At 63.0% G+C, this 43,791-nt stretch carries 33 protein-coding genes (1 of these 33 only partly in view); 16 read left to right on the top strand and 17 right to left on the bottom strand.

Annotated features, from left to right (window positions below; translation table 11 throughout):
- Positions 1 to 846: 846 nt before the first annotated feature.
- The 3 genes from P5205_05085 to P5205_05075 all read right to left on the bottom strand — a co-directional run bounded on the left by P5205_05085 (position 847) and on the right by P5205_05075 (position 5,737).
- Complete coding sequence (locus tag P5205_05085) at positions 847 to 3,207, bottom strand: VCBS repeat-containing protein (protein HSA09728.1); 2,361 nt, start codon at positions 3,205 to 3,207, stop codon at positions 847 to 849.
- Positions 3,208 to 3,276: 69 nt separating this feature from the next.
- Positions 3,277 to 3,699: a secondary thiamine-phosphate synthase enzyme YjbQ gene (locus tag P5205_05080; protein ID HSA09727.1), complete on the bottom strand. Its 423-nt coding sequence runs from the start codon at positions 3,697 to 3,699 to the stop codon at positions 3,277 to 3,279.
- Between the two features lie 52 nt (positions 3,700 to 3,751).
- Positions 3,752 to 5,737, bottom strand: coding sequence for a tetratricopeptide repeat protein (locus tag P5205_05075; GenBank protein ID HSA09726.1), 1,986 nt, complete (start codon positions 5,735 to 5,737; stop codon positions 3,752 to 3,754).
- Positions 5,738 to 5,957: 220 nt separating this feature from the next.
- Between P5205_05075 and P5205_05070 the strand changes: the two genes are divergently transcribed.
- The 3 genes from P5205_05070 to P5205_05060 all read left to right on the top strand — a co-directional run bounded on the left by P5205_05070 (position 5,958) and on the right by P5205_05060 (position 9,681).
- A complete protein-coding gene (locus P5205_05070; GenBank protein HSA09725.1) occupies positions 5,958 to 6,308 on the top strand; it encodes a hypothetical protein in 351 nt (116 codons plus the stop codon).
- A 345-nt stretch (positions 6,309 to 6,653) separates the two neighbouring features.
- Positions 6,654 to 8,309, top strand: coding sequence for a 2-isopropylmalate synthase (gene leuA / locus P5205_05065; GenBank protein HSA09724.1), 1,656 nt, complete (start codon positions 6,654 to 6,656; stop codon positions 8,307 to 8,309).
- Between the two features lie 181 nt (positions 8,310 to 8,490).
- On the top strand, positions 8,491 to 9,681 hold the full coding sequence (locus tag P5205_05060; GenBank protein ID HSA09723.1) for a sialidase family protein: 1,191 nt from the start codon (positions 8,491 to 8,493) through the stop codon (positions 9,679 to 9,681).
- A gap of 67 nt (positions 9,682 to 9,748) precedes the next feature.
- On the opposite strand, the gene P5205_05055 is transcribed toward P5205_05060, so the two are convergent.
- Positions 9,749 to 10,084 (bottom strand): hypothetical protein, encoded by a 336-nt coding sequence (locus tag P5205_05055; GenBank protein ID HSA09722.1) that lies wholly within the window; start codon positions 10,082 to 10,084, stop codon positions 9,749 to 9,751.
- Positions 10,085 to 10,185: 101 nt separating this feature from the next.
- Between P5205_05055 and asnS the strand changes: the two genes are divergently transcribed.
- Positions 10,186 to 11,547, top strand: coding sequence for an asparagine--tRNA ligase (gene asnS / locus P5205_05050; protein ID HSA09721.1), 1,362 nt, complete (start codon positions 10,186 to 10,188; stop codon positions 11,545 to 11,547).
- A gap of 41 nt (positions 11,548 to 11,588) precedes the next feature.
- Here the strand turns inward: asnS and purF are convergent, their stop codons facing one another.
- The 5 genes from purF to P5205_05025 form a co-directional block, all read right to left on the bottom strand.
- Positions 11,589 to 13,049, bottom strand: a complete 1,461-nt coding sequence (gene purF / locus P5205_05045; GenBank protein HSA09720.1) for an amidophosphoribosyltransferase — start codon at positions 13,047 to 13,049, stop codon at positions 11,589 to 11,591.
- A 19-nt stretch (positions 13,050 to 13,068) separates the two neighbouring features.
- Positions 13,069 to 15,402 (bottom strand): phosphoribosylformylglycinamidine synthase subunit PurL, encoded by a 2,334-nt coding sequence (purL, locus tag P5205_05040; GenBank protein ID HSA09719.1) that lies wholly within the window; start codon positions 15,400 to 15,402, stop codon positions 13,069 to 13,071.
- A gap of 53 nt (positions 15,403 to 15,455) precedes the next feature.
- Positions 15,456 to 16,169, bottom strand: a complete 714-nt coding sequence (gene purQ, locus P5205_05035) for a phosphoribosylformylglycinamidine synthase subunit PurQ (GenBank protein ID HSA09718.1) — start codon at positions 16,167 to 16,169, stop codon at positions 15,456 to 15,458.
- Between the two features lie 14 nt (positions 16,170 to 16,183).
- The gene (gene purS / locus P5205_05030) at positions 16,184 to 16,423 is read right to left on the bottom strand and encodes a phosphoribosylformylglycinamidine synthase subunit PurS (GenBank protein ID HSA09717.1); all 240 of its coding nucleotides are present in this window, start codon (positions 16,421 to 16,423) and stop codon (positions 16,184 to 16,186) included.
- 519 nt (positions 16,424 to 16,942) lie between these two features.
- The gene (locus P5205_05025) at positions 16,943 to 17,338 is read right to left on the bottom strand and encodes an FHA domain-containing protein (GenBank protein ID HSA09716.1); all 396 of its coding nucleotides are present in this window, start codon (positions 17,336 to 17,338) and stop codon (positions 16,943 to 16,945) included.
- 329 nt (positions 17,339 to 17,667) lie between these two features.
- On the opposite strand from P5205_05025, the gene P5205_05020 reads away from it, so the two are divergent.
- The 5 genes from P5205_05020 to P5205_05000 all read left to right on the top strand — a co-directional run bounded on the left by P5205_05020 (position 17,668) and on the right by P5205_05000 (position 22,093).
- Positions 17,668 to 18,087 carry an OsmC family protein gene (locus tag P5205_05020; GenBank protein ID HSA09715.1) on the top strand — a complete coding sequence of 140 codons (420 nt, stop codon included), beginning with the start codon at positions 17,668 to 17,670 and terminating at the stop codon, positions 18,085 to 18,087.
- A 323-nt stretch (positions 18,088 to 18,410) separates the two neighbouring features.
- Entirely contained in the window at positions 18,411 to 18,869 is a 459-nt protein-coding gene (locus P5205_05015; GenBank protein ID HSA09714.1) for a hypothetical protein, read from the top strand.
- 483 nt (positions 18,870 to 19,352) lie between these two features.
- Positions 19,353 to 20,189: a slipin family protein gene (locus P5205_05010; protein HSA09713.1), complete on the top strand. Its 837-nt coding sequence runs from the start codon at positions 19,353 to 19,355 to the stop codon at positions 20,187 to 20,189.
- A 44-nt stretch (positions 20,190 to 20,233) separates the two neighbouring features.
- Complete coding sequence (gene tatA / locus P5205_05005; protein HSA09712.1) at positions 20,234 to 20,503, top strand: twin-arginine translocase TatA/TatE family subunit; 270 nt, start codon at positions 20,234 to 20,236, stop codon at positions 20,501 to 20,503.
- A gap of 315 nt (positions 20,504 to 20,818) precedes the next feature.
- A complete protein-coding gene (locus P5205_05000) occupies positions 20,819 to 22,093 on the top strand; it encodes a putative Na+/H+ antiporter (GenBank protein HSA09711.1) in 1,275 nt (424 codons plus the stop codon).
- Between the two features lie 273 nt (positions 22,094 to 22,366).
- On the opposite strand, the gene P5205_04995 is transcribed toward P5205_05000, so the two are convergent.
- From P5205_04995 to P5205_04980, 4 genes are all read right to left on the bottom strand, one after another.
- On the bottom strand, positions 22,367 to 22,522 hold the full coding sequence (locus P5205_04995) for a hypothetical protein (GenBank protein ID HSA09710.1): 156 nt from the start codon (positions 22,520 to 22,522) through the stop codon (positions 22,367 to 22,369).
- Positions 22,523 to 22,762: 240 nt separating this feature from the next.
- Entirely contained in the window at positions 22,763 to 25,087 is a 2,325-nt protein-coding gene (locus P5205_04990) for a VIT domain-containing protein (protein ID HSA09709.1), read from the bottom strand.
- A 148-nt stretch (positions 25,088 to 25,235) separates the two neighbouring features.
- Positions 25,236 to 26,129: a DUF4190 domain-containing protein gene (locus P5205_04985; GenBank protein ID HSA09708.1), complete on the bottom strand. Its 894-nt coding sequence runs from the start codon at positions 26,127 to 26,129 to the stop codon at positions 25,236 to 25,238.
- 67 nt (positions 26,130 to 26,196) lie between these two features.
- Entirely contained in the window at positions 26,197 to 27,624 is a 1,428-nt protein-coding gene (locus P5205_04980) for a Gfo/Idh/MocA family oxidoreductase (protein HSA09707.1), read from the bottom strand.
- 257 nt (positions 27,625 to 27,881) lie between these two features.
- Here P5205_04980 and P5205_04975 point away from each other — a divergent pair, with 257 nt between their 5' ends.
- A complete protein-coding gene (locus P5205_04975) occupies positions 27,882 to 28,874 on the top strand; it encodes a hypothetical protein (GenBank protein HSA09706.1) in 993 nt (330 codons plus the stop codon).
- Between the two features lie 35 nt (positions 28,875 to 28,909).
- The gene (locus tag P5205_04970; GenBank protein HSA09705.1) at positions 28,910 to 29,776 is read left to right on the top strand and encodes a sugar phosphate isomerase/epimerase; all 867 of its coding nucleotides are present in this window, start codon (positions 28,910 to 28,912) and stop codon (positions 29,774 to 29,776) included.
- A 66-nt stretch (positions 29,777 to 29,842) separates the two neighbouring features.
- Here P5205_04970 and P5205_04965 read toward each other — a convergent pair whose 3' ends face one another.
- Entirely contained in the window at positions 29,843 to 30,676 is an 834-nt protein-coding gene (locus P5205_04965) for a YceI family protein (protein HSA09704.1), read from the bottom strand.
- Positions 30,677 to 31,107: 431 nt separating this feature from the next.
- On the opposite strand from P5205_04965, the gene P5205_04960 reads away from it, so the two are divergent.
- The 3 genes from P5205_04960 to P5205_04950 all read left to right on the top strand — a co-directional run bounded on the left by P5205_04960 (position 31,108) and on the right by P5205_04950 (position 35,047).
- Positions 31,108 to 32,199: a DUF4912 domain-containing protein gene (locus P5205_04960; protein ID HSA09703.1), complete on the top strand. Its 1,092-nt coding sequence runs from the start codon at positions 31,108 to 31,110 to the stop codon at positions 32,197 to 32,199.
- An 88-nt stretch (positions 32,200 to 32,287) separates the two neighbouring features.
- Entirely contained in the window at positions 32,288 to 33,862 is a 1,575-nt protein-coding gene (locus P5205_04955) for a DUF1957 domain-containing protein (protein HSA09702.1), read from the top strand.
- Positions 33,863 to 34,135: 273 nt separating this feature from the next.
- On the top strand, positions 34,136 to 35,047 hold the full coding sequence (locus P5205_04950; protein HSA09701.1) for a HEAT repeat domain-containing protein: 912 nt from the start codon (positions 34,136 to 34,138) through the stop codon (positions 35,045 to 35,047).
- Between the two features lie 60 nt (positions 35,048 to 35,107).
- Here the strand turns inward: P5205_04950 and ligA are convergent, their stop codons facing one another.
- Complete coding sequence (gene ligA, locus P5205_04945) at positions 35,108 to 37,147, bottom strand: NAD-dependent DNA ligase LigA (protein HSA09700.1); 2,040 nt, start codon at positions 37,145 to 37,147, stop codon at positions 35,108 to 35,110.
- A gap of 685 nt (positions 37,148 to 37,832) precedes the next feature.
- On the opposite strand from ligA, the gene P5205_04940 reads away from it, so the two are divergent.
- Positions 37,833 to 39,134 carry a Gfo/Idh/MocA family oxidoreductase gene (locus tag P5205_04940; GenBank protein HSA09699.1) on the top strand — a complete coding sequence of 434 codons (1,302 nt, stop codon included), beginning with the start codon at positions 37,833 to 37,835 and terminating at the stop codon, positions 39,132 to 39,134.
- 73 nt (positions 39,135 to 39,207) lie between these two features.
- The gene (locus P5205_04935) at positions 39,208 to 41,208 is read left to right on the top strand and encodes a HEAT repeat domain-containing protein (protein HSA09698.1); all 2,001 of its coding nucleotides are present in this window, start codon (positions 39,208 to 39,210) and stop codon (positions 41,206 to 41,208) included.
- A gap of 10 nt (positions 41,209 to 41,218) precedes the next feature.
- Here P5205_04935 and P5205_04930 read toward each other — a convergent pair whose 3' ends face one another.
- Together P5205_04930 and P5205_04925 are read right to left on the bottom strand one after the other, a co-directional pair.
- Positions 41,219 to 42,121 carry a site-2 protease family protein gene (locus P5205_04930; protein ID HSA09697.1) on the bottom strand — a complete coding sequence of 301 codons (903 nt, stop codon included), beginning with the start codon at positions 42,119 to 42,121 and terminating at the stop codon, positions 41,219 to 41,221.
- Positions 42,122 to 42,428: 307 nt separating this feature from the next.
- On the bottom strand, positions 42,429 to 43,791 hold the 3' portion of the coding sequence (locus P5205_04925) for a phospholipase D-like domain-containing protein (protein ID HSA09696.1). 89 nt of this gene lie beyond the right edge of the window; only the last 1,363 of its 1,452 coding nucleotides appear in the window; its start codon lies off the right edge, out of view; the stop codon is at positions 42,429 to 42,431.

The raw sequence follows: 43,791 nt of genomic DNA, 5'->3' as shown, positions 1-43,791 counted from the left end.
CCGGTGGTGTGGGAGGACGGTGAGGTTCTAACCCTCACCTCCTACCCGATTTCTTTGCGGATTTCCGGGGAATACCGATGGCAATTCGCCCTCCCGGACTTCCCTTTTCGCCGCCTGCGCCACCGCCGGACGGGTGTTCTAACTGCTACGCTGGCCGCCGCCGGCGTTGGCTTGCGGTGGGCTGGAGGATGGCCTGTTGGTGCGGTCAGGCTACGGTGTGGTTCCCATGGGGGTCGGCCCCCATGGGAACCACACCGTAGCACTACAGTCCAGACACCGTAATCACAGGCCGAAGGTGCAGGAATCAGCGGGGACTCAAGAAGGCTGACAGGCAGGATCACTGTCCCAAATGTGGACAGTGTTGGGATGGTGAAGGTCGAGGGGCCATCCAAGTCGTGCGGCTAGATACCACCGTTGGCACTCCCCGGGAACCTGTGATGGACCTTTCTTTGTGCCGAGATCGTCCCACCTCGCCAGGACGCTACATGCCTGAGCCAACCAGTCGCCCTGCGTGCTGAGAGTGCCATTAATGACCAGGAAGGGGCGTGAGAGCGGCACCGAGACGGCCTAATGACGGCCTAATGACGGCCACTGGACGGCCACCCCATGGCCACGTGATGGCCGGGGCCAAATTCGGGCCCCGGCCATCGGCGGCTTTAGCGCCGGCTGTGAGGGCAATGGGAAAGGCGCGGCCCACGTAAGGTCTTCCCCCGGCGCTCTCGGTGAGAGCGGCCTGCCTTCATAAATCGGATGCATTTTCGCAGTTCGCCAAGGCCTGGGGTATTTGCGCCTCGGGCCTTCTGTTGGCATGCTTGTCGGCCGAATTGCGATGGTGCCAGCGGCTTGTTACTCCTGAGGATAGACGATGACGCGGTCGTGAACCAAGATGATAAGGTCGTTCTTGTTGTCTCCGGTCACGTCAGCGACAACGGCTTCGCGCGGCTCGGCGAAGTCGCTCCGGCGGCTGCGGAAGGTGCGTTCTTCGAAGACTTGCCAGCGGTCGGCGGGAACGAGCTTGCTGCGAGCGTCGAAGAGCACCAGGTCGAGGTAGTTCCTGGCGGTTTCCAGGAAGACCAGGTCCTTGCGGCCATCGTTGTCCAGGTCGCCGCTGACGACGTCAGTAAGGTGGCCATCCTTGATCGGGGTTTCGTATCCGTCGAGCTCGTTCAGTTCCCAGACCTCGCCGTCCAGCCGGAGGCAGGCGACGGCATTCAGACCGAGGAAGGTGATAGCGGTGGTCTTGCTGGCGCCGAGGGCGAGAGGTTGCAGGCTGGTGAACTCGGAGACGGGCAGCGGCACGTTGCGCACGACCTGCCATACCCCGGCGTGGTCGCGCTCGCAAAGGGTGAGGGCCTTGCGTTCGACATCAAGCAGGAACAGCGAGGGGATGGCATTGGGCCCGTTGGGGACTGCGGTGGCGCCGGCAAGCCGCGAGTTGCTGCCCGCGCCGTTGATCTGCTCCTTGACGATGAAGGTCCAGGCGGCTTGGTTGGTGGAGCCTGGCGCCAGCGCTTCGCGTTGCAGAACGACCGCGCGCAGGAAGTTCTTCTGGGTCAGCAGCAGCTCGGACTTGCCATCGCCGTCGATGTCGGCGGCGCTGAGCCACGGTTGGGCCAGTTCATAGGCGCCGCCGGGGGGGGCGACGTCCAACTCCTCGAAATCCTTGCCCGGAACCTGACGGAGAACCTTGACGTTCTCATAAGGCATTAGAATTACCAGGTCAGCGTGTCCGTCCTGGTCGGCATCGTGGAAGGCCAAGGTGGTGGGGTTGGACTTGAAGTCCCTGGTGAGCTTCTGGAGCCTGAACTTGCCGTCGGCGGTGCGCGTCACCAGCAGGCGTTGGCTTCCCTGGTCGCCCTTGCTTTCCGGCTCGACAATCACCGCCAGGACGGGCTTGGCCCCGGCTTGGAGAGCGCCGGCCGCCAGTGCGAGGGGCCTGCCATCGAGCGGGATCAGCGCAGGAAACGGCAGCCGCTGTTTATCATCCAGCCGGGTTACACCCACCTGGCGTTCATCGGCACTGAGCATGAAGATGTCCGGTTGACCGTCGCCGTTCCAGTCTGCGACTGCCAGGTCGCTGATGCCCGCGAGGGTGGGGAAGGCCTTGGAAGCGGCGAGCGAGCCATCCGGCTGCTGGAGACACAGGGAGACCTGGCCGTCTTCGGGCTCGGCAACAAGCAGGTCGGGCAGGCCGTCGCCGTTGACGTCGGCCCAAGTGGAGCCGCGCCTCGCCTTGTTGGTCCGGGCAAGCGGCCAGACCTGGAACTGGCCCTGGCGGAAGGAGCCGGAGAGCGTTTCGGCGGGTTTGCGGGTGAACTCGGAAACCTGCGCCCGGCCGGAGTTTTGGGCGATGGTGATGACCTGGGTCTGCTTGTCCGCCACGAGGTTGTCAGCCCAGTAGGAGCGAATGGACGGCATGGCGAAGTAGATCTCGGGGCCCAGTGAGCGATCTTGCTTCTGCAGCCGGAACCGGAAGGGGTTGCGGTCGTCCCAGTTTACCAGCAACGAATCACTGCGCGCGTCACCGTCAACGTCCACCACCTGAATGGATTTGACCGTGCCGGAAAGGGGAATCTTCTGTGGCTCCTCCAACACATGATCCTCTCGCTGGGCCAGGAAATAGAAGCAGTTTTCGGCCAACAGGACCAGGTCCGCGCGGCCAGTGCCGTCCAGGTCGCCAGTGGCGAGCGCATTCTGTGAGAGTTGGCCGTCATCAATGGACCACCGTTTGGGAGCGCTCCACTCGTTGGTGCCCTGGCTATTGAGCACGATCAACTCGCGGGGATCGCCATAGTAGGCGAGGTCCGGGCGCCTATCGCCGTTCAGGTCGGTGACGGCCATGGAAAAAATGCGTTTCTCGGAGGCAATCGAGTCAATGCGGAAGCGGGCATCCGGGGGCAGTTCGTTCGGCTCGCGCTTGCCCGCCAGCCTGGGCTTCCCGGCCAGGTTGGTCTTGCCGGTTTGGTTGTAGAGCAGGTTGATTTTGGAGCGGGCGTTGTTGACGACGATCAGGTCGTTTAATCCGTCGCCGTCGAGGTCGGCTACGTGCAGTTGGCTGATCTGGCTATCAATGGGGAATATCTCCCGGCCGGTGAAGCCGAAGCGATTGGTGCTGCCGGCGGCCAGGCAACTCACCGCGAGACCCAGACCGGCGGCGCAAATCACAGCGCTGCCGACCTTGGGTGGGGACCAGGCAATCGTCTTCAAGCACGGCGAAAGTGCCAACGGAATACGGCCTTGAAAAGGATATTGTGCGGCGAAGGGCCGCGCCTGAGCTTACTCCCCCACGAAATGGGCGTTGACCACGCGCGAGTGCGGCGCGCGACGGTGTTCCCAGAGATAGATTCCCTGCCAGGTGCCCAGCGCAAGCCGGCCGTGATTGACGGGAAGGGAGAGGTTGACGGTTGTAAGCGCGGTGCGGATGTGGGCGGGCATGTCGTCATCGCCCTCGACCGTGTGTACGAAGAGGGGATCGCCGTCGGGCACCAGGCGGGCGAAGAAGCGTTCGAGGTCGCGGCGCACGTCGGGGTCGGCGTTTTCCTGAATCAACAGCGAAGCCGAAGTGTGGCGGAGGTGCAGCGTCACCAACCCGCTGCTGCAGCGGTTCAGCTTGAGCCACTCCGCGACCTTGTCGGTAAACTCGTACAGGCCGCGACCGCCCGTGAAAATCCTGATCTCGTGTAAGGCCTGGCGAAGCATGTGAGCGACGGTCACCAGGACCGAGAACGACCGTCCGGGGCGCGGCGGGGGCTCACGGTGTGGCGGCGGCGGGCTTTGCCGCCTCAATTATCTTCTCCAGATCCGGATTGCGGGGATGCCCGTTGTCGAGAGCCTTCTGGTAGTGCCAGCGGGCCAGTTCCACCATTGGCGGCTTCTGGGAGATGTATTCCACGGCAAGGTTATGATGCGCGCCCGCATAGTTGGGATCGAGTTGGATTGCCTTGCGCAAGGCTGTTTCAGCGGGCCCGCGGAGGCCCTTCTCGCTGAGGGCGAGGCCGAGGAAGTTCTGCACCTGGGCATCCTGGGGATCATATTTCGCCGCAAGACCGAGCGCGTCAACGGCTTCGTCGTATTGCTTCTGGCGAAACCTCAGGCGGCCCAGGACAAACTGACTGTAAGCGTCCTCCGGGGCGAGAGCGACAGCCTGCTTGATGTTAATCTCAGCGGCCTCGAGATGGCCCAGGTCGAGTTCAATGGCGGCGAGATTGGCCAGGGCGGGAACGTTCTTGTTGTCCTGCTGCAGCACTTGCAGATACTTCTCCTCCGCCTGGTCGAACTGCCGGTTGGCGTAGTGGCGCTGCGCCTCAGCCGCCAGCGCCACGGTGCCGGGAGGAAGTTCCCTGGCTGGCACCTTCCCGGCGCTGCGAGTGGGTTGCGCCAGTTTGATTTCCGGCTGCTTGAAGAGAGCCAATTCCTCCGCCGTGTAAGGAACCTGGCGCGCTTCATATACCTGGAGGCGGGCGCGCAGTGTGGTCAGTTGATCCTCCAACTCCCGCAGGCGGGCTGCGGCCGCCTTGCCTTTGCGGCTGTAGAGTTCCTTGTTGGCGGAGTCGAGCGATTTCTTAAGCTCGTCTCGTTCCTGTTCAAGCTGCTTGATTCGGGCGGCGTCCGCGGCCCTGCTCGGCGCCGGGGATGCCGGCTGCGCGGACGTTTGCTTGACGCGGTTCTCCAGAGCAGTCTTTTCGAGCTGGAGCATTTCCTTGTCCGACTGCAAGGCGGCGATCTGGGCCTGGGCTTGAGCCAACTGCCGGCTCGCTTCCTCCGCCTTGGAGCTCGGCGGCGGGGCGGCCTTCAAGTCGGCGACCTGCTGCTTGAGGAGCTGATTCTCGGCGCGCAGCGCAGCAGCGGCTTCGGCTTCGGTGCTCAACGCCTTCATGCGGGCTTGCAGCGTCTCCTTGTCCGAGGCCAGGTCGGAAGCGAGCTTGGATTGCTCGGCGAGCTTGAGGTTGGCAGTTTCCAGCGCCTTTTTGGCCGCTTCGAGTTCAGCCGCATTAGCGGGACTGGGGGTAAGGCTATTCAGCTTCTCTTGCAGGAGGGTTTTTTCAGCGGCCAGTGCGTCGGCGGCTTTGGTCTTCTCAGCAAGGCTGCGATTCGCTTCAGCCAGCGCCTGGCGAGCTTCATCCAGCGCTTTCGTATCGGGGACGGGGGCGGCTTTGGTCTTCACCTGCTCCAGGCTCACCTTGAGCAGGTCGTTCTCTTTCATCAGCTCCTTGACCTTGTCCTCCGCCTTGGCCAGCTCGCGCGGGTCAACGGCGGCGGGTTGGACCGAGAGCGCCTCTTTGAGTTTGGCCTCCGCTACTGCTTTATCCGCCTGCGCCTGGCGAATCTGGTCCTTGAGGGTGTCGAGCTGTGTCTGCCCATCAGCGGGCGTCGGCTGCGCAGGCTGGGTAGAGCCGATGCCAGGAGGCGCCCCGGGCGCCTTGGCCGATTGCGCCGGAGCTGCCGGCGTGGCGGCAGCAGGTGATTGGGCGGACAGCGCCGCGATTTGGTCGGTGACGTAGTTCATCCGGAAGGTCACCACTTTGGTGTTCCAATTGGGGTACCCTTTCTGGATCCGTTGCAGCGCGGCCTGGGCTTCGACATACTTGGACAACGCCTCGCTGGACTGGCCGGCGTTCTTCAGCTTGTCTGCCTCCTGGATGAGGTTGTATAGGTGGACATACTGGTCATCCGCTCCCGCCGCTCGCGCGCCCGCCAAACCCAGGAGCAGCACGAGGATGACTGAAAACCATTTCATGACCAGAAGGATAGTGCATCCCGGACCGGTTTGGCAATGCCTTCGTCAATTGCCGCAGGCGGGCTTTGGGTATGGGAATACCGGGGATCGTCGTCCGCAGAACCCAATTGGGTCCATCGAAGACGCCAGTTAACCTTGAACTTCGCGGGCGGGCAGTGCAGCATCAGGACCGCTATAAGGCATCGAAGGATGACAACGCAGATTGCCTCAGGATTCGTGAATGGCGCGCAACACTGACAGACTCAGCGAGGAGCCAGATATCCGGGTGATGCTCCGCAATGCGCAAGGGAATTACCTGGCGCAGGATGACTATGGGTTGTACTTCACTGACACCCGGACAGCAGCCCTGGTGTTCAACTACCGGTCAGATTGTGTGGCCGATCAACTGGCGATACTGCAGAAGTCGCAGGGGATTGCTTTGGCGGTGGAGCCGGTGCCCCCGGAGGAGATCTACGAAACGTGTGACCGGTGTAATGACCTGTTCATGCCGTTTATGACCTACTTTGACGGGAAGCAATTCCTGTGCGCGGATTGCCGGCGACGCGGGCCAAAGCGGCCGAGACGCGGCTGAAGTGTTGGCGAGGCGGCCTGATTCGTGGCGTAACACCGGACAGAGCTGGCGCTTGTTTACGTTCTTCGCGCTGCGGGCAAGCACTGTCAATTGGCCCCCCTGCAATTGCGCACCCCCGCGCCTTGACGAAGCAAAAAACCGCTTGCCGCCGTCCGCCTGGCATGCTAAATTGCACGCGTGAATGGCAAGTTGAACCTGCTGCTTAAGAGCGCGCTGCTGCTGCGTAGCGCGGCAGTTGGGTTGTAGCCTTTCACCAAAGTTTACTAAACCCCACTGCCGCAACCGGTGGTGGGGTTTTCTATTTCCCTTACCACCCGGCCGTGTTAACAAGAAAGCGATACGACCATGTTGAAAGAACCGTCTGCCAAATACCGTCCGTTTCCGCCGGTCCACTTGCCCGACCGCCAGTGGCCGAACCGCACTCTCACGCGCGCCCCCATGTGGTGCAGCGTGGACCTCAGGGATGGCAACCAGGCACTAGCCATCCCCATGAACGTCGGCCAGAAGCTCGAACTGTTCCAGACGCTCCTGAAATGCGGCTTCAAGGAGATCGAGGTGGGATTTCCTTCGGCCTCGAACACCGAATTCACTTTTAACCGCCGGCTCATCGAGGAACGCCGTGTGCCGGATGACGTTTGGCTCCAGGTGCTGGTGCAGGCGCGCGAGGACTTGATTGAACGCACCTTCGAATCGCTGGTCGGGGCGAAGAAGGCCATCATCCACCTCTACAACTCCACCTCGCCCGCGCAACGCCGCATTGTATTCGGCATGACGAAGGAAGAAATCCTCCGCGTCGCCGTGCGCGGCGCCAAGTGGGTGAGCGAGCGCCTGCCCCAGTTAAAGGGCACCGAAGTCCGGCTCCAGTACTCACCCGAGAGCTTCAGCGCCACCGAAGTCGAGTTCGCCAAGGAAGCCTCCGAGGCTGTGATGGAGGTTTGGAAGCCTACGCCGCAGCACAAGATGATCCTCAACCTGCCCGATACGGTGGAGGTCGCCACGCCCAATGTTTATGCCGACCAGGTTGAGTGGATGTGCCGCAACATTCGGAACCGGGATTCGATCATTATCAGCCTGCACACCCACAACGACCGCGCGACGGGTGTCGCCGCGACTGAGTTAGGCTTGCTCGCCGGCGCCGACCGTGTTGAAGGCACGCTCTTCGGCAATGGCGAGCGCACCGGCAACCTCGACATTGTTACCGTCGCACTCAACCTCTACATGCAGGGCATTGATCCCAAGCTCGACTTCACCGACCTCAACGCCCTGTGCAATGTGTACGAGCGCTGCACCGGCATGACCATTCCGCCGCGCCACCCTTACGCCGGCGAACTGGTCTTTACCGCCTTTAGCGGCTCGCATCAGGACGCCATCAAGAAGGGCCTCTCCGAATGGTCCACCGGGCGTCAACAGTTCTGGGAAGTGCCTTACCTGACGATTGATCCGGCCGATCTCAGCCGCGAATACCGGGAGGTCATCCGCGTCAACAGCCAGTCCGGCAAAGGCGGCGTCGCCTACCTGCTGGAGAGTGAATACGGCATCGAACTGCCCAAGGAAATGCAGCGCGAATTTGGCCCCATCGCCAACGAAGAGGTGGATCGCCTCGGCCGCGAAGTCAGCGGCGCTGAGCTCAAGGGCATGTTCTGGCGTGAGTACATCGAACGCACCGCGCCGTGGCAGCTCCAGGGATTCGAGACCGAAAGCCGCAACGGCCAGGTCCGCTGCCGCGCGCGCCTGCTGCGCGATGGCAAGCCGGTCGAGCTTGCCGGCGAAGGCAATGGCCCGCTTGCTGCATTGGTCCACGGCTTCATCTCCGCCAGCGTGCCGCGCTTCGAGATTGTGAGCTACAGCGAACACGCCCTGAGCGCCGGCGAGGAAGCCGCCGCCATCGCTTACATCCAGGTCAAACACGCGGACGGCCGTACACGGTGGGGCGCTGGTGTGGACACCAACATCGAACTTGCCTCCGTCCGTGCGGTCCTTAGCGCCTTGAATCGGTCGTAGTCCGGCGAGATGTTCAGGTAGTTGCCTCCGACGCAAGGAGGCTCGGGCTTGCCGAGCGCAGAAGACTGAGCTTCCTCGGTTCCGTTGCTGCCTTAGCGAATAGGCATGAGTTAGCGCTGCCACCAGCGGGGACAGGCTCTTTTTGCTTGCCCGCCAACCTGACTCCGTGCAAGCAGACGGTATGCGTCATATGATACTCGTCCTGGCAGCGCAACTGGTGCTCCTCCTCAGCGCTCCGGTTCCAGCCCCCGCCGCCGCTGCGGCCCAGGCTGCCTCTCCCGGCGTCCATAAACTGGGAGACCTCGTCATCTATCGGGACGATAGATTCTACAGCAGCTTTCCTTCGATCGTGCGGCGCCCCAACGGAGAGCTGCTCGTGGCGTTTCGCCGCGCGCCGGAACGCCGTCTGTTGGGCGAACGCAGTACGAGCCACACCGACCCGAACAGTCACCTGGTGCTCGTCCGCTCGCGTGACGACGGCAAGAGCTGGAGCCAAAACCCCGAGCTCATCTATGCCCACCCATTCGGAGGCTCGCAGGACCCTTGCATGGTCCAACTGCGCGACAATACCATCGTCTGCAGCAGCTACGGCTGGGCCCTGCTGCAGGCTGGCGCTGTGGCCAAGCTCAAGAACCCATTCTGCCACGGCAACTTCGTCTTCATGGGCGGCTACCTGCTCCACTCCAGAGACGGAGGCCGATCCTGGCAAGGCCCAACACTACCGCCGCCAACCCCGGGGGAAACGGTAATGGATCCGTTCAACCAGCCTGTGCCCGCCTACAACCGCGGCGCGATGTGCCAAGGCAAGGACGGCAGACTTTATTGGGTGGTAACTTCCAAGACCTCGACCACGCCGGGCGCTCAGGGAACGCACTTGTTCATTTCCCAGGACAACGGCAGCACCTGGCGCTACTCTTGTCCGGTCGCCTCCGATGCGAAGGTGGTATTCAACGAGACATCACTCTACGAAACACCCAAAGGCGATCTGGTGGCCTTCATGCGCACCGCGGACTTTGACGATCACACCGTTGTCGCGCGCTCGACTGACCGTGGTCAGACCTTCCAGCCATGGCAGGACGCCGGTTTTCAGGGCCACCCGCATTACGCGCTACGCTTGCCGGACAATCGCGTATTGCTGGTGTACGGGTACCGCCACTCGCCGTTCGGCATCCGCGCCCGCGTGCTCGATCCCGAATGCGCTAATCTGGCTTCCGCCCCGGAAATCGTCCTGCGTGACGACGGTGGCGATGGCGACCTCGGCTACCCCTGGGCCGCCCTGCTCTCGAAGCACCGCGCCCTGATCGTCTATTACTTCAACTCCGCCAACGGCACCCGCCACATCGCCGGAACACTCCTTGCCGTTGACAGATAGTTCAATTGCCCGGCGTAGCGTGCCAGACTGGATACCAGACAACTCAGTCTGCCCACACAGAAAGTCGCTAGTTGCGCGATTCAATTACGGTGAGGCAGGCGACGTATTGAGCCATTTCGAAGAGGGCGCGACCGGCGTTCTTACCGGCGTAGACACGCTTAAGGCGGGTCTTGATGCGGGCGATGCAGATCTTGCGCATTGCGCCGGGGTCGGTTTCACCGGGGGCCGCGTGCGCGAAGAACTCCTGCCAGTGCGCAGTCTGCTTGGCGACCTCCCCCCAGAAGAGCGGTGGCAGGTCCGGCAAGGGCGGACACGACGGCGGCAGCGATTGCATCATCGGCACAGTGCTGCAAGGCCGGAACCCCGTCAAGGGCTCCGCGGTGCCCTCACAATCCAGGCGCATGCATGTTTCTCATTAATGGGGCGGTCCTTCCGCGTCGGGTCTTGCGGGGGTGGCGTTTTCAGCTACGCTGGCAGCGAGATGGAAGCAGTTGAATTGGTCCCATGCGCACACTGATCAAGCACCTTCTGGCAGCTGCCAAACCCGCAGAAGCAGTGACCGTCAAAGGCTGGGTTCGCACCCGGCGGGACGCGAAAGGCTTCTCCTTCCTGGAACTCAACGATGGCTCCTGCCTTGGGAGCCTCCAGGTGGTGGTGGACGCCGGCACGCCCGGTTCGGAACATCTCCCCCACCTCACCACGGGCGCTTCGGCGGTTGTCGAAGGGAGCCTGGTGGCGTCCCCGGCGCAAGGGCAGAAATGGGAGCTGCGCGCCACGCGCGTCGAGCTGATCGGGCCGGCGGATGCGAGCTATCCCTTGCAGAAGAAAGGGCACACGCCGGAGTTTCTGCGCACCATCGCGCATTTGCGCCCGCGCTCCAACCTCTTTGGGGCCATGTTTCGCCTGCGCAGCCGCCTGGCGTTCGCGGTGCACCAGTTCTTTCAGGAACGCGACTTCGTCTATGTGCACACGCCCATCATCACGGCGAGCGACTGCGAAGGCGCAGGTGAGATGTTCCGCGTCACCGCTCTCAAGGGTAACATTGACGAGAAGTCGCAAACGGATTTCTTCGGCAGACGCACCTACTTGACCGTAAGTGGGCAGTTGGAAGGGGAGACATTCGCCTGCGCCCTGTCCAACATCTACACGTTCGGCCCCACGTTCCGCGCGGAGAACTCGAACACCGCCCGCCATGCCGCTGAGTTTTGGATGATCGAGCCGGAGATGGCTTTCTGTGACTTGCAGGGCGACATGGACCTGGGAGAGGAGTTTGTCCAATCCATGGCACGCTACGCGTTGGAGCACTGCGCCGAAGACCTTGGGCTCTTCGGCAAGTTTGTGGACAAGGGTTTGCACGAGCGGCTCAAGTTCGTGGTCGAGCGGCCCTTCGTGCGCGTGCCTTACGCCGAGGCCATCGGGATTCTGCAGAAATCCGGCAGGCAGTTCGAGTTCCCGGTCGAGTACGGGCTGAACCTCCAGTCCGAGCACGAGCGGTTCCTCACCGAGCAGCACTTCAAGTCACCGGCCACCGTGTTCAACTACCCGCGCGAGATCAAGCCGTTCTACATGCGCCTGAACGACGACGGGAAGACGGTGACAGCGATGGACGTGCTGGTGCCGGGGATCGGCGAGGTCATCGGCGGCGCCCAGCGCGAAGAGCGTCTCGATCAACTGCAGGAGAACATGAGGCTCCACAAGCTCAAGCCCGAGGATTACTGGTGGTATGCGGACCTGCGCCGCTACGGCACGGTGCCGCACGCGGGGTTCGGCCTGGGATTCGAGCGGTTGCTGATGTTCCTGACCGGCGTCTCGAACATCCGCGATGTAATCCCGTTCGCCCGCACACCCGGCAACGCGGAGTTCTGACCCGGCGAAGCGTAACGAACGCTCGCGCTGTCCGAGCCTGTTTACATCGGCTTGCGCTGCGCCTGCTCCCGGCTCGGCGCCTCGGCCAGACCGGACCGCCGGCCGTTACGGCGCTCGATGATGTGTTTGTCCACAGCCGGGTCAAAGGGGACCGGGTAGTCCCCATCGTAGCAGGCCATGCAGAAGGCGTTGGCGGGCAGGCCGGTTGCCTTGACCATGCCCGCCTGGGAGAGGTAGCAAAGGGAGTCGGCGTTGAGGTAACCGCGGATTTCCTCCAGCGAGAGATTCGCCGCCATGAGCTTGTTGCGGTCGGGGAAATCAATGCCATAGACGCACGGGTTCATATGCGGCGGGCAGCTCACGAGCACGTGCACCTCCCTGGCGCCGGCTTCCTTGAGGTTGTTTACCCGGGTCTTGCAGGTGGTGCCGCGCACGATGGAATCGTCCACCACGATGACGCGCTTGCCCTTCACCAGCTCCTCGATAAGGTTGAGCTTCACGCGCACATCGAAGTCACGGATGAGCTGCGAGGGCTGGAGGAAGCTGCGTCCCACATAGTGGTTGCGCACGAAGGCCATCTCAAAGGGGATGCCCGATTCAAGCGAATAGCCCAGGGCGGCGCAGTTACCGCTGTCGGGCACGGGCACGACGACGTCCGCCGCGATCGGATGCTCGCGCGCGAGCTGGCGGCCCATCTCGACGCGCACTTTATAGACGCTCCGGTTGGCGATGGTGCTGTCGGGCCGCGCGAAATAGACATACTCGAAGATGCAGAACGCGCGGCGCCCGTGTCCCGGAAACGCCTGCATGCTGGTGAGACCATCCCGGTTGATGGTCACGATCTCCCCGGGCTCCACGTCGCGCACGTAGCGGGCGTTAATCAAATCCAGGGCGCAGGTCTCGCTGGCCAACACCCAGGCGCCGTCGATCCGCCCGAGGCATAACGGGCGGAATCCGTGCGGGTCGCGCAGGCCGATCAGCTCGGTCTCGGTCATGATGACCAGCGAGTAGGCGCCTTCGATGCGGTGGAGGGTTTGGACGAGACTGCTCCCCTGCCCCGGCAAAGTCGGCTGCGCCAGCAAATGCAGGATGATCTCGCTGTCCACGGTGGTCTGGAAGATCGAGCCTTGGGCCTCCAGTTCCTCGCGCAATCGGGCGGCGTTGGTCAGGTTGCCATTGTGGGCGATCGCGATCTGCCCGCGAACGCAGTCCACCGTGAGCGGCTGGGCATTGCGCAAGTGCGACGAGCCGGTGGTCGAATAGCGGGTGTGGCCAATGCCGATCGAGCCGGCCATGTCCTGCAGAACGTTCCCCTTGAAGACCTGGGACACGAGCCCCATGCCTTTGTGGGGGTGGAACTGCTTCCCATCAGATGTGACGATCCCCGCGCTCTCCTGCCCGCGATGCTGCAAGGCATAGAGCCCGTAATAGGTCAGTTCCGCGGCATTTGGATGGCCGTAAACGCCAAAGATGCCGCAATAGTGCTTCGGATAGTCATTCATTAAGCGGTTCGGCTTGCCGCTATCGCATCGTCCGGGCGATGGAATTCCACCACAGGTCGTGCAATTCGCGCAGATCGCAATTCAATGTAGCCCCGGCGGTCTTGATTTCCAACGTCTGGCCGCCGACGGTGCCGATCCGCGCTGCGGGCACGCCCAGGATCTTGGCCTGGGCCAGGACCTTGACGGCGTTGACGGCGGCCACGGAAATGATGACGCGGGCTTGAGCCTCGCCGAACAGCAAGGCGTCCAACCGCATTCCCTGTGGAGCCTGAGCCGCACCGAGGTCAACCTGCGCGCCGATCAGGCGCGGTGTCTCGCGGGCAACCAGTTGGCTAATGCAGCTTTCGGCGAGCGCCACCGCCAGGCCGCCTTCGCTGCAATCATGGGCGCTCTTGACCGCGCCGGAGTGAATCAGCGCCCGCAGCGCGAGGTGCAGCTCCTTTTCCTTCGCCAGGTCGCACCGCGGCGGCGTGCCGTTTTTGATGCCACGAATGCGCTGCAGATAGGCCGAGCCGCCCAGCCCAAGCAGGGGGTCGCTGGAGTCAATGACCTCGCCCAGCAGGATAATCGCGTCGCCCTCGTCCTTGAACCATTGCGTTGTGATATGCTCCGGCTTCTCAACCAGACCAACCATCGCCACCGTGGGGGTGGGATCAATCGGGCCGGCGGGATGCTGGTTATACAACGAGCAGTTACCGCCGGTAACGGGTGCGTTGAACACCCGACACGCCTCAGCCAACCCGCGCACACTTTCCTTAAGCTGCCAGAACAGCTCCGGGTTGTGGGGGTTGCCGTAGTTGAGGTTGTCGGTGACGCCAAGGGGCGCCGCGCCGGAGCAGGCGAGGTTGCGCGCCGCCTCGGCCACCACGATCTTGCCCCCTTCGTAGGGATCGAGATAGACATAGGCGCCGTTGCCATCCACCGAGAGCGCGATGAACTTCTCAGGCACAGCCGTCGGCGTCGCTCCGGGAATAGAATCGCCTTTGACGCGCAGCACGGCGGCATCGCTGCCCGGACAGACCGCCGAGTTGTCGCGCACCATATGGTCGTATTGGCGATACACCCAGTTCTTGGAGGCAATGGTGGGCCAGGCCAGCAACGCCTTCAGGTGCGCCGCCGGGTCCTGCGTGTCGGGCACGCCGACGAGATTGAACGCCCTAACTTCTTTCAAGTAATGCGGTTCCCTGGCCTCGCGTTGATAGACGGGTGATTCGTCAGCGATCTTTCGGGCGGGGATATCAGCCACCACCTTGCCGTGGTGCCGGACCACCATTTGCCCGGTGTCGGTGACGATTCCTATCTCCGCCCACGGCAGGTCCCACTTGTCGAAGATGCGCTTCACTTCTTCTTCGCGGCCCTTGTGGACGATGATGAGCATCCGCTCCTGGGACTCGCTGAGCATGATTTCGTAACTGGTCATCCCGGGTGCGCGCTGAGGAACCTTGTCCAGTTCGATCTCGATGCCCGTCCCGGCGCGCGCGGCGGTCTCGCAGGTCGAGCAGGTCAAACCGGCCGCGCCCATGTCCTGGATGCCCGCGACCGCGCCCGTGGCCAGCAGCTCCAGGCAGGCTTCGCAGACGAGTTTCTCCATGAAAGGGTCGCCCACTTGCACCGCGCCGCGCTGCTGCTCGGCGGATTCCTCGGTCAGGTCCTGCGAGGCGAAGGCCGCCCCCGCCAAACCATCCCGGCCCGTCGCCGGCCCGACATAAAACACCGGATTCCCAACGCCCTTGGCCTGCCCGCGCACAATTTGATCGTGGCGCAGCACGCCCAGGCAGAAGGCGTTGACCAACGGATTGCCTTCGTAGGACTTGTCGAAATAGACCTCGCCCGCCACAGTCGGGATGCCAAAGCAGTTGCCGTAGTGCGCAATGCCGGCGACCACCCCGCCAAACAACCGCCGGTTATTGGCGACGGCTTGTGCGTCCTCGGGGTTGGCGCTCTCGATCGGCCCGAACCGCAGTGAGTTGACCGAGCAAACCGGCCGCGCGCCCATCGTGAAGATGTCGCGGACGATTCCCCCCACGCCCGTCGCCGCGCCTTGAAAGGGTTCGACCGCGCTCGGGTGGTTATGCGACTCGATCTTGAACGCAATGGCCAGTCCGTCCCCGATGTCAATGATGCCCGCATTTTCCTCGCCCGCGCCGACCAGGATTCTGGGCGACTTGGTGGGAAACGTCTTCAGCAGCGGGCGGGTGTTCTTATAGGAACAGTGCTCGCTCCACATTACGGAGAAGATGCCCAGTTCGGTGTAGGTCGGCTCGCGGCCGAGGACGGCTTTGAGCTTCTGGTATTCGTCGGGCGTGAGGTTGTGCTGCCGCACTAACTCGGGTGTAATCGCTGGCTCAGTCATCGGAATTCCAAAGGCAAAGTTTGCGGATCAAAGGCTGGCACGACCTGCAACGCCTACCCGGCGCTCGCCGCGGGCTCGCTTGCCAACGCGTGGACCATGCTTTCCAGCACCAGGCGCCCATCCGCCGAGCCCAGGATTGCCTCGCCGGCTCGCTCGGGATGGGGCATCAGTCCAGCCACGTTGCGCCGCTCATTGCAGATACCGGCGATGTTGTCGAGCGCGCCGTTCGGATTGGCGGCCTCGGTCGCCTCGCCCTGGGCATTCACATAGCGCCAGAGGACCTGATCGTTCGCTCTGAGCCGCGCCAGGGTCTCCGGGTCGGCAAAGTAGCATCCCTCGCCGTGGGCAATCGGCAGCCGCAGCAGCTTGTCGGGCGGAATGCGGTTCGTAAACGGCGAGTTGGTGGTGGCGGTCTTGAGAAAGATGTGCTCGCAGCGGAACTGAAGCGACCGGTTGCGGATCAACGCCCCGGGCAGCAGTCCCGCCTCGCACAGAATCTGGAATCCGTTGCAAATGCCCAGCACCAGCCCACCATCCGCGGCGAAATGCTGCACCGCTTCCATCACCGGGCTGAACCGCGCGATGGCCCCCGTGCGCAGATAGTCGCCGTAGCTGAAGCCGCCCGGAACCACGACCGCATCCGCCCCGCCCAGGGAGGGCTCTTTGTGCCAAAGCAGCTCCGCTTTATGGCCAAGCACATTGCGCAGCACGTGGACGACGTCCTGGTCGCAATTGGAACCGGGGAACTGGAGGACCGCGAAGTTCATTGCGCGTTACGTTTTTACTCCAGCTCGAACCGGTAATCTTCGATTACCGGGTTGCTGAGGATCTTGTGGCAAGCCTCGTCAATTTGCTTTCGCGCGGCGTCTTTGTCGGCGCCCGCGAGCTCGACTTCCAGGTATTTGCCCACACGCACGGCGCCGATCCCGGTAAAGCCCATGTGTGCCAGGGCGCTCTGCACCGTCTTGCCTTGCGGATCAAGCACCGCTTTCTTCGGCATAACAACAATCTTTGCTTTCATAGGTGAAAGGGGGGCCCACTATTTGAGCCGGCGAGATGTTGGACAAGGTATTGTTGCGAAGCCAGAGTTTTTTTGGTTCTGCGCGGATTTCCGGGAAGCACCGATAGCGATTCGTCGTCTCGAACCCCCTTTCCTGCCTCCGCCAGCACCGCCGGACGGGCGACGGCCCCGTTGCCGTGGTCGCACGCTGGCGCTTGCTTGCAGTTGGCTGGAGGATGGCTTGTTAGTGCGGTCGGGCCCCTGTGTGTATCCCATGGGGAGCGCTCCCCATGGGATACACACAGGGGCATCACCGTGCCGCCACCGTAACCTCAAGCGAAAATCGCCAGGGGCAGTGTGGGAATTGGCGAAGGCAGGCAGGCAGCATTACTGTCCAAAATTTGGACAGTGCAAGGGTTTTAGGTCGGAGATGCCCATCTGGTTCTGGCTGGGGGGCAATGCTGACCTGTGGCTGCGGAGCCAGGATGGGGCGTTGAAACGAACGGAACCTCCGCTCCAGCCATGCCTCATGACGAGTGGTCAGGCAGCAAGCTCGGCGTGGTCGCGTGGTTCGTCTGGCCGAACGGTAAGCACCACTGTGCCGTGAGGACCAAATGGCGCGTTCTGAACCTCAGTTGATTCGCTTGGCGGGTCGGCGAAGAGAAACAGCGTGTGGCCGGCCATGATCCAGTCGTTGTGGCGGAGTTTTTCCTCGAAGACGCGGTATCCGCCCACCCAGGTGCCGTTGCGGGAGTTCAAGTCCTTGATGAAATAATCCTCTCCCGCGCGCTCGATGAGGAAATGTCGTCGCGACATCCCCTCATCCTTGATGTTGATCTGGGCCTGCTCGCTGCGGCCCACCACCAACGGCTCCTGGTCAATCCGACATCGCTCAACTCGGGAGCCGTCCTCGCCGATTTGATAAATTGTAGCCATATTCATATTAACTCCAGACCGGCTGCCTGGCTTCCAACATCCAGTGGCAGCCTCTATACCTATTACTTAGGCAAAACCGGCCAAAGGTTACAATCGCCCGCCGGCACGAACCGGGCCAATCCCGGCCAAACTCCGGCGTATAGGCAACTCTCACCAATACGACACTCGGGTAGCGGCTTTCTTAGCGAATCGAGGAGCAACTGATCACCTCCGCCCGGCGGCGACGGTCATCCTGCCTCTCGCCGCAGCTCGCCAGGCGCCAAATCCGCGCTTTGAAACAGGCCCACCGTCCCCTATAGTAGGCTGCAAATTCGCTCATCTCGCGTAGTATGGCTGTCGAAATCAACATCACTTACGAGGGCGGACTTCACTCCGCCGCCACTCACGGACCCTCCCGGCAAGTCCTCAACACCGACGCCCCGGTGGACAACGGCGGCAAGGGCGCGGCCTTCTCCCCCACCGACCTCGTCGCCACAGCCTTGGGCACGTGCATGGCGACGGTCATGGGGTTGGTAGCCCAGCGGAGCAACCTGTGCCTCAAAGGACTGCAAATACAGGTGCTCAAGGAAATGACGGCCGACCCGGTCCGCCGCATCGGCACGCTTAAGACACGGCTGATCTTCCCGCGGACCACGGTGCTCAAGCCTGACGACCGCGCCAGACTGGAAGCCGCCGCCCGGGCCTGCCCGGTCAAGCAGAGCCTGCACCCTGACGTCAAAACGCCGATCGAGTTCATCTATCCGGATTGATGGCCAGGTTATTCGGAGAGCCGGATAATACACGCAGCGAGCCTTGACACCTGACCGACCTTCGACGACCATTCCAAGTACGGCCAGCCTTTTAGGCTGACGGCAAACCCAAGGGTTCGGCAGCGTGTGCTGTCGAAGGTAAACGCGGATGGTCGGGCCGCCATCTCAAGTTATGAATTGCTTTGGTGCAATGAAGCTTCGGATACAGTGGTCTGAGCAGGGGGAGCGCCCGCTACGCATGGGGATACTTAAACGTTGGGATGCAGTTCGCATCCGACAATTGCTTCGAGGCCGAGAGCAGTTCACGCCTTCCCATTCGCGTGATGAACAAAACCATCGGTCTTCTACTTGTCGTTTACGGCCTGCTGCTTGCCGGCCTTAGTTACCTCGTCTATCACCTGACCGCAGGGGCGGCCCGCACCACTCTCATTACGGGACTGGCCGGAGGCGCGCTCTGTCTGGTCTGGGGCTTCCGCGCGCTCGCGGGGAGTACAAGGAAAGCGCTGCCCTTGCTCACGCTCATCCCCGTGTGTTTCACGTTGCTGCCGCAGACGTTCATGTGCTGGTCTGGCGGCAACACGGGTCTGCCGGGTGGCCAGACAGCGGCGGTGATCACCACCCTGCTGCTCGTGCTGTCGCTGGGGATGCTGCTGCGCATTGCCTGGTCGGGCATGGTGTTTGATCTGCCGCCCGCCGGCCAGATGAAGGAAGGAAATGGCCAACCAGCGCCAAGCAGGCCGAAGAGGGATCAGGGCAGCGCCGGCCGGGTGCCGCGCCGATAGCAGCACATTCGGAAACGGGCAGTGAGTGGATTGAGCATACCAGAGCCAAGAAGTTGAATGCCGAGATTTCCACGTTGCGCGGGAAGAGGACGAGTCGCCGGACTTCGAGGAGCTCGTCAGTGGACCGTCCACACATGCTGAACGGAGTGTCCCGGAACTCATAAATGAAACAAAGTACAGGCTTGACGGGATGGCGCGCGAGGGTTGATCGTCTGGCAATCGAGGCGTCTATTGTCCTCGTTCAAGGGTCCGGCGGCATGTGCCGTCGGAGGAAAACCTGGGTGGTCGGGCCGCCATCCGAAGTATTGAATTGCTTTGACGCAATGAAGCTTCGGGCACAGTGGCCGACGGCGGCTGGTCCGGCTGCACGGGTGCGGACTTGTTCCTGTTCCCGTTCCTGTCGCATTGGCCGGTGGATTGCGCGCAGGGCAATTAGTCCCTTGTGGCGCTAAACGAAACTCACGGTTGACTAACGGAGAAACTATGGAACAACTCGCTCAAGCACTCAACAGTCTAGGCAGGTGGATCATACCGATAATCGTCTTGGGGGCGATCGTGCTGCCGCAAGCCGTCCGCATCCTGCGCGAATACGAGCGCGGCGTGATATTCCGGTTGGGCAAATTGCATCGGCAGGGCGCAAAGGGGCCGGGTCTGATCCTGCTGATACCGGTGATTGACCGCATGGTGAAGATGGACTTGCGCGTGGTGACGATTGACGTGGCCAAGCAGGAAGTCATGACCCGCGACAACGTGCCAGTCACGGTGGACGCGGTGATCTACTTCCGTGTGCTTGATCCGGTCGCGGCAGTCATCAAAGTGGAGAACTTCTGGAAGGCCACGTCGCTAATTGCACAAACGACGCTGCGCAGCGTGCTGGGCCAGGCTCCGCTGGACGACCTGCTTTCCCAACGCGACGTGATCAACCAGAAGCTGCAGGAGATCATTGACCGACAGACCGACCCGTGGGGCATCAAAGTCACGGCGGTTGAAGTGAGGGAAGTGGCGCTGCCCGACAGCATGAAACGGGCTATGGCCAAGCAAGCCGAGGCCGAACGCGAACGCCGCGCAAAGATCGTCAACGCCGAGGGCGAATTCCAGGCCGCGGAGAAAATGGTCCAGGCCGCCGCGTTAATCAGCCACCAGCCGATCGCGTTGCAACTGCGCTTCCTGCAAACGATGCGGGAAATTTCGAGCGAACATAACACAACCACATTTCTGCCGGTGCCAATCGACTTCTTCAGCCCGTTCCTCAAGCAGGTGGGCGAGCAAAAGCACCAGGGTCCCGGGTTTGGGCTCTCCCAGGAAAAGGGGGCGGCCTGAAATGGGGCAATAGCAGCTCCTGATTTATGAAGGTGATGTTCGCGTTGTTTAGCCTTGGCGGCGGGGAGATTATACTGATTCTGGCTTTGGTATTGATTCTGTTTGGGGCCAAGAAGCTGCCCGAACTGGCCAAGGGCCTGGGCACCGGCATCAAGGAATTCAAGAAGGCGACGCGCGAAGTCACCGACGAGATCCACACCGCGATGGATGAGACGCCGTCCCAGCCCTCGGCGCCCAAGTCTTTGCCCGCCGCCGGCATCCAGCCCGAGGCACAACGGAACGTTCCCCAATCCACGCCTGGCGCGGGGGAATGATTCGGTAAGCGGTTCCTCGCATGGCTGACGAACCTACTTCCTATTTGAACTCTGCATCTGGATTGCATGGTACTGGGAGCGGAGAGACAGGAAACGCGAGGCCGCGGAGGCCGCGAAGGAGCTTGATGGCCACTAACAGCTCCCGACGCAGAGTGCGGACGGCAAGCGAGTATGACAGGCCGTCGTTTAACAGGAATCGTCGTGCAGGCAGCTGCGTTGCATGTGGCGGCGGCGCAACTCTTGATTGCGGCGCTGGCTGGCAATGCGACAAAACAGGCGAAACGAATCTGGAATTTGCATGACCGGTAGCAAAGCATGAATCCAAGCTCCACCGAACTGCTCGCGACGGTGTTCTTTGGTTTAGCGGTGCTGCATACGTTCTGCGTGAAACGATTCGCGCACTGGGCACACCAATACCCGCCCGGGTCAGTGCGCGAGAACCTTTTGCATTTCCTGGCGGAAACCGAGGTGGTGTTTGGGCTGTGGGCAGCTACGCTTTTCCTTGGGATTGCGGCACTCACAGGATCGGTTCACGACGCGGTGACCTACATTGATGGCCTCAACTACACCGAGCCGAAGTTTGTATTTGTCATCATGGTGGTTGCCGCCACGCGCCCGGTGGTCAATCTGGCCGAAACGCTTATATCACTGGCCGCGCGTCTAATTCCGGCGCGCGAAAGCGTGGCGTTTTACTTCGCGGCGTTGTTCCTGGGGCCACTCCTGGGGTCCTTCATCACCGAGCCGGCGGCGATGACGTTGCTGGCACTCCTGCTCAAGCGCCGGTACTTCGACCGGGGCATCAGCCGCAAGCTGGCATACGCCACGCTGGGGTTGCTGTTCGTCAACGTGTCCATCGGGGGCACGCTGACGCATTTCGCCGCGCCACCAGTGCTGATGGTGGCGGGCAAATGGGATTGGGACATGGTGTTCATGTTTCAAACGTTCGGCTGGCGGGCCGCCGCGGCGTGCGGAGCTTCCGCCGCCATTGCAGCCGCGATATTCCGGCGGGAACTGAGCCAGGTGGAAGTGGATCGGGAGCCAGGCAGCCGAATGCCGGTATGGCTGACGGCTTTGCACGTGATATTCCTTGCGCTGGTTGTGGCCTTCGCGCATCACCCAAGCGTGTTCTTTGGGATATTCGTCCTGTTCCTGGGATTGGTGACGGCGACGCGGGAATATCAGGAGGCGCTGAAATTGCGTGAAGGGTTGCTGGTAGGCTTTTTCCTCGCCGGTTTGGTCACGCTCGGGTCGCTGCAAGCGTATTGGCTGAAACCGCTGATTCAAAGGCTGAGCGGCGATGCCCTCTTTTTTGGCGCTGCCGGGCTGACGGCAATCGTTGACAACGCGGCGCTGACGTACCTCGGGTCGCTGGTAGATGGCATGCCGAACGAGCTGAAATATGCGCTGGTGGCAGGCGCGGTCGCCGGCGGCGGGTTGACGGTGATTGCCAATGCTCCGAACCCCGCGGGAGTTGGCATCCTGCGGGACGCGAAGGTATTCGAAGGCGAGGGCATCAGCCCGCCAGGTCTGTTCCTGGGGGCGTTGCCGCCCACAGCCGTCGCCATAGTGTTCTTTTGGCTGCTGCGCTAGCAGCCTGTCGGGCTTGGTAAGGCAATTTACTGTTACAGTCCCCTGTTCTTGGACTGCATAGCCGTCCCGTTGCGACAACGGTGTGACACCCGTGATACCCCGGTGTGGTTCCCATGGGGGCCGACCCCCATGGGAACCACACCGTAGTCTAACCGGATTGGCACCGTGTTATAGTCGTGGCCGGCTCGAGCGGGGGGTGCCTCAGGCTTGGGGGACGGGTGGAACCGGTAGGAGGTTGGGCGACCGTCAGAGGACTTGACCCGACCGCGGCAGCTACTTCTCAAATTCGATGCCCTTGCGGGCGGCCTGGGTCCGAATGCTGGCGGCCACCATTGCGTCGAACGAGTCGCCTTTGCCTTGCTGGGCGCGGCGATTGCGCTTGGCAGCGAGGTTTTCTTCGCATTCCTGGCTCAGCTTTTGAATGCGCACTTGCAGCCCAGGGGGGGCTGGTCCTTCTTGAGCGACGCGAGCTTCACCTTGCCGCTGTTCAGGCTGTCGAGCAGTTCGCCTTCGCCTTGCACCGCGACACCGTACCGCGCGTTAACCGCCAGCCGGCCAGGAGCAACATCACGGCTAAGAAAGAGCTCGCCCGACCGTAATGGTCCCCAGTCCGTCCGCGGCTCGCGGTTCGGGACAGTTGGCTGAAGAAGCCTGTGAGAGTCTTCGCTTTCATTCGCAGATCTCGTAAACGGTGTTGTTAAGGACGAACTGGATGTTCTGGCCGAGGGCCAGCCAGGGCAGCGTCTCAGCATGTTTCGCCGCCAGCTCGAAGTAATCCGTCGAGCCGAACTGGATGCGCACACGCTTGGCGGTCTGGTGCTTTTGGACCGCCGAGTCAATCCACAGGTTCTCGTTCTGGAAGAAGTTCTTGCCGCCGACGAACTGCGTTTGCTGCGAATATTGCACCAACCGCTCCTTGTCGCGGGCCACCGGTGAGGCTGGTGGCATGGTGCCTGAGACGCTGGAGAGCCCCAGCGCCTTGCGCGATTCGAGCGCTCCGGCGGTGGCCGCAGGTGCTGCCGCAACCGCGTCTTTCAGTGCCAGGCCATACCGCGCGCTGGACACTGCCCGGGCCCCGGAACGGTCCCTCTTGTAGTCCTCCCAGGCCTGCGCTGCCTCACGGCGCGCCGCGCCATCGGCGTCAAAGCTCTGCAGTGAGCGCATCGGCATCGGCACGTTGCGCTGGGTTTCGTCCTCCAGAATCAGGTAAGCGGTATAGGGTGTCACGATGCCGTACTTCCGCGCGAGTTCCGTCACCTCATCGCGCAGTTCGCTGTTCTCGCCATGCAACCGGATTTCGTCCAGCAGGTAGCCTACCCTCCGCGTGGCCCACAAGCGCGGGATGAATTCGTTCTCAGTCTTCTCGCCGGCAAAGCTCACTTCGGAAGTGAACTCCTTGCTGGCGCCGTTCACGGTCCCTTGGACTACTACCGCCGCATCGCCCCGGCCCGAGTAGCGCCCCACCAATACCAGTTGTTCACCCTTGAACAGGTCGGGCAATGGCGAGGGATAGAGCTTCGTGGTGCGAATGCCCCCGGTGAACTTGAGCGTGGGATTTGCCAGGACCGGCTCCTTAATCCTGGCGAAGAAGTTGGACACCTTTACCTCCAGATCTTCCTCCGGCAGGACATACTGGCTGGAGGCGCGGGTTTGCTCCGTGACGCGGTCCAGCAAGTGCGTGTTCACGTCAGTGCCGATGCCGAAGCAGAAGACGCGCGTGCGGCCTTCGTTCTCCTTCTTCACGTTGGCGACGATGTGGTCCTCGTCCGTCGTGCCGATCGTGGGCCGGCCATCCGTGAGGAAGATGACGACGAAGGGGCGGTCCTCCCCGCCGGGCCGCAACGCCAGTGCCTTGCGCAGCGCATCGTCAATCGCCGTGCCGCCCATCGGCTTGAGATCCTTGATGAAATCATCGGCCCGGGAACGGTTATCCCTGGAGGCGGTGACGAGCTTGTCGAAGAGCGGCTCGACCTCGGTCGAGAAGCGGATCAGCTCGAACCGGTCGCCGTCGTTGAGGTTCTCGACGCAGAACTGCAGCGCCTTCTTGGCCTGATCGAGCTTCTTCCCCGCCATCGAGCCTGAGGTATCCAGCACGAACGCAACGTCTTTCATCACCAACTGCTTTTCCTGCACATCCACGCCCGGCGAGGCGAGCAACAGGAAATAGCCGTCATCATGGCCCCGGCAGTGGGTGAGCAGGTTGACACCCAGCTCATCCTTCTCCGGCGCAAAGTAGAGCACGAAATCAGTGTCCGGCTGGACGTCGCTGGCTTCATAGCCGGCGGTGGCGCGCCGGGCGCCATCCCGCTTGACTTCGACCGCGTGGCTGGGCGAGTAGATCGTCTTGAGCGGGCGCTTGCTCTCCAAGTCCACCTTCACGCTCACGCTCCGCACCGGCCGGGCGGAGAACTTCTCCGTGTTGAGGGGCAGGAGGTAGCTGACCAAACCGTTTTCCGACCTGAGCAGCTCGGTATAGGAGAGCGTGATACGCTTCTTGCTGTTCGGCTCGATCGGGAAGATGCGCACCTTGAACAGGTCGCGCCCAGCGTATTCGAGCAGCGCGGGGTCTTTGAGCTTGCGCACGATGCTCTCGTAGATCCGCCGGGCCTTGTCGGCCGGGAGCAGCTCGGCCTCAACCTGTTTTCCATCAATCTCCATTGTGAACTTGTCGAGGTGCGCTCCTTTGGGAACGGGAAACACAAAAGTGCCTTCCAGCCTCGCGGGATTCGGATTATAGAATTCCTGGTCCACGGACGTCACGGCCACTTGGTCGGTGATGCGCGTATGGGCCTTGACGTAGCTCACCTCCAGCGGCGCGAAGATGTGCGGGCGCGGCGGCGGCCACGGTCGTGGCGGGTGCGGCGGCACAACGGACGGCGGCCACGGCCCCGGATGCCAGCGCGCGTCCTCAACAATGACCAGCCCGGCCCCAAAAACCGGTGCCATCAGCCACGCCAACCCCAACCCAACCGCCAGAATCGTCCATCGTTTCATGCCCCGTTAGACGGGGAAGGGCTGAGATATGCTCCCGGCCCGAATCCGCACCAGAGGCTGGAAGGCCGAAAACCGAAACCCGACATCCAAGATACCTACCCCCGCGGCCGCACGCGCTGACCCGCAGCAACTGTGTGCTCGGTCTGAGTCAGGGTTCCCAGCAGAGCTGTTCGATCCGGGCTGGCTGGCCCATTTCGGCGTGGCCGTCGGCAAAACCCAGGACGTAGGCGTCGGCGTGCCGGGGCTTGGCCGGGAGCAGTTCGTGGCCGCCGCTCACATTCCAGCCGCCGTCGCACTCGAAGACCAGCACCGTCTGGGACCGCCGCGCCTCGCTGTCCGTCAGCTCGCGCCCCGCCAACTGGGCGTTGAGCGCATAGTGGCAGCGCTGGTTCGGCGCGCCTTTGGGACAAATGAAGGCATTGGTCATCCCTCCAAGATAGGGAATGAGGGCGTCGCACCAATTGGTGCCAGCGGGAAACTGGTCATGATGATCGGTTGCATACATCAGCAGCGCCAGGTTGAGCTGCCTGACATTGCTGATGCAGTGGTGGCTGTTTGCCGTGGCTCTGGCCTTGGCATGGGCGGGCAAGAATATCGCCGCGGTTATTGGGGCCAGCAGCAGGAACACCGCCGACACGATCGTGCCGGCCAATGCCAAGCCCCGCCCCCCGAGCTGCCCGTTCTTCTTCTTGATGCGCACCAGCGCGATGATGCCCAACACCAGGCCGACCAGCGAAGTGAGGCCACAGGTCAATATACCCAGGCAGCCCAATACCAGGGACATCACAGCCATGCCGTTCGCTTTGGGTGCCGCAGTTACCCGGTGGGGCGCCCTGCCTGGCGGCGAGGATCTAGCGGGCGCTCCCGCCGACTTGAGGGCTTCAGCGAATTCCGCGAATTCGGCCAGCGGTTTCCATTTGGTGGAGCCGGCGGCCTGAAGTTTAGAACGGGCATTGGCGCGCCCTTGCGCAATCCACGCGCGGACTTGGTCCGCGCGCACCGGGCCATACTCCTTTTGATCGGAGCCGAGAAGTTTGTACATAGGCTAAGAGCCTTCGAGCGGCATGAATCGCTAATACGCCACCCCGGCCCAGCGAGGTTCCACCGGCTCAGGCGTCCCAGCCGGCGCGGTTCTTGCGTTTGACGAACTGAGCGGCATCCGGAACGTTTGGCGAGCGCATATTCGGGCCGTCCCACTCCATGCGAACGCCTTCACCCACGCGCAGGGCGACGCAGCCCAGCAGGATGATCTCGGTGAGGTACGCCGCGATGTCGAAATTCGAATATGAGGGCACACCCTCCTTCATCATGCGGAACCATTCCTCCATATGACCGGGAGAACGGGGGATGGACTGCGGCACGGCTTTGCAGGTTTCGTCCTGATCGCCCGCCACATATTCCTCCTTGCCCTTCATCGCCACAAAGAAGCGGGCGCCATAGTCGTCCGGAGAGAACAGCTTGCCCTTCTCCCCGACGATGAGCGCGCCGCTGGTCGGCAGCTTGTCGTAGGTCGTGATGACCTCGCGAACAGCATCACCGTCCGGACGGAGAGGCTTAAGAGCATCACCCGGGTTGCCGTCGTACCACCAGAACTTGAGGGGCGGCAAGTCGCCGCGCTGCGGAAACTCAAAGCGAATGCGCGAGGTCTTGGGGAAGGTCTCCGCGTAAACTCGGGAGGCCAGTTCGCACTCGACCACGTTCGGGTAGCCCAGGTTGAGCGCCCGAAACGGCATGTTGACGGTGTGGCAGGCCATGTCGCCCAACGCGCCGGTGCCGAAGTCGTACCAGCCGCGCCACTTGAACGTATGATAGACATCCTTCTTGTAAGGACGTTTCGGGGCCGGGCCGAGCCAGAGGTCCCAGTCAAGGCTGGCCGGGACGGGGTCCTGACCCTTGGGACGGTTCAGTCCCTGCGGCCAAACCGGGCGATTGGACCAGACATGCAGTTCGAGGGGGTTGCCGATCACCCCCGCTTGCACGAGCTCAACGGCGCGGCGCACGCCGCTTTCCGCGCTGCCCTGGTTGCCCATCTGGGTCGCCAGGTTCTTCTCTTTGGCAAGCTGCCGCATGATGCGCGCCTCGTTGACAGTCTGAACAAGCGGCTTTTGGCAGAAGCAGTGTTTGCCCATCTTCATCGCCCGGATGCAGGCTACGCCGTGTTGATGGTCCGGCGTGGACACCGTCACCGCGTCAATGTCTTTGCCCAGCTCGTCCAGCAGCTTGCGGTAGTCGCGGTACTGCTTGAGCTTGGGGAACTTCTCCGTGAACTGCTTGGCTTTCGAGCCGAGGATCTTCTCGTCCACATCGCAGAGGGCTACGAGCTGGCCGCCGCATTTGGCGGCGTCGCTGGTGTCGCTGTCGCCTTTGCCGCCCACGCCGATGCAGGCGACGTTAATGCGGTCATTGGCACCCAGCACCCGGCCCACATAGGGGAACGAGAGAGTGACCGCGCCCGCGGTCAGCGCGGTGCGGCGGAGGAATTGGCGGCGGGTGAAGGAACTCACTTTAGTAACATTTGCTACAGTTTCGTATTGCATGGTTAAGATTCTATATAGTGTCGCGCGGCAGGCGCGACCAGAGATTCGACGCGGATAGGTAATACACCATTCATCGGTCGTGTCGAGCAGGAAAGCGCCCGGATGCCGGTTGAGCGGCTTCGTCCAGCAGGTTGCCCCCGGCGATACAGGGATGCTCCCGCCCCGGCTCGAATTAAGGTCTCGCCGTGCGCGCCAGGCTTTGGTAAAAGTCACCCAAGCCGGTCAACCGCCGGCTGGCAAGCTAAAAGCCGTTATTTATGCAGCCTGAAATGAACCGTCGCTCGTTCGTCAAAGGAACCCTTCTCTCCTCCGCCGGAATCGCCCTGGCACTGCACTCGCAGGCCGAGGGTCAATCCAAGCCGGCCGCCCCGCCCGACGCCGCCCCCGGCGCCCTGCCCAAAGGCAGGATCGGCAATCTCGAAATCAGCCGCCTCATCCTGGGCGGCAACCTGCTCACCCACTACACCCACAGCCGCGACCTCAAATACGTTTACGCGCTCGCCGCGCACTACAACACCGACGAGAAGATCATGGAGACCTTGGCCAAAGCGGAGGCTGAGGGAATCAACACCGTCTCGATGCACAACCCGGAGCACCCAATGTCCATTTTGCGGCGCTACCGCAAGGAGCGCGGCGGCAAGATACAGTGGATCATCTGCCCCACCGCGGCTGTCGAGCCTGACATGGCCAAGTATCGCGAACATGTCGAGTCGCTGGTGAAGGACGGCTGCGAGGCCATCTACTTGTGGGGCGTCCACGCCGATTCACTTGTGGCCCAAGGCAAGATGGACCTGGTCGCCAAGGCTGTCGAACTGCCCAAGGAATACGGCCGGCCCTCCGGCGTCGGCTGCCATTCGCTCGACGTGGTCAAGGCGTGCGAGAAGGAGGGCGTGAAGGCCGACTTCTACATCAAGACCTTCCACTCCCACAATTATCCGACCGCGCCCAAGCCGGAGGAGATTACCAAGCCCTACAACGAATTCCCGGGCTACTGGTGCGCCAACCCGGAAGAAACAGCCGAGGTGATGAGGAGCGTGGACAAACCTTGGATTGCCTTCAAAACCATGGCGGCGGGCGCCATCCAGCCGCAGGTGGCCTTCCGCTACGCCTTCCTCCACGGCGCCGACTTCGTGCTGGCGGGCATGTTCGACTACGAGATCGCCGAGGACGTCAAGCTGGCCATCGATGCCCTGCGCCGCACCAAGGACCGCGTCCGGCCGTGGAAGGGCCAGGCGACAACCAGCGCCTGATGGCTGAGCACAGGTTAACGGTAAACGATATGAGCATGAACAAATTGGGCCTTGCCCTATTCCTGGGCGCTGCGCTTCTGGCGCCCGCCACCGCCGCGGAGTCCACAGTTGCAGCGACCAACGCCTTCTTCGCCTTCTGCATGGACACCCACGACGCCAGGAAGCGGAATCTCGAACAGCAAGCCCAGATGCTCAAGGAACTCGGCTACGACGGCGTCGGCCACTTGTGGCTGGACAACATTCCCGAGCGACTAAAGACACTCGACGCCGCCGGCCTTCGGCTGTTCCAGATCACCATCCGCGTGGACATCACCCCCGGCAAACAGCCCTACGACCCGCGCCTCAAGGAAGTCATGCCGCTCCTCAAGGGCCGCCGCGTCCAGTTCGTCCTCCTCATGCACGGCCTCAAACCCTCCGACCCCGCCGGCGACCCCGGCGCCGTGGAGATTCTCCGCGAGATGGCCGCCCTCGCCCGGCCCGCCGGCGCCCGAATCCTCCTCTACCCGCACACCGCCGATTGGTTGGAGCGCATCGAGGACGCCATCCGCATCGCTGACAAGGTGGACCGCCCCAACGTCGGCGTCATGTTCAACCTTTGCCACTACCTCCGCGTCAGCAAAGACCGCGACTACAAACCCCTGCTCGTAAAGGCCATGCCCCGCCTCTGGGCCGTCTCCATCAACGGCGCCGACGAGTTCGATGACCAGCCCGGCTGGGCGCGCTACATCCAGCCCCTGGGCCGCGGCTCGTTCGACATGGCGGCCTTCCTCAAGACCCTCCGTCAACTCGGTTACACTGGTCCCATCGGATTGCAGTGCTACGGCATCCCGGGAGACGCGCGAGACCACCTCGCCGAGTCCATGAAAGCCTGGCGCAGCACCCGGGCCGCGTTGTCGAAGTAAATGATTGGCAGGGCGGTCTGGCCGGGACCGCCGCACAAAGGTCAGCCCGGCATGCGGCCGCTACCCTTAAGTTCCCGCTGTCTTAATGCGGTTCACCCACCAGACGAACTTAAGCGTTACCTCGTCGCCCGTCTTGATGGCCACCCCGCCCAGGCTGGGCGACGGCGGTTCAATCTTGAAGTCGGTCATCTTCGTCTTCACCGATCCCGCGAACTGAATCGTGCCGGCGGGATCGGGTGTTACGGTGACTGGCATGGTGATGACATTCGTCACGCCCGCCACGCAGAGGTTGCCGGTGGCTTCATACAGGAAAGACGCAGTTACCCCGCCCGGCTGCGGCTTGGGTGTCAGTGTGGTCAGGGTGTAAGTGATCCGCTTATTGGTCGGCTCGAGCAACTTGCCATACATGATTTCATCCATCGGATCGCTGTATAACCGGCCATCCTTCTCCACGCTCTTGAGCGAACGCACAGGAATGAAGGCGCTAACCTTGACCTCCACCGGACCAGTGGCTGGCGCGGGAAAACCTTGCGGAAGCTCGGCACTGCCGCCGATCAGGTGCCCTTCCACCTGCCACTCATGAATGGTAGAAGTGCCCTCGATGCGAACCAGGTTTGTCACGCCGGCCCGCGAAAAGGCTGCGTAGCGTGCCAGGGGACCGGCGGCCGGTGACGCGGCGGTTGTGCCCGCCGCCGACGCCGGACGTGCCTGCGCCAGTTCGGCTGGCCGCTGTTTGGCGGCCTCAAGATCGGACTCCAACTGGATGACGCGCGCCTCTGCCTCCATCAACGCACGGTCAAGTTTGGCTGCCCGCTGCAGCGCCAAATGTCTGGTGACAGCCAGGAATGCGACCAGGGCGACCACCACGATTACGCCAAGGATACCGAGGATTTTCTTCATAGGTTCTTGCTTTGGACGGCTTATTCCAGAGGAAGTATTCACAGGTTTCCCGGGCAAAAGCAAGCAATCGCGGCCGGCAACAATTGCAATTGCACCGCCAGGACAGGCTCGGTAGTCTAGACGCGTCAGAACGAATTCGACGCCCGCCGAAGGGGGCGCCGCCTGGAATGAAGACAAAGAAAGCGCGCTCCGCGATAGCCGTAAAGCCGGCAAGGCGGGCCATTCCCCGCCCAACTCGGAAGACGTCCAGGTCCCCTCGCCGGAAGCCCCACTCCACCAAAGCCAAACGGACCACAGGCAAGCGTTCGGTGAAGCCCGTAACCGCCGCACGGAAGAGAACCCGGACGGCAGCTCAAACAAAGAGGATACGCGAGCGGATCGCGCGAAAACCCCGGACGAAGCCATCTCCCATCCCGGCCGAGATCGAACAATTGGGATTAGCGGACTTCGCGGCACAGGAGCTCGAGTCCGCGGTTCCCGTGGCCAGGCAGGTTGAAACCGGCCTGAGAATTCCTGATATCCTTCTCGAGGAGGACGAAACCGCGACGGCACCCCAGACCGGTCCAGGCCAAAAATACGCACTGGGCCCAACGACTCTTGCCGGGGAGACCGAGCAACCTGCGGCAACATTACCCATTAGTTACGGGACCGGGAAGCTGCTGCTGGCCCCGTTGGATCCCCACGGGCTTTACGCGCAATGGGACCTTACGCCGCAGCAGCAACGGCGCTACAACGCTCTGTCCACGGATCGTCATCTTGTAGTGCGGGTATACTCCGGCCCTCTCACAGAGCAGCCTTTCACCGAAGTTCACGTCCACCCGGAGTCGCGGCATTGGTTCATTCACGTGCCACACCCGGCATCGAGTTACGTGGCGCAACTCGGTTATTACCGGCCTGAACACCAATGGGTCGTGGTTGCCACTTCAACTCCGGCCGCCACGCTGCCGGGCTCCGTTTCGGCAGACCAAACGGTCCGGTTTGCCACGATCCCCGCCCATGTGCGGCTGACCCGGCTCGCGGCGTTGGCCCACCAAACCGTCATTCCCGATCCGCCCCCGCGCGCGGCGGCGCGTGAGCGCGCCCTGGCCGAACTGGTTGCCCTGAACGCTGGACAGCACGATGCAATGAGTTCGGCCCAGGCTGGGCAGGAGGTCTCCGCGGCGCAGGCCGGTCCTTTGGAAGGGAAGGCAGAGAGCCCGTCCAGCCCCTGGGGCGGGGCGGAGCAGCCGCTGGCAGGGTTCTGGTTTAACGTCAATGCCGACCTTGTCGTATACGGTGCTACAGAACCGGACGCGACCGTGACGATCGGCGGCCGCCCTGTTTCGCTCCGGCCTGATGGCAGCTTCAGTTGCCGGTTTGCATTGCCCGATGGCGAGCATTCCGTCACCGTGTCCGCCATGTCGGCCCGGGGCGAGCTGCGCCAGGCGGAGCTGCATGTCAGCCGCCGCACCAATTACCGGGGTGAAAGTGGTGCCGCGCCGCAAGACCCGTCGCTCGATCCCCCGCCCGCCCGGAAACCATGAACCGTCCAAGCCGGAGCGCCCAGCGGCACTCTTGTCCCGCGTCCGACTTTAGCCTTTAGTCTCCAGCCTCTAACCTGCAGCCTGTCCAATGCCCGGTTACCTCAGTCTCATCCTGCATGCGCATCTGCCGTTCGTTCGCCATCCAGAACACGAGAGGTTCCTGGAGGAAACCTGGCTGTTCGAGGCCATCACCGAGACCTATCTGCCGCTGCTCCAACTCCTGCAAGGCTGGCAGCGGGATGGCCTCCAGCCCCGCCTCACGCTCACCTTGAGTCCCACGCTCTGTTCCATGCTGCGGGACCCACTGCTGCAAGACCGCTACGAACGCCACCTTAAAGATCTGCTGGACCTGGCCGATAAAGAAATCCAGCGCACCCGCTGGGAAAAGCCGCTGCACGAACTCGCCCTGTTCTACCACGGGAGACTTGCGGCCCTGCGGGGCGCATACGCCGCTTGCGGCCGCGACTTGGTTGGCGCCTTCCGGCAGTTCCAGGAACAAGGCATCCTGGAAATCATCACCTGCGCCGCCACGCACGCGCTCCTGCCGCTGCTGGCCGATCATCCGCCCTCCATGCGCGCCCAGGTGTTGGTCGCGCGCGACCATTACCGCGATTGTTTCGGCTGCGACCCGCGCGGTATCTGGCTGCCCGAATGCGCCTACGTTGAGAGCCTGGACGACGTCCTCCAGGAAGCGAACCTCCGCTGGTTTGTAACCGAGACACATGGCATTCTGCACGCGCGGCCCAAGCCGCAGTACGCGACGTTCGCCCCCGTCTTCACCCCGAACGGCATCGCCGCATTCGGGCGCGATGCCGATACCGCCCGCCAGGTCTGGAGCCGCCACGCCGGCTACCCCGGCGACCCGCGCTACCGCGACTTCTACCGCGATGTCGGTTTCGACCTCGACCTGGATTACCTCAACGCGCATTTGCCCGCACCCGGTCAACGCGGCTTTACCGGCCTGAAGTACTTTCGTATTACCGGCCGTACTCCCGGGAAAGAGGTCTATGACCGCCCGGCAGCCCTGCGCGCTGCCGACGAACATGCGGGTCACTTCCTGGACGCGCGGCTGGTGCAATTCCATCGCCTGGCCGAGATCCTGGACCGCCCCCCCATCGTGGTCGCGCCCTACGATGCCGAATTATTTGGCCACTGGTGGTATGAGGGCCCGGAGTTCCTCGATTTCCTGGTGCGCAAGGCCTGCTGCGACCAGAAGGTGTTGGAGCTGACCACGCCGGGGGATTACCTGCGCCAGCACGCCACCCACCAGGTCGCTACCCCCGCCGCTTCGAGCTGGGGCGAGGGGGGCTATTGGCGCGTCTGGCTCAACGAGAAGAACGAGTGGATTTATCCCCACCTGCGCGTCGCCCAGGAACGCATGACTGAACTGGCCCGCCGTTTCCCCCAGCCCGACGCCTTGCAGGAACGCATGCTCAAGCAGGCAGCGCGCGAACTGCTCCTTGCCCAGGCTAGCGATTGGCCGTTCATCCTGTGGACGGGAACCAGCCCGGGTTACGCCACCAGGCGCGTGAAGGAGCACCTGTTGCGCTTCAGCCGCCTTTACGAGCAGCTTACCGCCGGGGAACTTGACCAGGATTGGCTCAGAGAGGTCGAGTGGCGCGACAACCTCTTCCCCGAGGTCAATTACCACTACTGGGCCTGAACCTGCGGCCAGCGGCTTTCAAGCCGCGCATCCTGCATTCCAAACCCCGCCTTCTGTCTTCCCCGCCACCCCAACCCCGCGGTGGCCGGCACTGGCTTTACTGGGGGCCAAGTTCGGTCCGAAGCCAGAACCTGGCTGGCGCGCTGGCACGAGACAGGCTGCAATGACCATCCACTTGCGGATGCGACACGCGGCATCGAAAGCGCAAGCCGTTTAGGGCAGTTCAGGGTGTATCGCGGGAAGACACGGCTGTCCTGTTTTGTCTGATAACTTATGGTCTGGCTGGATAGTATTCGTTTGCGTGCCCGCAGCCCGCAAACGCGCCGCAAGGCGATTGAGAATTTGACTGCTGCCGGCAAATTGTCCGGCCTGAAGCTCCTGCTCGGCAGCCTGAGCGACCCGGACCCCCAAGTGCGGTGCGCTGCGGCCAAGGCCCTGGGCACCATCAACGAGGAATTCTCCGTCGTCGCCCGAATGGCGGCGTTGACGGATGTGAGCAGCGAGGTGCGAGCCACCGCCGCCGCCACCTTGAGAGAAGTCCAGGACCCCCGGCGGGTAAAACCCCTGCTCAATAGCGTGCGGGATAACGAGGCGACCGTGCGGTTGGCGGCGATCGCCGCACTGGGTGAGGAACCAAGCCCGCAGGTGACGGCGACTTTGCTGGATAGCCTGGGCGATCAAGACGCGCGCGTGCGCCTGGCGGCGGCTCAGGTCCTTGAGCAACATGCTGATCCAGCACACATGCCCTACTTTTTAGCCCTGCTGGCGGATGAGGATTTCGAAGTGCGAGTGACGGCGATCCAATACCTGGGGCGCATTTGCGACCCTGCGGTGGCGCAGGTGTTACTTCCGCACCTGCACGACCCGGACAGCGATGTGCGCCGGGCTGCGGCGCTGGCCCTGGGCGATATTCGCAACCCCGCAGCCCTCGAACCCCTGGTGCTCGCGCTGACAGACGAGGAACCGGCGGTCCGCCATGCCGCCGCCGCCGCACTGGAGCTGATTGACCCCCGCTGGATTCGCACGGACGCCGCGCAACGCGCGATCCCTCGTTTGGAAGCTCAATGCCACGACCCGCAGCCCTGGATCGCCGCTGCGGCGGAAACCCTGCTCGAAAAACTCCGGGCTGCGACCGGCAGCGAAACTGAATTCTGGAAGAAAGAGTCAGGCATCCGAAACCTCTAGCTGCCTGCTCACACCGTTCTTCAGTTTCCCCGCCCTGCACAGATCTATTCCAGGCTGGCGTCAGTCACCGCAAAGGTGCCGGAATTCGGCTTCATCAATGACCGTTATCCCAAGCTTCCGGGCCTTGTCGAGCTTGGAGCCGGCTTCCGTCCCGGCGACAACATAGTCGGTCTTCTTGCTGACGCTGCCGCTGACTTTGCCGCCGGCGGCCTCGATCATCGCGGCGGCTTCCTCGCGTTTCAGATTGGGCAGGGTGCCGGTGAGGACAAACGTTTTGCCAGATAAGGGCCCTGCCTTGGCTTTCGGTTGGTAAAGCTGGGAGTTGAAGTTCAACCCCGCTTTGCGGAGGCGCTCGATGAGCTGCCGGTTTCGCGCCTCACCGTGCCACTGCACCACGCTCTGTGCGATGACTTCACCCACGTCCTCGCACTCGGTCAATTGCTCCACGCCGGCGGCGAGCACATCATCGAGCGAGGCAAAACCGCGGCCCAAAGCCTTGGCCACGCCCGCCCCGACATGCAGGATGCCCAGGCCAAATAACAGCCGCCACAGGTCGCGCTGCTTGCTGGCCGCAATTCCGTCGAGGAAGTTGCGGGCCGATTTCTCACCCATGCGCTCCAGGCCTGCGACCTCGGCGAGCTTTAGCAAGTAAAGGTCTGCCGCATCGCGCACGAGACCGGTTTGGACGAGTTGACGGACGAGGACTTCCCCGCCGCCTTCGATGTCCATTGCACCGCGCGCACACCAGTGCTCGATGCGACCTCGCACCTGTGCGGGGCAATCGGGATTCAGACAGCGCCAGACGACCCCTGCGTCGTTCTCGACGATGCCGGGCGCACGCGAAACCCTGGACCCGCACTCGGGGCAGGTCTTGGGAAAGCGAAAGCCAACCTCCTTTCCAGATCGCCTCGCCAACACCACATCCACCACCGCGGGAATGACCTCGCCTGCCTTCTCGATCGTCACCATGTCGCCAATGCGGATGTCCTTCTCGCGGATGTAGTCTTCGTTGTGCAGCGTGGCGCGGCTGATCGTGCTGCCGGCCAGGAACACCGGGTCGAGCTCCGCCACCGGTGTCAGCGCGCCCGTGCGGCCGACCTGAATGGTGATGCCCTTGAGCCGCGTATCGGCTTGCTCGGCAGCGTACTTATACGCAATGGACCAACGGGGCGCTTTCGAGGTAAAGCCGGCCTGCTTGCGCTGGGCAAACGAGTTCAGCTTGATGACGGCTCCGTCAGTCTCGTAGGGGAAGGCGCGCCGAATCCGGTCGAGTTCCTCGATCGCAGCGAGCAGGTCGTCCGCCGAGCGGCAATGCCAGGTCTTCTCCGGCGTTTTGAAACCAAGCGACTTGAGCCAGGCCAGCATCTGATCGTGCCGCGCCGGTTGTTGGGGAGCGCCTTCAACCTGGCCGAGGCCGTAAAGAACGATGTCGAGCGGTCGTTTGGCAACAATGCGCGGGTCCAGTTGCTTGAGTGAACCAGCGGCAGCATTCCGTGGGTTGGCAAACTCCTCCTCGTCGGCCGCTCTGCGTTCCGCGTTGAGCTTCTCGAAGCCTGCCTTGGTAAGATAGACTTCACCTCGCACTTCCAGAAGCCCGGGCGCGGCGCCGGGCGGGCATTGAATCCGGGTGGGGATGCTGCGAATCGTCTTGAGGTTGGCAGTTATGTCATCGCCGGTCGTGCCATCGCCACGCGTCGCGCCGCAAGTGAATACGCCTTGCTCATAGCGCAGATTGATTGCCACACCGTCAATCTTCGGCTCAACAATCCAGTCCAATTCCTGGTCCGGCAGCAATCGCTGGACGCGGTTGACGAACTCGCGGACTTCCTCCTGCGAGTAGGTGTTGTCCAGGCTCAGCATCGGCTGCCGATGCTGCACCGGCTTGAACTCTTTAAGCGGCTGGCCGCTGACGCGCTGCGTCGGAGAATCGGGCGTGACCAACTTCGGAAACGCCTTCTCCAAATCCAGCAACTCGTGGCAGAGCCGATCGTACTCGCGGTCGCTGACGACCGGTTGCGCCAGCACGTAATACGCATAGTCGTGCCGGCGGATTTCCTCGACGAGCCGGGCGTGACGGGCTTGGGCGTCGTTGAAGTTCATCCCAACGACTAGTAACCCACGTAGTGGAAAATGCACGCAGAAAAGAGGGCGGCGTGCCTAACGGACCGACCCTTCGCAGTCCGCTGGCGTTGGCCTGCGGATGGCTGGGAGATCGCCTGTCAGTGCGGTCGGGCTACGGTGTGTATCCCATGGGGAGCGCTCCCCATGGGATACACACCGTAGTACCGCCGTAGTGTCACCGTAATCCCAAGCCAAAGGTGGCTGGGTCAGGGGGTACTGGAGAGGGCAGGTAGGCCGCATCACTGTCCCAAAAATGGACAGTGCGCGGGTTAGAAGTTGGGAAGGTCTATTCGGTTCTGGCCGGGGAGCAAGGTTACCCATGTGTTTCCCGTACCTCGGCCATCCTGACGGTTCGGGCTGGAACTACCGCTGTCCCTTCCCGGAAATCCGCGAGGAACCAAGACATTCGGATAAAAGTGTCATGGACAGACGCCTGTCTTTTCGGTCAGTATCGCGGCATTGCGACGGTTGTTAGTTCGGGTATTTCATAATTCGCACTAATCGCCGACAGGGTGTAGCTGCTGACGTCAGTCGGAGCATTCCGTCGGCAGCGAAGCTGGCGCCGTCCGGCGTCAACTGCTACTCTGGCATGAAATACCGACGTAGTGACCTGATCCGCGAAAGAACGAAGATGAAATCTGTGACTGCTGCAGCTCCCAACCCAATGTCCACACCCAATTCCAATCAACTTGAATCCCCGCGGTTGCTCAATCGCCGGCGGTTCCTGCGAGCCGCAGTCCAGGCCGGTGCCTTGCTGGCGGCGCCGCAAGTGGTGTGCGGCGCCGTGCTGGGCCGGGATGGCGGCGTCGCCCCTAGCGAACGCATCATCCTGGGGGCGATTGGCATCGGCAGCCGCGGCACTTACGTCCTGGGCTGCTTCCTGGAGGAACCGGACCTGCGATTCGTCGCCATCTGCGACGTGAAGGCCGACCGCCGCGAGGCCATCAAGAAGAAGGCTGATACGAAATACGGCAACCACGATTGCGCGATGTACCGCGACGTGCGCGAGTTTCTGGGCCGGAGCGACATTGACGCCGTGCTCGTCGCCACTGGCCCGAACTGGCACGCCGCGGCCTCCATTCTGGCGGCCAAGGCCGGCAAGGACGTCTATTGCGAGAAGCCCTGCACGAAGAATATCGTGCAAAGCCTGGCGCTGGCCGAGACGTTCCGCCGGACCGGGCGCGTCTTCCAGGCGGGCACTCAACGACGGAGCCTGCCCAATTTCGTTTTTGCGATTGACCTTGCCCGGCGCGGCAAGCTGGGCCGGCTGCAAACCCTCTATGCCCATCCGGGGGGGCTGGGCACCGCCACCAGCGGATGGCTGGAACCGGAGCCGGAGCCGGACCGGGAGACAGTGGACTGGGACTTGTACCTCGGGCCCGCCGCCTGGCGGCCTTTCAACAAGAGCCTGCTGGGCGCTTTTAACTTCGAGAAAGGGGGCGGCATGACCGGCGGCGGCTGCCTGGAATGGGGGTCGCATTGCGTGGACCTCTGCCAATGGGCCAATGACGCCGATCACACCGCCCCAGTCGAATACGAGCCGAAGGGGACCGAGCTGCACGCCCGTTACGCCAACGGCGTGAAGCTCGTCATGCGCAACGAGGGCTGGCTCAAGCTCGGTTCCTGCCCCGTCCGTTTTGAGGGCGACACCGGGTGGGTAGAGACCGGCGACGACGGCGAAATGGTCGCGAGCAACGACGCTCTGCTGATCGGCAAGAAGGCCAAGGTGTCCGGTTACCCTGCCAACTTCCATGTGCGCGACTTCCTGGATTGCGTCCGGTCGCGAGGCCAGACCCGCGCCAACGCCGACGCCGCCTGCCAGTCGCACATTGCGTGTCACGCTGCCAACATCGCCTTGTTCCTGGGCCGCAAGGTCAATTACGACCCTGTGAAGAACGAGTTTATCGGCGACGAGCAGGCCAACCGCCTGCGATCCGAAGCGTATCGCGAACCCTGGCGCCTCTAGGTCGTAACAACCGGCAATAATCACAAGTTGAACAGAGATGCACACGAACAAAGAAAATTCTGGCTCTGAACCCATGAACACCACGATGACAAGAGGTCCGTTGCCCGCGTCCCATGCTGTTCTGCTCGTTTCCTGTATCACCGTGCTGTCGTTGGTGCTGGCCGCCGCTCCGGAGTTTGCTGGCGCGGCCGACCGCACGAACTCCCCGGCCGTGAGCGAGCGCGCGCTGATCAACCTGCTGCGGTCAAACGCCCCGCCTGCCGCGAAGGCGATGGCCTGCAAGCAGTTGGCCATCTACGGCACCAGGGACGCCGTCCCGGCCCTGGCACCTTTGTTGTCGGACAAGCAACTGGCATCGTGGTCGCGTATCGCTTTGGAAGCCATTCCCGGTTCGGCGCCCGACGCGGCGCTGCGACGCGCACTGAATAAGGTCCAAGGCAAATTGCTCGTGGGAGTCATCAACTCCATCGCCGTTCGCCGGGACTCAAAAGCGGTCAACGGCCTGGTGAACAAACTGAAGCATACCGACCCGGAAGTCGCTTCGGCCGCGGCGGCAGCGCTGGGTCGCATCGGCGGGGCCAAAGCCGCCAAGACGCTCAGCCAGTCGCTGGCGGTCGCGCCGGCTGCGGTTCGCCCGGCCGTGGCCGAGGGCTGCATTCTCTGCGCGGAGTGGTTCATCGCTCAGGCAAAGCCCGCCGAGGCGGTGAAGCTCTACGATGCCGTCCGTGCAGCCAACGTGCCCCGACAGAACCAGCTTGAGGCCATTCGCGGGGGGATCCTCGCGCGGCAATCTGCCGGCCTGCCGTTGTTGCTGGAGCAACTCCGCTCGCTGGACAAAGACCTGTTCGGCATCGGCCTGCGCACGGCCCGCGAGTTGCCCGGCCGCGAGGTGACCGAGGCGCTGGCCGCCGAAGTGCAGCGCGCCCGCCCCGAGCGGCAGGCTTACCTGCTGCTGGCGCTGGGCGACCGCAGTGATGCGGCCGTAATGCCCGCCGTCCTGGCAGCCGCCGCCAATGGCGCGCGAGAACTGCGGCTCACCGCCGTCGGCATCCTGGACCGTCTCGGCAACCCGTCGAGTTTGCCGGTGCTGCTGGAAGTCGCCGCCGATCCCGATGCCGACCTCGCGAAGGCCGCCCTCGGGGCGCTCGCGCGGCTCCCCGGCAACGAAGTGGATGCCGGCGTGCTGGCCCGCCTGCCCGCCGCTTCGGGCAAGGCACGCCAGGTCCTCATCGAACTTGCCGGGCAACGGCACTTTGACCGCGCGTTGCCCCTCATCGTGCCGAGCGCCGAAGATCGTGACGCGGGAGTTCGTGCCGCCGCCGTGCAAGCCATTGGCACGCTCGGCGACGAGCAACAAGTCGCCGGCCTGGTGCGGCTGCTGCAATCAACCCAAAGCCCCAAGGACCGCGCCGACATTGAGATGGCGCTCCTGGCCATCTGCAGCCGCACGGGCACACGCGCCGCGCCGCCGCTCCTCCCCCTCGCGCAGAGCGGGGATAGCGCCCTGCGCTGCACTGCGCTGCGCCTGCTGGCCTCCGCCGGCGGGCCAGACGCTCTGGGCGCCGTCCAGGCTGCGGTCGAAGACCAGGACGAAACCGTGCAGGACGAAGCGGTGCGCACCTTGTCCACGTGGCCCAACAATTGGCCGGAGGACAGCGGCGTGGCGCAACCGCTCTTGACGCTGGCCAGGTCCGCCGGCAAGACGAAACACCAGGTGCTGGCCTCGCGGGGCTACCTGCAATACATCCAGGGGAACAAACAACTCCCGGCCGACGACAAGATCAGCAAGGTCACCGAGCTACTGCCTCTCATCAAACGACCTGACGAGAAGCGCCTCGCCATCGCGGCCATCGGCGGCATCCCAACCCCTGCCGCGCTGGAGCTGCTCGTGGGCTTTGCGGCCGAACCCGCCATCGCCGAGGACGCCTGCTCGGCGGTGGTCAAGCTTGCCGATGGAGCGATGCCGGGAGTTTCCCAAGAGCAGCGCCAGAAGGCGCTCCAGTTGGTGGCACAGACCTCGACCAGCGACGCGACCAGGAAGAAAGCGGGCGAGTTGCTCAAGGCATCCCAGTAGCGGCCGGGCCTCAAGCCCACAGCCTGGGCGGAATGGGCGCTGGCGAAGCCGCCACCCACTCGCCGAAAGCACCCACGACGCCACACTCCGGGCAGCGCGTCACGGCATGCTGGGCGCCGCAATGAGGACACGCGGCGCGGGTCTCGAACGTGTCGAACGGCTGCAGGCATTTGTCGCAGCGCCAAAGCGGCCCGACGATGGGTGCCTGCTTGCAGGACGGGCAGGCAAACCCGGCGCGGCGCGGCAGCTTCGCCACCTTGGCCAGCGCGCGCGCCTGCATGAGTCCCTGCCAGCAATTGAGCAGGATGAACACGCACAGGAGGCCAAACCACAGATTCCGCGCCAGGATCGCCAGCCCTATCATTCCCGCGACTCCCACAAAGCCAACCACAGTCGTGATCATCAGGCTGCGGGCGCGCCCGAATACAAACCAGAGCAGGGATTGCAGAATCTGGCCGCCATCCAGCGGATAGACCGGCAGCAGGTTAAAGACAAGCAGCACGCTGTTTATGATGAAGATCGTCTGGATGAAAGAGTAGGCATTGGGCATCGTGGCTCCCCAGCCCGCGGCATGGCTCAGCAACCACGCAGCTCCTAAAACCGGGGCCAGCACCACATTCACCAACGGCCCGGCGGCGATGCTCCAGAGCGTCGCGCCAGGGCGGGGCGGCGGGGCCACATAAGCCACTCCGCCCAACGGCCAGAGCACAATCTGGTTGGCCTGCCCACCCACCTGCCGGCAGGCCAGCGCATGTCCGAACTCATGGAGCAGCACGATGGCGAACAGCGCCAAGTACTCCAACACAGGCCAGATGAGTGAGTTATATCTTCCGGACCGGCTTTGGATGCCATACACGGCGACCAGGAACCACGACCAGTGCAGAAACAGGTCAACCCCAGCGAAGCGGAACAAATGCAAAGACCCTTGCCGTGTCGGTGTCATCGGCCATGACCTAACACACGCCAGCTAACACAGCAACAAGCCATTTGCGGGTTCGGAACGCCCTCTTCCGATTTGCCCAGGCGCAGCAGCTATACCTTGCGGCGCGGGCTCAACACTCTGATCCCCACCAGGAGTCAGGATGTCCGCCAGGCTTTCCCAGCTCAATCCCGACTCCGGCTTAAAGTGGGGTCCCCCGCCATCAACGATCCTATCCCCCTAATCCCGGTGGGTGGCACGCCGATGAACGAATTCGCCAACAATTGGCTGCCTCCGCTCGCTACAGATACGGCGTCAGCAGACGGGCAAGACCGTCGGTGAAGCGCACGGGCAGCGGGCGGGCGTCTATCTGGCGGAGTGTCACTTGGCGCGCAGTCCTGAGCTTTTGAACGACGAGACCCTCAAGGCGGCGGGCCAGTTCGACATCGTAGCACTCCAGATTGTACTCGAAGTTGAGGCGGAGGCTGCGCGGGTCCCAGTTAGCCGAGCCAAGCAGGGCCCAGCAGCCGTCCACGAGCATAAGCTTGGAGTGGTCGAAGGGCGGGGGCGTGAGCCAAATGCGGCAACCGTGCTCCAGCACTTGCCACCACATCGCCCGCGACGCCCAGGCGACAAAGGGCAGGTTGTTCTTCTCGGGCAGGAGGATGTCCACCTGCACGCCGCGCATGGCAGCGAGGTTGAGCGCGGAGACGAGGGCGGGGTCGGGCAGGAAGTAGGGAGTGACGATGCGGACGGAGTAGCGGGCAATCGCCAGCGCCCCCAGGAGCACCCAGCGCAGCTTCTCGAAATCCTCGTCGGGACCGTCCGGCACGCCGCGCGCGAGCACCGGGCCGGCGGGTTCAGGCGGCGGAAACCAGGCTTCGCCGCGGAGACTCTCGCCAGTGGTGAAGAGCCAGTCGTCGGCGAAAATCTCCTGCATCTGGGTAACCACCGGTCCGCGCACGCGAAAGTGGATGTCTTGCACAGGGCTGCGCGGCTGGCGTTGCAGGCAATGACCCGCGCGGACATTCATGCCGCCGGTGAAGCCGACGCGCCCATCCGCCACCATGATCTTCCGGTGGGTGCGCAGGTTCACGGACATAAGGTGGCCCCCGCCGAAAGATGGGAGGAAGCGGGCGTAGCGGACGCCTTCCCGGCGCAGAACGCGAAGTATGCTGGGCCAGGAATAGCGAGTGCCGGCCGCATCAATCAGCACGCGCACCTTGACGCCGCGGCGGGAGGCTTCGCCGAGGGCGCGCGCGAAAGCCACCCCAGCCTCGTCACGGTCGAAAATGTAGGTGCAGAAGGAAAGGGTGTGGCGGGCCTGCTGGATGGCCTCGAGCATTGCCGGAAAGGCCTCGTCGCCGTTGACGAGCGGCTCGATGCGGTTGCCCGGCAGCAGCGGCCGCCCGACCACGCCGTGGACCACGCGCACCAGCATGTTGAGGTGGCCGGTGTGGCCGGGCAGATGCCGGTGCAGCTCTTCCGGTGGGCACTCGGGCTGGGTCGCATGGGCGTGGTAATGCTCAAGGTCGCGCCGCAGCAGGACGGCCTGGCGGCGGATGCGGTTGATGCCCAGGATGAAGTAGAGCAGAGCGCCAGCCAGGGGCACCAGCCAAACGAACCCGACCCACGCGATGGCCGAACGCGAATCCCGCTTGTAG

Source organism: Candidatus Paceibacterota bacterium, assembly GCA_035452965.1.
GTDB lineage: Bacteria > Verrucomicrobiota > Verrucomicrobiia > Limisphaerales > UBA8199 > UBA8199.
The sequence above is the reverse complement of the archived record's forward strand: the minus strand, read 5'-3'. Positions and strand labels throughout refer to the sequence as shown.

Bases quoted from the DNA above. Each gene is read 5' to 3' on its own strand.
- P5205_04955 (HSA09702.1), top strand. From the start codon at position 32,288: ATGCCCGGTTACCTCAGTCTCATCCTGCATGCGCATCTGCCGTTCGTT.
- P5205_05055 (HSA09722.1), bottom strand. From the start codon at position 10,084: ATGCGCCTGGATTGTGAGGGCACCGCGGAGCCCTTGACGGGGTTCCGG.
- P5205_04985 (HSA09708.1), bottom strand. From the start codon at position 26,129: ATGTACAAACTTCTCGGCTCCGATCAAAAGGAGTATGGCCCGGTGCGC.
- purS (HSA09717.1), bottom strand. From the start codon at position 16,423: ATGAAAGCAAAGATTGTTGTTATGCCGAAGAAAGCGGTGCTTGATCCG.
- P5205_04980 (HSA09707.1), bottom strand. From the start codon at position 27,624: ATGCAATACGAAACTGTAGCAAATGTTACTAAAGTGAGTTCCTTCACC.
- purF (HSA09720.1), bottom strand. From the start codon at position 13,049: ATGAATGACTATCCGAAGCACTATTGCGGCATCTTTGGCGTTTACGGC.
- P5205_04965 (HSA09704.1), bottom strand. From the start codon at position 30,676: ATGAAGAAAATCCTCGGTATCCTTGGCGTAATCGTGGTGGTCGCCCTG.
- P5205_05060 (HSA09723.1), top strand. From the start codon at position 8,491: ATGCGTCATATGATACTCGTCCTGGCAGCGCAACTGGTGCTCCTCCTC.
- P5205_04990 (HSA09709.1), bottom strand. From the start codon at position 25,087: ATGAAACGATGGACGATTCTGGCGGTTGGGTTGGGGTTGGCGTGGCTG.
- purL (HSA09719.1), bottom strand. From the start codon at position 15,402: ATGACTGAGCCAGCGATTACACCCGAGTTAGTGCGGCAGCACAACCTC.
- P5205_04935 (HSA09698.1), top strand. From the start codon at position 39,208: ATGAACACCACGATGACAAGAGGTCCGTTGCCCGCGTCCCATGCTGTT.
- P5205_05015 (HSA09714.1), top strand. From the start codon at position 18,411: ATGAACAAAACCATCGGTCTTCTACTTGTCGTTTACGGCCTGCTGCTT.
- P5205_05000 (HSA09711.1), top strand. From the start codon at position 20,819: ATGAATCCAAGCTCCACCGAACTGCTCGCGACGGTGTTCTTTGGTTTA.
- P5205_05080 (HSA09727.1), bottom strand. From the start codon at position 3,699: ATGCTTCGCCAGGCCTTACACGAGATCAGGATTTTCACGGGCGGTCGC.
- P5205_04950 (HSA09701.1), top strand. From the start codon at position 34,136: ATGGTCTGGCTGGATAGTATTCGTTTGCGTGCCCGCAGCCCGCAAACG.
- P5205_04975 (HSA09706.1), top strand. From the start codon at position 27,882: ATGCAGCCTGAAATGAACCGTCGCTCGTTCGTCAAAGGAACCCTTCTC.
- P5205_04970 (HSA09705.1), top strand. From the start codon at position 28,910: ATGAACAAATTGGGCCTTGCCCTATTCCTGGGCGCTGCGCTTCTGGCG.
- P5205_05020 (HSA09715.1), top strand. From the start codon at position 17,668: ATGGCTGTCGAAATCAACATCACTTACGAGGGCGGACTTCACTCCGCC.
- P5205_05025 (HSA09716.1), bottom strand. From the start codon at position 17,338: ATGGCTACAATTTATCAAATCGGCGAGGACGGCTCCCGAGTTGAGCGA.
- leuA (HSA09724.1), top strand. From the start codon at position 6,654: ATGTTGAAAGAACCGTCTGCCAAATACCGTCCGTTTCCGCCGGTCCAC.
- P5205_05010 (HSA09713.1), top strand. From the start codon at position 19,353: ATGGAACAACTCGCTCAAGCACTCAACAGTCTAGGCAGGTGGATCATA.
- P5205_05070 (HSA09725.1), top strand. From the start codon at position 5,958: ATGGCGCGCAACACTGACAGACTCAGCGAGGAGCCAGATATCCGGGTG.
- purQ (HSA09718.1), bottom strand. From the start codon at position 16,169: ATGAACTTCGCGGTCCTCCAGTTCCCCGGTTCCAATTGCGACCAGGAC.
- P5205_04940 (HSA09699.1), top strand. From the start codon at position 37,833: ATGTCCACACCCAATTCCAATCAACTTGAATCCCCGCGGTTGCTCAAT.
- asnS (HSA09721.1), top strand. From the start codon at position 10,186: ATGCGCACACTGATCAAGCACCTTCTGGCAGCTGCCAAACCCGCAGAA.
- P5205_05075 (HSA09726.1), bottom strand. From the start codon at position 5,737: ATGAAATGGTTTTCAGTCATCCTCGTGCTGCTCCTGGGTTTGGCGGGC.
- ligA (HSA09700.1), bottom strand. From the start codon at position 37,147: ATGAACTTCAACGACGCCCAAGCCCGTCACGCCCGGCTCGTCGAGGAA.